This window comes from Pseudoalteromonas sp. NZS127, from assembly GCF_015864805.1.
GTDB classification, from domain to species: domain Bacteria; phylum Pseudomonadota; class Gammaproteobacteria; order Enterobacterales; family Alteromonadaceae; genus Pseudoalteromonas; species Pseudoalteromonas nigrifaciens.
The window spans coordinates 57,672-115,342 of the sequence record NZ_JADYWN010000007.1 but is presented as its reverse complement, the minus strand read 5'-3'; the positions used below and the strand labels follow the sequence as shown (position 1 = coordinate 115,342).

The following is a 57,671-nucleotide window of genomic DNA, read 5'->3' as shown; positions in this document are numbered from 1 at the left end:
TTTTTCTTGTTGTTGCATTTTTGGGGGCTTTAGAAAGTGTTGTTGTTACGCAAAGCTTAATGCCGGTTATTTCTCTGCAACTTTCTTTGACTGCGTTAGGCTTAGCTATTTTATTGGCTTTTTTACCTAAGGTTTTACCTACAAAAAAAATTAAATATCTCATACCTATATTACTCATTACCGGCGCTATATTGTTTATTAACTTTGAGCTAAGTTTGTGGCGACATGATAGCAGTAGCTGGTTTTGGGACAGCCATAACCCTTTTATCTCATCTTTTAGTGCTGTAATGGTATTTGTGTTTTTTTTAGCTTTAATTATAAAAATTAAAAACCCAATTACTACCGTTAAAGGTTCTATAACCGCTAAAGTAATTACGTTTTTTGCTATTTTTATTGGCATAACACTTTGGCAAGTTACCGCGGTTAAAACGGTAACTAATGTAGCTGTAGATGCACAAAATAAAATTAAATTTGTTGAAACTATACTCAATAAAAACCTCGAAAGTCATATCACATCACTTACTCGCATAAAAACACGTTTAGAAGCAGTGAATGCCGACGACTTTATAAAAATGGCTAATATAGACTTAAAAATTTATACCCAAGACTTTGAAGTTATTAGCAGTATGCTTCTTCTCGATGAAGACTTGAATTACATAAGCGGCACAACGTATTCTAAGCAATTTACTAATGACGGATTAATTGCAACCAGCCCTATTACTAACTGGTTAAAAGCCGCTAAAAATGAAGTTAGATTTGCGGCTAACTCAGCAACATTAGACACAGACACGCCCATAATTATGTTCTCAATTCCAATAACGGCAAGCAATGGTAAAAAATACCAAGTGCTGGCACTGTTAAATTTAAACTTGTTAATTGAAAACAGATACATAGATTATCTCAGCTCGTTTGATACTTTTATTGAGTTAACACCTAAAATTTATTTCGCAATCGACAAAAACCAAAAAAATGTTCAAGACTTAAATAGCTTATTAAGCCGTTATAGCAAGCATTATATAGTTAACGAAATTGTTGTAAGAGAGGTAATTAAGCACAACGTTTATAGCTTTATTAAAGACTATTCAAAGCTTAAAGAAGCGGCACAAATTGAGCAAATGATAATATGGCTTACTTTTGCGTTTATTTATATTTTGATCTTAGCCATTGACTCTACTTTTTTGCTCAGACAACAGTCTATTGTGTTACATAAAATGGCTAAATACGACGAGTTAACCGGCCTGCTACGCCGTGATGCATTAAATGCAGAAATAGAGGCTAAGCAGGTTAACTGTGTGGATGTAAATTGCGCGATGGTGTTTTTTAATTTAGATGGCTTTAGCGCGGTAAACAATAGTTTGGGCCATAAATTAGGTGACATGGTTTTGCAATTAGTCGCTAAAAGGCTTAAAAAAAATGCAGTTGCAGCGGATTCCATAGCGCGTTTTGGCAATGATGAGTTTGTATTGCATTACTGTAATATATCTAAGCAGCAGCTATCGGATGAAATTACACTCGTAATAAAATCGCTAGCCGATATATATAACTTAGATGAAGTTGATATCCACCTTACTGTGAGTGTTGGCATAGCCATGTCTGATGGAGAGGTCATTAGCCCTGCATTACTACTACAACAAGCTGATATAGCAATGGATAACGCTAAAGCTTTAGGCGGCAATCAATTTTGTTTTTACCATAAGCTTATGGATGAGAGCCATAATTTTATGGTTACAATTAGAAGTGAGCTACAAAAAGCGATTAAAAATGAGGCATTAGAGGTTTATTATCAACCCATTTATAACTTAACTACTCAATGTATTGTTGCTTTAGAAGCTTTAGTTCGCTGGAAAAATAATGGCAGTTATATTTCTCCTGCTGTTTTTATTCCTATTGCTGAACAAACAGGGCAAATATTACAAGTGGGCGAACAAGTCCTCACTCAAGTGCTAAACGATATGAGTACCATAGCTGAATTACAAAATATTTGTGTTGCGGTTAACTTTTCACCGCAACAAATACAACAGCGAAACTTTACCGAAAAGCTTTATAAGTTAACGTCTGAAAAAAACATACTGCCTAAGTTGCTCACCATCGAAGTGACCGAAATGATTATGTCAGAAAAAGGCGCTATTGAAGAAGTGCTTAAGGCACTGATGAATAAAGGTTTTAATGTAGCAATTGATGACTTTGGGACGGGTTACTCAAGCTTGTCTTATTTATCGCGTCAGCCGGCAAATATAATAAAAATAGATCGTGAATTTACCATTGGCGCCGAATTAGCTGGGCAAAAAAGAGCATTGCTAGAAGGCATTATTAATATTTGCACGCAGTTAAATAAAACAGTGGTAGTAGAGGGTGTAGAAAGTCCTGAGCTGATCGGTTATTTATCTAAGTTTAATAACATTAGAATACAAGGCTTTTATTACTGTAAACCTATGCCTCTGGATAAACTTATAGAATATATACATAGCAACAAATAGCGATTTTGATAATAAATTATTAAAATCGCAGGTTAATTAAGTTGTTGTACCGTACCTAATGTTATATCGCTTTATTTTTTAAGGCTCAATATTCCTTTTGAGTCGGATGATTTATTTGCTTTTATACTTTTAGGTTTACTAACATAAGTGGTTGAGCGCTTTTGATAAGGCGTTTTACTACGCTCTTTTTTACGTTCTTCAGTGCGCTCACCTTGATTAAAACGTTTAGGGTTTTCGCCCTGAAAATCACGTTTTTTATCACTTGTTTTTTGCGGCTTAGCTACAGCTTGCGGGCTTTGTTGCTGTAAAGCGTTTGCTTCATCGTATACTGAATGTTCTTGGGTTTTTCCTGAGTCAGAAATAGAGTTGTTTATAATCGCCATTTCTTGTTCAGTTAAGTGACGCCATTGCCCTACTTTTAAACCTTTAAGCGTCACATTCATAATACGTACGCGTTTGAGTGTGACCACTTCGTAACCTAAATATTCACACATTCTACGTATTTGACGATTTAACCCTTGGGTTAAAATAATAGTAAACTGCTGCGCACCGGTTTGGATTACTTTACATTTTTTAGTGATGGTATCGAGTATGGGCACACCATTACCCATTTTAGCTACAAACTGACGGTTTAATGGTTTATCTACAGTAACTACATATTCTTTTTCGTGATTATTGCCAGCGCGCAAAATTTTATTAACAATGTCGCCTTCGTTAGTTAAAAATATTAGCCCTTCAGATGGGCGATCTAAGCGCCCTATTGGAAAGATCCTATCGGGGTAATTAACTGCTTTAACAATATTACTTTGAATTTTTCGCTCTGTAGTACAGGTAATACCAACGGGTTTGTTATAGGCAATATAAACGCGTTTAGGGATTGCTTTAAGTGTTTTGCCATCTACCAATACAACATCAGTAGATGAAACTTTTACGCCCATTTCCGGGCGAATACCATTAACAGTAACACGACCGTCTTCAATATATTTATCAGCCTCGCGTCGCGAACAAAAGCCAGTATCGCTAATAAATTTATTTAATCGTTTTAAGTCTGTCATGGAAGCAATTCACCTTAATTTTAAAGGCTGCTAGTTTAAACCACCCACAATAATTTTTCGCCCTTAATTTAACCTTTGTAGCCGTTTAAGCAGTGATTTTTGCGTAAGTTAATTTTCGCCATATGTATTCTAAAGGGCCTTGTTGAAAATAACGGCTATAAATGGCGGTAATAATAAGCTGAATAACGATTAGTAAGGTAGCAACTAAACAATAGTCAATACGATTAAAACTGAGCGCCCACTGCTTAAAAAACACTTTAAACAACACAAGTTGCATTAACGTTTGGCTTATATATAAACTAAATGCTAAACGCCCTACTTGTTGAATTAATTTTCCTGTGTTCGCATTGTTACTACACAACTTAACTGCAATGTGAATATAAATAACCGCCATACATAATGCTGCCACACTGTTAATTAATTCTTGCAGCGCATAAAATACACCACTGCTATATTGCTCTGTAGTTAGCCGTAAACTGGTAAATAGTAGCGCACTACTAATTACTAAAATGAGTTGCTTTGCCGATAAGCCACTAGCAAACACCTGTTGCTTATACAGATATATACCTAATAACATTAGCGCTGTCGTTACCCACATGGTAAGTATAGGCACCATAAACACCATTAAGGCGTTCATAGTTATGTTAGATAACAAGTGATCGCCATATGATTGAAAGTATTGGCTATACAAAGCATTAAACTCTGGCGAATCACGGTATATTAATGTCTCTGGTACGCTATACATAACTAAAGCGGTTGCCAAACCCGAGAGTAGAATAAACCCATAGGCGTGCTTTAAAAGTTGCTCATTGGTACTGCTTAAGTACCTTATAGCAAGCAACCCCGACACCCCATACAAAAACAAAATATCGCCGGCCCAAAGTAAAAAACCATGTAATAAACCAAAAACTAGTAACCAATATAGGCGGCTTTTAAGTGGTAAAACCAAGTTATAGCGTTGCCATTGTATGTATAAAGCCGCCCCAAACAGTATGCTAAATATGCTCCTAAAACGCCCCTCTATAAATATTAGGTTTAATGTTTGAATCAGGCTATCACTGCTTGGTGGGGTTGTTAGGGGCGTATAACCGAGTTCAAATACTCCAAAGGTGTATATATTCATAAACACCAAGCCAAGTACGGCAATACCACGAATGAAGTCTAAATTATAATTACGCATTACCTATTCCATTACGTGGTATTTTTATAGCTATCGGCCCAGTTTACCGCTTGCTTATAAATGTTAGGTAGTAATTTGCTATCTATATTTATTAATAAAACGGCTTGCTCTAATGTCCACCAGCTTCCTGATTCATATGCTTTTACGGTTTCAAGAATATAATGCAAGGTGTTTTTTTCGCCTTGTAATGCTGCTTTAATGTCATCTGGAAATGGTAGTTTATTAACTAATAAACTCATAGGTTGATCTAATATGGCATCGAGTAACGAAAATAGCCCGGTTAAAAAAGCTTCACCTTTTTGCTGTTTACTTATTTGCGCGGCAATTAGTTCGCAAAAGCGAGCACGAACTACGCATATTTGCATTAACTCGGCAGGCTTAGACTTAGCGGTATGAGCGGTCACAATCAAACTTACAAACTTTTTTAACCGTTCCTGACCTAAGTATACTAATGCTTGTTTAAGGGAAGATATTTGGCTTTTAATAGGAAACACACCACTATTAATTAAGCGTAATAGTTTGTATGCCAGCGCAGCATCAAGCTCAAATAAACCAGAAATTACGCTTATATCTGGATTGGGTTTCATAACTTCTGCATAAATTGCAATTACTAGCGCGTAATTATAGTCAATATCGTTTTGTTTAAGCATGGTTGGCTTTGCAAAATAATAACCTTGAAAGTAATCAAAGCCCATTTTATAGGCAAGTTCAAACTCCTCGGGCGTTTCTATTTTTTCGGCAAGTATTTTTATTCTTTTATGTTTTTTTAGTTTTTTAACAACCTGGGCAATTTCAGGTAATGGGGTTTGGCGTATATCAAACTTAATCAGATTTACCAGCTTTAAAAATCGCTCCCACTGTGGGGTGTACACAAAATCATCTAACGCTAGTTTATAATTACTATGAAATAAATCACGGCATAACTCATAATTATCGTCTGTGGGCTCTATGGTTTCGAGTAACTCAATCACCACATCTTTACAGGGTAAAAATGCACATAAATCGAGCTTTAACGACTCTGGGCCTATATTAATCAGCGCTTTTTTACCTGACGTTATATGACGGGTTCCTAAGTTAAGCTGATTTTCCATGATCAACCTTGCCGTTGCTTGGCCATCAGATATTTCTGGAAAATAGTTTTTATCACTATCACGAAATAATAGCTCATAAGCAACCACATTCTGGCGACGATTTAATATTGCTTGCCTTGCAACAAATACAGACACATTACCTACTTCTTAGTTTTTATACAGTACTTAGCTATTAATAGCGTAATCAGCAATAATTGTCACTTTTCTTCGACAAAATCATGTTAATTAACCTATTTAGTTTAAAATACATGCAATTTTAAGCAACCGTTAATAAACGCTACAAGATAAGTCTTTAGTTCTCTTCTACCATCAGCGATAATAACGATATATTAATTAACATTCTGAAATATATTAATTTGATGTTGAAAAAAAGCATTCTACTTTCTATTGCTGCTCTGTTTATTTTTAGTGCCACATATATAGGCTCTGCTATTTATACCTTGTATAGCAAAAAAATGATTTCTGTTGACCCTAGGCTCAAAGAAGTATCTGGTATTGAGTATGATAAGCATAAACGCTTATGGGCTATTAACGATAGCGGCGACGAGCCTAAACTTTACCGACTCAATGATGATGGCTCAATTGCTAAAGAAATATTAGTGACTAACGCTAAAAATATAGATTGGGAAGATATGACCCAAAATAAATTTGGTCACTTTTTTTTAGGTGATTTTGGTAATAACACCAATGAGCGCCGCTGGCTTACTATTTATAAAATAGAAAACCCCATTGATATTAAAACCGATACCACCGAAGCTGAAATAATTAAGTTTACCTACCCCGAGTTAGACGGTACACCGGTTGCTCCAGATAACCGCAATTATGACTTAGAGGCGTTTGTAGCATTAGGTAGACACTTATATTTATTTACCAAAAATCGTACTGAACCCTTTGATGGCATTACAAATGTATATAAAGTGGGTGATCATGCGGCTAATTTTAACGCAGAACTAATCGACTCATTTAAAACCTGTACCACCATGGAAAAGCTCTGCTGGATAACCTCTGCTGCACTGAGCCCTGATCGGAAAAAACTAGTGTTATTAGACTCAACTAGCCTTTGGTTATTTGAGAATTTTAAAGGGGATAAGTTTTTCTCGGGTGACGTGTCGCGAATAGACCTAGGCATTGTTACCCAAAAAGAAGCGGTTACTTTTTACGACGACAACACCATAGTATTTACCGATGAAGAATTTAAAGGTATCGGCGGTAATGCCTATGTTATAAAACTCGACGAAGCCAAAAAGCAAATCATTAGAAAAGCCCCTTTAAAACCATAATAACTAATGGTGCTTAATGTATTACTTTAAAGTGCTGAGCTTAGGTAGCTCAGCAAAATAAATATCAATAAAAAAGGCTCTAGCCTTCTTCTTCTACCAGCGACTCTAGAAGGTCATGTATTTCTGCTTTAAGCTCTTTATCCGAAATTTTATTAGCGCTGATTTTAGCATCTTGAAGGTTTTTAATTGCAGCCTCTTTTTGGCCTAATTCTAGCTGCAAAGTTGCCATAGAGAATGCAACCGACGACATATGATCTTTAGAGTTAATGGCTATCGATTTTTTTAAGGCTTTTTCGTAGCCTTCAATTGCTTCTTCTAACTCTTCGGTAAAATCAGCCAGCGTTTCCCATTGTACGGGGTGATCTTTGCTGGTGTTTTCGTTTTCAATACAAATTGCTTTAAGCTGCGCGTAAAGTGACTCGAATTTTTTTGTATCGTTTTTATTTGCAGCCGCCATTAGCTCTTCAGCTAAGTCGTGTACTGCTTTATATACTTTGGTGTTCATCATTGCTAATTACCTTTTGCTACCACTAAATAGTGGGTAAATTAATCATTCTCTCTTTAATAAACTTATTTTAGCAAATTAAGAAATATAAGCTGCAATGAAGTGCACTTTATCAAGATTAATACCAATACCATTGATTAAGAGAGCTATTTAAATGACGAGAAAGCCACTAAATTATTAGTGACAAGTTTAACGCATTTACCCGAGCAAAAGATAAGTAATTAAAATATTACGAACTTACGCAGTCAATAAACTTTTCTGCGACTAAGCTAACCGGTGTTTTTTTATCGTAAAATGCTGCGTTATGCGCCGTTAAAAACTGTGCGCATTTTGCTTTTGATTGATGAAACTTGAGTTTGCAAGAGTCAACCGTTTTCCCTAAAACCTGCTGATAAACTGCATCATCGCACATTGAAAGTGCAAATTGTGAAGCTCCAGCAATAATTTCATCTATGCTCACTGAGTCTGGGGCCGAATCTGAGCCTAGTTTATAAAATAAATCGCTATACTCTTTAACTTCAATAGTTTTGTTCGCATTAAAAATGGCGGCATGAACACTAAGGTAATAGCCACTCGTTATTATTAATAAAACAATGATGGTTATAATAACTTTCACAATTTGTCCTTATTATGTCAGCAGATTGCTGATTCCTTGGCAGTGCGGCTAATGAAATAAACTACCCAATGTACTGTAAATTGATTGCTATTAATTGAATTAAAAAGGGAGAGTAAAATTCAACTTTCCTAAGTTTATTTAAACAGTCCTTGTTTACAAAGTACAAGCTAATAGTATCCACTTTCATGACATTAGAGCTTGTACTCTATGCAATAACTTTATTATAAATTGCTTGCTATATCAATGCGTAATCGCTACCTGTTTACATTTTTATACAACAAACCTAACGTTTAAATTTGGTTTCTAAAATAACAGATGAAGTAGTGCGTTCTACACCATCTAAGTTGCCAATATCATCGAGTAAGTGGCTAAGTTGTTCTAAGTTTTGTGCTTGCACAACTGCAATTAAGTCAAACTCGCCACTAATAGCATAAAGCTGCGATATAGCATTAATTTGCTTTAGCTCTAAATTGGTTTTTGTCGTCAGTTTTTGCCTTACTTTAATAGACACATGAGCGGCTACCATACTATTTAAAAAGTCATCGCCGTAATCAACGCTATAACCTTTAATTACGCCACTTTCCTCTAGCTTTAACATGCGGCTTTGTACAGTTGAGCGTGATAAATTAAGGTGCCTAGCTAAATCTGAAATACTCGCTCTGGCATTGGTTTTTAAAATAGATAATAGCTTTTCGTCTTGTGGAGTTATCATAATGCACAAACCCTTCGTTAATTTGACTTTTATTCTAATCATTTTTCACAAAATAGCACTGCAAATTTCATTCACAACCTTCGATAATGACACTTATAACAAAAAACACAGTGTTTACTGAAGAATACAGGCTAAGTTCTTCTTTGTTTTAGCAACACTTTTTTAAGTAGCCACATAATTTAGGTGTAAAAATGCAAGTAACTAGAGACTTATTTAACGATGTAATGGTGCCAAACTACAATCCTTCAGCAGTTATTCCGGTACGCGGCGTAGGTTCGCGTGTATGGGATCAAGATAATAACGAGTTTATTGATTTTGCCGGTGGTATTGCGGTTAACTGTTTAGGACATTGTCATCCGGCTTTAGTTAATGCACTAAAAGAGCAAGGTGAAAAAATTTGGCATTTATCAAACGTAATGACTAATGAGCCTGCTTTGCGTTTAGCTAAAAAAATGGTTGATGCTACATTTGCTGAAAAAGTGTACTTTGCCAACTCGGGTGCCGAAGCTAACGAAGCAGCGCTAAAATTAGCGCGTCGTTTTGCCCTAGACGTACACGGTGCTGAAAAAACGCAAATTATTGCTTTTAATAAAGGCTTCCACGGTCGTACCTTTTTTACCGTAACGGTTGGTGGTCAAGCAGCTTATTCAGATGGTTTTGGCCCTAAGCCTGCCGATATTGTGCATTGCGATTTTAACGACATTAGCGCATTTGAAGCCCTTATTAGCGATAAAACCTGTGCGGTAATGATGGAGCCACTACAAGGTGAAGGCGGTATTATTTCACCCACTGACGATTTTGCACACAAAGTACGCGAGCTATGTACTAAGCACAACGCGCTGCTTATTTTTGATGAAGTGCAAACGGGTGTTGGCCGTACTGGCGATTTATACGCGTATCAGGGCTTAAACGTAGTACCTGATATTTTAACTACAGCAAAAGCGTTAGGTGGAGGCTTTCCTATCGGTGCCATGATCACCACCACGGCAATAGCAGCGCATTTAAAAGTTGGCACACATGGCTCTACATACGGTGGAAATCCATTAGCCTGCGCCGTAGCCGAAGCCGCTTTTGATACAGTAAATACCCCAAAAGTACTTAGCGGCGTAAAAGAGCGCGAACAGCTGTTTCGTGATGGCCTAAATGCGATTAACGAAAAATATAATGTATTTAGTGAAATTCGCGGTAAAGGTTTATTAATTGGTGCTGCACTAAACGACAAGTTTGCTGGGCGTGCACGCGACTTTTTAATAGCCAGTGCTAACAATGGTTTAATGAACTTAGTAGCCGGTGCGGATGTTATTCGTTTTACTCCGTCTTTAGTTATTCCGTTAGAAGATATTAAAGAAGGCCTAGAGCGCTTTGATAAAGCCGTAAGCGATGTAGTTAACGGTTAATAATAGTAAACCAGCACGCCTTTGGGCGTGCTATTGGAGCAAGTAATTAATGCAAGTATTACGTCCTATTACAGCCAACGACTTTGATGCGCTTAAGCAAATAGCAATAGAGTCTGGGCATGGGTTTACCTCTTTGCCCGTAGATGACACCCAGCTAAAAGAAAAAATTGACCGCGCTGAAAAAAGCTTTGCTAAAAACATTAATAAACCATTGGACGAGAGCTATTTATTTGTTTTAGAAGACAGTGAAACAGGTAAAGTGATTGGCACAACCGCAATAGAAGCCGCTGTAGGCTTAACTGTGCCGCTATATCATTATCACTTAGGTAAAACAGTGCATCACTCGCCTACATTAAATGTATACAACACTGTTGATATTTTGAGCATGTGTAACGACTACACGGGTTGCTCTGAAATATGCACTTTGTTTTTACGTGAAGACAGCCGTACAGGCTTAACTGGGCGCTTTTTATCGCGCTCGCGCTTTTTGTTTATGGCGCAGCACAGTGAACGCTTTGCCGATACCGTCATTGCCGAAATGCGCGGTGTAAGCGACGAGCACGGCCATTCGCCATTTTGGCAATGGCTACAAGAGCACTTTTTTAGTATTGAGTTTCCACAAGCAGATCATTTAGTCGGTTTAGGCGACAAGGTATTTATTAGCGAGCTCATGCCTAAGTACCCTATTTACGTAAATTTACTGAGTAAAAAAGCCCAAGCTGTGATCGGTCATGTTCATGAAAAAACCAAACCCGCGCTTAAACTTCTCGAAAAAGAAGGTTTTGAACATCGCGGCTATGTTGACTTATTTGATGCCGGCCCCACTGTAGAAGCTAAGCTAGGTAATATTCGCAGTATTCGCGAGTCTCAAGTGTGCCCTATTACCATAGGTGAACTTGAACATATAACACAAAACAGTTCCGACACGCTCGCTATTTGTAATCATGGTGTGAGTGACTTTAGAGCTACATTTACTAAACACGCGCATTATAATCATGCAAAGCATACGTTAATCATTAGCCAAGCAGTGGCTGATGCACTTAAGTTAAGCCAAGGAGATGCAGCACGATTCTTTCGTCTGTAAATATATATGAATACACAACTTATAAATAACCAATGGCAAGCAGGCCAAGGCCCAGCATTTGCCTCAATTAATCCAAGCAATGGCGAAACAATTTGGCAAGGTAATGGCGCCAGTGCTGAGCAAGTAAATAGCGCAATAAAAGCCGCAAGAGCAGCGCAGTTACAGTGGGCTGATACCCCGCTTGAGCAGCGCATTACCATACTAGAGAACTTTGCTGCACAACTAAAAGAACACAGCGAAGAGTTTGCCGTTATTATTGCCCAAGAAACCGGGAAGCCTTTATGGGAAACCCGTACTGAAGTAGGCGCAATGACAGGTAAAGTCGCTATTTCGGTAAAAGCATATAATGAGCGTACCGGTACCACAGAAAACCCAATGCCAGGTGCTAAAGCATTTATTAGGCATAAGCCGCACGGTGTAGTGGCTATTTTTGGCCCTTATAACTTCCCTGGGCACTTGCCTAACGGGCATATTGTGCCCGCTATTTTAGCGGGTAACACTGTGGTATTTAAACCCTCAGAGCTTACTCCTCATGTAGCACAATTTACTTTATCGCTGTGGTTAAAGGCGGGCTTACCTGCTGGTGTAATTAACCTAGTACAAGGCGAAATTGAAACAGGTAAGGCATTGGCCGCTCACCAATATATAGATGGCTTATTTTTTACCGGTAGTTCTAATACAGGTCATTTATTACATAAACAGTTTGCTGGCCACCCGGGTAAAATTTTAGCGCTTGAAATGGGCGGCAATAACCCGCTTATAATTAAAGACGTAAACGATGTTAGCGCCGCAGTACACGACATTATTCAGTCGGGCTTTATTACTTCTGGCCAACGCTGTACCTGTGCACGCCGTGTATTTATTGAAAACTCGAGTAATGGCGATGCCATTCTAGCTAAGCTTATTAGCGCCACTAAAAATATTGTAGTTGATGACAGCTTTGCAACAGAGCAGCCATTTATGGGTGCTATGATCAGCGAAAAAGCAGCATTAGGTATGGTGGCTGCGCAAAATGAACTTGTCGCTAAAGGCGCTGAGATTTTAGTTGAACTTAAGCAATTAAAACCAGGTACTGGTTTTGTCAGCCCAGGTATTATCGATGTGACTAATGTTAATGATATGCCAGATGAAGAGCATTTTGGGCCATTAATTAAAATATATCGCTACAGCGATTTTGACAGCGCCATTAATGAAGCAAATAACACCAGCTTTGGTTTATCTGCCGGCTTACTCGCCGATAGTGAAAACGATTATAACCACTTTTTAAAGCGTATTCGTGCTGGTATTGTTAACTGGAATCGCCCCATTACCGGTGCGTCTAGCGCTGCACCATTTGGTGGCATTGGCGCCAGTGGTAATCACAGAGCAAGCGCCTATTACGCTGCCGATTATTGCGCCTACCCGGTAGCTTCTGTTGAATCAGATAAAGTAACTTTACCGCAAACCCTCGCGCCGGGCTTAATAATTGAATAAATACAACTTAACTCGCGTTAAGGTATATAACAAAATTTAAGGATTTAAAATGCATACTGATGTAAATACATTATTTGATAACCTATGGCAAAATTACTTAAACGTAACGCCATCGGCAGACAAAATTCATGATCTATTAGGTTCAACGCAAAAAGATGACATTATTAACGATCATATTGCTCTGCGTACCTTTAACATTGAAAAAGTGGGCTTAGAAAAGCTGGCAGCACACTTTTTAGCTTTGGGTTATAAAGAATGTGGTGAGTATCACTTTGAAGCTAAAAAACTATACGCAAAGCACTACGAGCATAGTGATTTAACACAGCCAAAAGTATTTATTTCTGAGTTGTTGGTAGATAAATGCTCTGCTGAGTTACAAGCAATTGTAAATGATATGGTGAGTCAAATTGACGAGGACGCAGTGACCGCCGATAACTTTTTATACTCAGGCACGCACTGGCAAGTAAGTACAGACACTTATAAGCAACTTCTTGCCGAGAGCGAATACGCAGCGTGGATGTCGGCATGGGGTTACCGAGCTAATCACTTTACGGTAAATATTAATACCCTTGATAAATTTGATAACATTGAAGATGTTAACCAAGCGCTAAAAGATGCAGGCTTTACACTTAATAGCTCAGGCGGCGAAGTAAAAGGCTCGCCAGAGGTATTACTTGAGCAATCGTCGACCCTTGCTGATGAGTACTCAGTAAGCTTTAGCGATGGTGAAATGAGCATTCCTAGCTGTTTTTATGAGTTTGCTATTCGCTACCCTAAAGCCGATGGCGAGCTTTACACCGGGTTTGTAGCAGCCTCTGCCGATAAAATTTTTGAAAGTACCAATGCGCGCTAACTAGCCTGCATTTAGTCACTCTTTAAAAAGCCCGTAAAGGGCTTTTTTTATGCTTATTTAACCGGAGCTCTGGTAAAGAGGTTTACTAACGTAATGGCGCTTTCGATAAATTTCACTTATCGATAAGATGATTTAAATTAATAACCCAAACTACTGTTTTATATTAACTTAAATTAATTCCAAGCTATTTAAAATTAACTATTACACACATTAAAAACACGTTTTATTATTTCGCTGCTTCTTGATTATAATCAATCTGAGTAGATTACAAACCTAGTTTGTAGCAAGGCAAATCAGCAACTATACAGCCAAGTTTTACCTGGCTAATTACTAGCAAACTTTCCTCAACTATAGTTACGTTGGCTTGTAACTATATACTTAAACGCAGTTGCTCATTCCAACTGCGTTTTTTTTGCTTTAAGGGAGAAAAGCTCCCAGTAGTTATTATAAAAACAGCGGCTTATAATCGTTTTCTAATTGTTCAAACGACAAGTCTCCAATAAAGCGCCCAAAGCTGAGCCAAGTTGCTAAACCGCGTAAGTCTTTAAAGTGTGGAGGTACAAACTTAGGCGATTCGATTACTCCTAAACTATGCAGTTGCGTAATCAGCCTAAAGTCATCAATCGATATTTTTCCAACCAGTAATAAAGGCAGTTGATCGATTCTGCCCAGTTGTATGGCAACCCGAATTAAGTTGTACACCAAAACAAAGCCTTTAATGTAGGCAATGTCTTTAGTAAACGGCAAACCTGTGGGGGTACTGCCCCTAAATACACGCTGAGCTAAAGTATAGCTTTCATCTTGCGATAACCCTTGCGCTACATAATCGCGGTAAATATCAACAAATTCAGCACCATCAATTACCTTGGTCACCGCTTGAATACGGTTAACTAATTTAGATAAGCGCCGTGGTGTTGATTTTAAGGTAATAATTTCGGTTAATACCGCAAGGCCCTCTTGGGTCACTGTTGAGCTTGGCGTGCCTTTACTTAAACAGGTTAAGTAAGGTTGCGCTAGGCCATTTTGCGTCGTGCCTACATGTATCCAGCCTTCGTGCACTTCTAGAATATCGAGTTCACGCTGCGAAAACTTCACATCTTTATTTAGCTTAATGTTATTAGCCCCAGCTGCTGCATCGCTCACTATGCCATCGCTTAGTATTACCTCTACGTTGATCCCTACCATACTGGCATTAACTTGCTCAGATAAAATACGCACAGCATCGCTTGCTGCTATATTTTTAGGATCGTCTGGCAGTATATCGGCAATTAATAAGTTTTTAAGCGGCCGCTCTAACATGTTTGCCAGCTCAGTAAGTGAAGGCTCACCAGCATGAAACAAATCTTTAGGGTGCCCAAATAGCTCTACTGATAGGTCATGAAATTCAGGCGTTCCTCGATATTCCAGCATGCTTAATACGGTTTTATACTCGCTGCACATTTTTCCCATATATTGAGCTATTGGGTTTAGCTGTCCTAACTGGTTAATAATGTTACGCTGCAAAGTAGAAAACGCTTGGCGTAGTTCGCTGGGCACAAATCCTAAATCGCGCTGCTGATAATAAGCACGATCGATAACTGGATTTTTTTGACATTTTTGTCTAAAAAATTCTTCTTTAATTTGTTTATCCCAATTAATCGCATCCAGTATTCTTATAGGTGTTTGCAGGGCAACTAATTGATCTGATAATTCACGAGTTTTAAGTAGTAACGCCTTGTCTATCATGGTGTAAGCTCAACAAATAATGAATTGTGAGCATAATTTAAAATAACCAAATTACAAAGTAATATCATCATTTTTTAACCATTGTTTTTAAGATGATCGGACCACATATCTAAAACGTATATACTTGCAAAGTTAAGGATTAATTAATGAAAAATGAAATCGACAACAAGCAAATTTTAGCTGTGTATGAACGCATAATACAACGCGGCGAAATGCAGGATGATGGTAAGCATTATCAAGGTGTTACCGCGTATTCAGACGCAGACGGTTATACCATTTATTTACAAGGCAGCGGCGTAGAACTGCGTTTTGGGTTTCATAATACGTATCATCTTGATTACGAACATGAAAAACACAAAGATGACTTTTTAAAAAAATTACACAATATTGCCAATGAAACCTAATGCTGCCACCCAGGCTTAAAAAACGCGCCACTAGCAAGCTCAATACTTCCTTTATTACGCAAGTAATTATTGAGCTTGAAGCTAACCCGCACAAGCTCGAAATTATTCGCCACAACCTAGCTTACTACCGTACCCAAACCCATTTAAAAAAAGGCTTTCTCCTCGCTATTGAGCGATTTGACTGGGTGTTTGCAGCATGTAATAACGTGGATGAAATTTGCGCACAAATTATGGCCGATGACTACATTGGAAATCGTCTTAGGCGTTATCCTCTTTTGTTCAAAGGTACATTAGCGCCTTAAATTAAGCTGTAACAATACGTCTGCTTTGTACCTATATTAGCCCTTCTTGCTTTGCTATATTTACAATTAACTTTATAAAACCAGCCTGTTGTTATAATTATATCCATTGCAATTTTGGCTATATAAACAGCAACACATACCGTTAGTGCTCTAATGATTACCGTACTAAGCATATTATTTGAAATTATTTACATTTTATTTCTTAGCCAAAATAACCCTACCCTATTGTACTACAAAATAATACATAAACTCTTGTTTTTAAACAACATAAAACAAATTCAATGTTTATTATTTACGTATACTAGACTACCTTTTTTGTTAATGATTCATCTACATTTTGGCATCCGATCATTTACCTGCGCCTTGAATTGTTAGAGCTATTACCTTAAACTTATGTTTATTGAACGGTCAATTAATAATAAATATGCCTAAAGTTGGAATGGAACCTATAAGACGTCAGCAGCTAATTGACGCAACAATTGAGTCGGTTGCACAGCGCGGTTTACAGGCAACCACTATTAACAGTATTAGTAAAAATGCGGGATTATCCTCTGGCATAATTAGTCATTACTTTGGTGGTAAGCAGGGATTAATTGAAGCAACGGTGAGGTATTTACTTACGAGTTTAAAACAGGAGCTTGTTTGCAAACTTGAAGCAAATACCAACGCGACGCAGCGCTTAATGTTTATTATTGAAGCCAACTTTGCACTTGTGCAACAGCGCTCAGATACTACACGAACTTGGTTGAGCTTTTGGGCACAATCAATGCACGATGCCGAATTACACCGGCTACAAAATGTAAACAGCAAACGCTTGCAAAGTAATTTAGCATTTTCATTTAAGCAATTAATGCCCGCTGAGCAAGCAAAACAAGCCGCCGAACTTAGCGCCGCCATGATCGACGGCCTATGGTTACGAGCAGTACTTAGTAAATCAAACGAACATCAGTTTAATCACAGTGAAAAGCTAGCAAAAAGTTATGTGCATTCACTCATCAAGCAATATGGAGCCTAGCGTGACAACACCTGTCTATCAAAATTTTATTAACGGCCATTTCCTTGCAAATAAAAGCGGCAAAACATTTGATGTAACTAACCCTGCTACGGGTGAAGTTATTTATGCAGTAGAAATTGCTGACGAGTTTATTCAAAACGCTGCCATTGCAAGTGCAAAGCAAGGTTTTGCTCAGTGGTCGGCCATGTCGCCTATTGAGCGCAGTCGCATTTTACTCAAGGCCGTAGCAATTTTACGCGAGCGCAATGACGAGCTAGCGCTGGTAGAGGTACTTGATACCGGCAAACCAATGCAAGAAGCAAACTGTGTAGATATTGAAACAGGCGCTGATGTTATTGAATTCTTTGCTGGTTTAGCACCGGCACAAGTTGGCCAACAACAAATGGTTGGCAGCGACTTTTACTATACCCGTAAAGAGCCTTTAGGTATTTGCGCTGGTATTGGTGCGTGGAACTACCCGCTACAAATTGCCTGTTGGAAATCGGGCCCTGCTCTTGCCGCTGGTAATGCGTTTATTTTTAAACCATCGGAAGAAACACCACTTGGCGCAATTAAGCTAGCTGAAATTTTTGTAGAAGCTGGCGTACCCGCAGGTGTATTTAATGTCGTACAAGGCGCAGGCGATGTAGGCCAATGGCTAACACAGCATACTGATATAGATAAAGTGTCGTTTACTGGCGAAGTAGGTACAGGTAAAAAGGTAGTTGCGAGCGCTGCGGGATCTTTAAAAGATGTCACCATGGAGCTTGGTGGTAAGTCGCCATTAATTGTATTTGATGATGCCAATATTGAACAAGCAGTAAGTGCTGCAATGTTAGGCAACTTTTATACTCAAGGCGAAGTATGTACTAATTGTACCCGTATTTATGTTCATAAAAATGTATATCAACAATTTATTGATGAGCTTAAAACCCGTACTGAACAAAATATTATTGCCGGCGATCCTCAAGATTTAAATACTAACTTTGGCGCGCTAATTTCTAAAAAGCATCAAGACTTAGTAATGAGCTACGTTAATAAAGGTATTGCAGAGGGCGCAACGCTACTAACAGGTGGTACAACACTTTCACCTGCATCTGCACCTAACGGCTATTTTGTTGCCCCTACTGTGTTTATTGATTGCAACGATGACATGAGCATAGTTAAAGAGGAAATATTTGGCCCAGTAATGAGCGTGTTGGTATTTGATGACGAAGACGATGTGATTAAACGTGCAAACGGTACTCACCTTGGTCTAGCTGCGGGTGTATTTACTAGCGACATTAAACGTGCACACCGTGTTATTCATCAACTACAAGCGGGTATTTGTTGGATTAACGCTTATGGTAACTCACCTGCAGAAATGCCAGTTGGTGGTTACAAGCAATCGGGCATTGGCCGCGAAAACGGCATAGAAACCCTCGATACTTATACCCAAACTAAATCTGTTTATGTTGGTATGGCCGACATAGAAAGCCCATTTTAAAGGATACTGATTATGAGTAATTCGTATGACTATATTATTGTGGGCGCAGGCTCTGCAGGTTGCGTGTTAGCAAATCGCTTATCAGCCGATAAAAACACCCGTGTATTACTACTAGAAACGGGTGGCAGTGATAAAAGCATTTTTATAAAAATGCCTACCGCGCTTTCTATTCCAATGAATAGCGATAAGTACGCGTGGCAGTTTCATACCCAACCTGAGCCGCATTTAGACAACCGCGAAATGCATTGTCCGCGCGGTAAAGTACTCGGTGGTTCGTCATCTATTAATGGCATGGTGTATGTACGCGGCCATGCAAAAGACTTTGACGAATGGCAACACAATGGCGCAAACGGCTGGGATTATCAGTCGTGTTTACCGTATTTTCAAAAAGCAGAAAGCTTTTACTTAGGTGAAAATAAGTACCGTGGCGGTAAAGGCCCGCTGGGCGTTAATAACGGTAACGAAATGAAAAACCCTTTGTACAGCACCTTTATTAAAGCGGGCATTGAAGCGGGTTACGCACACACTAACGACTACAATGCCTCGCAGCAAGAAGGCTTTGGGCCAATGCACATGACGGTAAAAGACGGTGTACGTAGCTCAGCCGCGCGTGAATACTTAGATCCAGTTAAATCGCGTAATAATTTAACTATTGTTACCGGTGCACTTGCCCAGCGCGTTGTTTTAGAGGGCAAAAAAGCCACTGGTATTGAATACAAAGTAAATGGCGAAGTTAAAACCGCTGTTGCTGCAAAAGAAGTGATATTAAGCGCCGGCTCTATTGGCTCGCCACATATTTTACAGCTATCGGGTATTGGCGATAGCGAAGTGCTTAAAAAAGCAGGCATTGAGGTAAAACACCATTTACCCGGTGTAGGGCAAAACTTACAAGATCATCTTGAGTTTTACTTTCAATATAAGTGCAAACAACCTATTACCTTAAACGGTAAATTAGGGTTAATTTCAAAAGGTTTAATTGGTGCACGTTGGTTATTAACCCGCAAGGGACTGGGCGCTACAAATCACTTTGAATCATGTGCTTTTATTCGCTCTAAGCCTGGAGTTGAATGGCCAGATTTGCAATACCACTTTTTACCTGCCGCAATGCGCTACGACGGACGCAGTGCCTTTGACGGCCATGGTTTTCAAGTACATGTAGGTCATAACAAGCCAAAAAGCCGCGGCAGCGTTACTATTGCATCGGCTGATCCTGAGCAACCACCTAAAATTGTGTTTAATTACCTACAACATCAAGATGACATTGAAGGCTTTAGAGCCTGTGTACGCCTAACTCGTGAAATTATTGAGCAAAGTGCCTTTGATGATTATCGCGATGAAGAAATTCAGCCAGGTAAGCATATTCAAACCGATGCAGAAATAGATGCCTTTGTCCGTCAAACGGTTGAAAGCGCTTATCACCCTTCTTGCTCTTGCAAAATGGGTGAAGATGAACTGGCAGTCGTTAATTCAGACACCCAAGTACATGGGATCGCAGGTTTACGTGTAGTTGACTCATCTATATTTCCAACCATACCAAACGGTAACTTAAACGGCCCTACCATTATGGTGGCCGAAAAAGCCGCTGATATTATTTTAGGTAATAAGCCATTAGCGAAGCTCAATGCACCAGTAGCAATGAGCGCTGACTGGCAAACAACACAACGTAATAGCAAGATATAAATTAAGCCACTAGCAAAGGTTTACTACTTAGGTAGTTAAGCCTTTGTGAGACTCGCCGTGGCTCACGATATAAATTGGTTATGTTGTGTTAACGCGAGAAAAAACAATAAACGGAGTATTTATGAATTACTTTTATTTATTTTGGGAGGGCGATAATGACTATTTGGCTTAGTGCTGGGATTATTTTCACCTTATTAGCTGTAATCGCTATTTTATTTAAATGGGGCAATGTACGTGTTGTTGGCGTAACGCCTGTTAGAACATTTACCTTTATAGCCATATTATTTACCTCAGGCCTAGATGTTGGCCTTATTATGTTTCCGTTAACCGAATTTGCCGGTTATGCAGACATAAAAGCAAGCCCAGAGTACGCATTTGCCAATCCGCTAGCTATTGAGTTTGGCTATTGGGGGTTTTTAATCTGGGGATTTTACTTTCTTACGTGCTTTTATTTCTGTGTAATAGAACCTAAAGTTAAATTTTTCGACATTCCTTGGGTTAAGTTTATTAATAACGTTGTCATCATTGGCACCTGTGCATTTACTGCTTACCTACTACTGACTAATTTACCTTGGTACTTACCCGATTTAGGCGATGGCTCAAGTGTTATTCCGGTGTTTTATTTAATTGTGTTGGCTGCAATATCGTTTGCTGCCTACTCGAGTACCGACATTAAGTATGTACGTATTTTAAGTATTTCTACTACTTGGATGTTTTTAGCGCTCATTGCCTTTATGTGGGCGGGTGCATTTGTATTTGGTGACAGTGAATTGTCTGCCTTTTCGAATAACTTAGGCGCTATTGGTACTTATTTTGCCAATATTAATGAGTTTGTTTTACCGCTGAATGACTATCATGAGTTTTATTTATTTTGATGGTTTGCATGGAGCATTATGATAGGTCAATTTACTGCACGCTTTGTGGGTGGATTAAGAACGTATCAAGTATTAGCTGCGATGTTGATTTTCCCATCAATTCCAATTGCTATCTGGTTTAGTGTGCTTTATCACTACCACGAAGCTGGTATTCCTACCGAAGGTATTAAAAACTTTGCCATGGTATTTGTTGGTATTATTTTTGTAATTAACTCTCTTGATTCGCTTATCCGGTTATACACAGATAACTTAAACTTGACGGTTAAACGCTTAGGTAAATTTAAATACTTAACCATGAATATTGTTGCTTTGTCGTTGTTAACATTACTATTTAAGTTAGAGTTTTTGCAAATTCAATGGGTTGGCGCATTAGTTATTGCCTTGTTCTTTATTTGTATTGCTTATATTGGCTACAACAAATTAAAAACGGTGAACGACATTATAGGCTCACCAAAAGCAAACAAAATTGATTACACCAAAATTGAAAATATGAGCTAGAAAAAACATTATGAATAATAAACTAAAACAACTTTTTATCGCTTTACCTTTTACACTTTTATCTACAACTGCAGCGGCTAATTGGTCAACAACCATTACTGCCGCTTCTGACTATACTTTCAATGGTGTAACGCAAACAGATAACGACCCTGCAATTCAAGCAAGCCTTGATTACGCTTTTGATAACGGTGTATATGCAGGTGTTTGGGCCTCTAATGTAGATTTTGGTGATGACACTGATTTCGAACTTGATGCTTATGTAGGTAGATACATTCAGCTTAATGAACGCTTTAGTGCTGATTACGGTATTGCTTATTACACTTACCAAGGCAATAATAGTGATGGTAATTATGGCGAAGCCTATACTAAATTTGGCTATGCGAGTGATTATGGCCAAACAGAGCTTAACTTTTGGTACAGCTGGGATTACTTTGGCAGTGGTGCAAGTCATGTTATATCGCAAATAGCACATACATATGAGTTAGCACCTAACCATGCGCTACGTGCAAGTTTTGATATTTCGAACTCATTAGACGGTAAAAAATACGCGTGGGATAGCAATGAAAAAAAATCTTACAACCATTACCGCTTAGCATACCAAACTAGCTATGAAGGTTTTAATATTGAAGTTGCCGCTGAAAACACCAGCTTAGATTACGACTACGCAGATGAGCGCCTAGTACTGGCCGTTTCACGTACGTTTAATTTATAAACTTAATTAAATGAATGCTATTACTTAGCAAAAAATGCCACTTAAGTTAAGTGGCATTTTTATGTGCGGCTGTAAAATATGCAATTTACTAATTACTTATTTCCCAGGCACTGGTTCCTGAGCCTGACATATTGCTCACATTTTTGTTGAGTAGTTTATTACCTACATTAACAGATGACTCTGGCCTACTTACTAAATAGCCTTGTACAGAGCTCACACCTATACGCTTTACTAATTCAAACTGTGCTGGCTCTTCTACACCTTCGGCCACTATTTTAAGCCCCAGCTTTTGTCCGAGTTCGCAAATAGTTTTTAATATATCAAGGTACTTTTTACTTTTATTTGCTTGAGTAATAAAAGAGCGATCAATTTTAATCACATCTATAGGTAAATCAGCCAAGGTACTTAAAGAGCTAAAACCAGTACCAAAATCATCAATGGCAATCGTAATGCCCTCTTTACGTAATTTTTCAAGCTCTTTAATTATTAAAGAATCTGCTTTTATAAGCGTTGATTCTGTAATTTCTAGCATCAGTGAGTTAGGTGACAGCCCGGTTTTGGTAAGGGTTGCCATAACCCAGTCATATATAGATCTATGTTTTAGCTGCACTCCCGACACGTTTACCGATATTCTTACTTTGCGCAAACCGGCATTATGCCATGCAGCCATTTGTCTACATGCCTCTAACATAATCCAATCGCCTAATTCTAAAATCAAATTAGACTCCTCAGCTATAGGAATAAATTCAACAGGCGAAATCATTCCCTCAATTGAATGGTTCCAACGTGTTAGTGCTTCAAAATAATCTATCATGCAATCTTCAACATGTACGATAGGTTGAAAGTTTAAATAAAAGTCTTTGCGGGCGACCGCTAAACGCAGCTCTTCTAGCAAATAATGATAGCGACGCATTTTATTACCCATTTCGGGAGAGTAGACTTTAAAAATACCTTTACCATCGTGCTTTGCTCTATACATAGCTACATCTGCAAGTTGCAGTAAGGCTTGCGGCGTTGAGGCACTCTCTGGGTATTTTGCAATACCTATGCTGGCACTTATTTTTATAATTTTATTACCTAACACAAAGTCTTTTTCTAACTCGTTTAATACATTCCTTGCAATATCTAAAACTTGCGCTTCTGACTCAACTGACTCTATAAAAATAGAGAACTCATCGCCCCCTAGTCGAGATAAATTTTGCTCTAACTGGTTAGCTAGATTTATGTTATTTAACTTATTATGGCGTAATACATTGGCTAAACGGGTTGCCACTTGAACTAATATTTCGTCACCAAAACTATGCCCAAAAGAGTCATTTACTTTTTTAAAACCATCCAAATCAATAAACAATAAAGCACATTTTAAATTTTCAATATTTACTTGGCTAATTTGTCTATCTATATGTTTAATATAGGCATGGCGGTCTATTAGTAGGGTGAGTTTATCTTGGTAAATACTGGTTTGAGTTTGCTTTACATAGTGCTCAACATGGCTATTAAGGGTGCTTATAGACTCACTCAGCGTTGTAATACTATTAGCGTTAGCTGCTGACTTTGTTTGTAAGTTAAATGCTTTGAGTAAGGTATCTGTTTGTTTATTAAGTTGGATAATTTTTTTTGTGTAGTAATGTTTTTTAAGCTCTTTTTTTAAATACACAAAGCCAATGAGAAAAATCACAAAAAATATAAATAGGTTTCGTGGCGATGTAAGCGTAATTAAAATTAAATCGTTAGCTTTAACCGCTATAAATTCTGTTTTGCTGGTTTTCAATACTATAAAGTTTATATTGTTTTGCTTAACAATATAATAGCCATTTAATATTGGGTTATACCAAGGGGCCAATGTCAATGTGGTGGTATCTATTTCAAAATTACGAACATCGATATTAGAGTGAAATAAATTAATTTTATCTATCTGATTACTTATACCTACATTAATACTAAAACATAAAGAAATAGCCATTATTATAATTACATTTATAGATTTTAATTTATTCACTTAAAGGTCCATCTAACGTTGTTAACATATTAAAGCATAAGAAAATAAAACATCATATAGGCTGTTTTTACTACTAATTAAGTTATTATACAATCCTTAATGATTGCAAGGCATTCATTATTATCTAATTAAGTGCATTTTAAAGCTGCCATGCGTAACTGACTTTAGTAAAAAAGGTGCGCTGGTCGCGCTCTAAGCTTTTAAGTGAATCATCTTGATAACCTTTATCTGAATACCCTAAGTAAAATAATGTTTGCGCATTAATTTTGTACGAATAAACGAGTTGGCTGCCGTAATCTTTATTAGTTTGGTTCACTTGATAAAAATAAGCATTTTCGTTGCGATCAATATCTTCAAATTGCCAAATAAGCTTTAGCATTGAGCGCATATTAAATTTATAGTAAAGCCTAAAATCAATTAGGTTAGCTGTAAAAACACGCTCCCCTTGTGGGTTGTCTAATTGGCTGTAGCTATGCTTTATATCAACTTGCCAATGATTGTTTATATCCCACACCGCTTGAGTTTGGGTATCAAAGGCGTCACCTAGTTGCTCATTACTGTAGTCAATGCGACTCCCGTATTCAACATACAAAGACAGCCTAAGATCTTTTGTTGGTTTAAATCCGCTGTAAATATAACCAATGTTTTGATTATAAAAATTAGTGTTATAATTTTCATACCTATGTATCAGCCCTATTTCGAAAATAGACTGTTTTTGGCCTTTAAAGCTTAAATAACCTTCGTACTCTTGCTCAAGTAAATCGCCATTTTTCGCCCAGGTTTTATCCCAATCAGCTACATATGACCAAGAGGTAACTAAATCATTTTCATCTCGATACCAGGTTTGCCCGCCTCCTAAAATAACTTTTTCGTAATCGACCTTAGCTTGATAGCCTAAATCGGCGCGATAATCTGCGCCAATATTTTCGTACTCTGCGAATAATTTATAATCGCGTTTATCGCGGGTGAGCTTAATTGCATACGCTTGATCGGATTGTGTTTGTGACAGGTTATAATTTTCAACTAAAAATGCTGAGTTGCGGGTATCACTGCTCGCAACTTGATAACTTAAGGTGTCTGATTGATTAAACCAGTAACTCCCGTCAACTGATAAAACCGTATTGCGATAGTCATCACCTTCACGATGCGTACTTGAAACCCCTATAGTGCCTTGCTGGCCAATATCGTACTGGTAACGCGCCACTGCCACTTTGGTATTTTCGTTTAAGCTTGCAAATCCTGAGCCCTGATTAGTTGGCAGTAAAATATTGCTATTGTCGTCATCGGCAAACATCACCGCATAACTGTGATTAGCTGTTTTGCCGGTTAATTTAGCGCCTAGATTAGGCTCTGCAATGGTGCGAGTATATAAAAGCTCAAATAAACTACTTTTAAAATATGACGCACCGTCTAAAAAAAACGGTCGTTTTTCTTCATAGTATATAGAGTAAGTGGTATTAATATCCAGCGCCAGAGAGTCGGTTTCCACTTGCGAGAAGTCTGGATTTATAGTGGCGTTTATAACGGCGTCTTGGCTTAAGCCCCAGCGTAAATCTATACCTACTTCGGCGTTTACATCGCCATTTTCCCAATCACCCGGTAACTGTGATTTGGTATCGTTACGCAGCGCAGTTAAAGTAGGCGTTAATTGCAGGTTTTTGCTGGCCGTTATTTTTTCAAAGCCGGTAAGTTTATCAAACTGACAAAGGCTGCACTTAATATCGCGATCAAACCCAATGTTTGATAACTGATAAAGCACATCTCGTTGATAATTGCGCATTAGGGCAAAACCCCAGGTTAATTGCTCTTTATTTTGTGCAAAACGCAGCGCTTTAAAAGGAATACGCATTTCTACCACATAACCTTGCTCAGTAATCTTGCCTGCGCTATCCCAAATGGCATTCCAAGAAAGGTCTTGTTGCCAGCCATCGGTGTCGGTCATGCGAATATCGCCCTGAGCCCCTAGCGGGTTCACATAAAATTCATAACCAGAGCGCTCATCATTAAAGGTATCAATTACTAGTGCCACGGTGTCATCTTGCCACAGAGTATCGCGATCTCGCAGTGCAGCGCGAATGTGCGTTGGGTCAGGATCGTGTGCAACAAACGCTACATATAAGTTACTGCCGTCTTCGTATATATAAGCATCGGTTTTTACCGGTGGCGTACCTTTTTCATTTGGTTCATCTTGAAACTGCAATGCAATGCGCGTGGCATCTTGCCAATGCGCCTCATTCATTACCCCATCTACTGTTATATTTTTATTAATACGCGTGAGTGAATAGTGTTGTTTATTGGCAAGCGCGCTTGGAGTGGTGAGTAAAAGAAAGAAAAAGCTTAAAATAAAGAACACTGATTGTTTTTTTATTATTATTAAGTACTGCATAAACATCCATTTAGACTTAAATTACTCAATAAGAGTAATTTCTGGCGTGGATTGTAGTTTATACCAATGGATTTGTTAATACCTTGCAAAGAGTTTTTTGCATAACATTAACTAATTAATAATAAAGAAGTATTTAAGCGCAGCGATTAGGTTTCAATAAGCTTGAGTTTATCAGCAATACCATTCCACTCATCAGCATCGGCTGGGGCTGGTTTTGCCTGCGTAATGCGTGGCCATATAAGTGCAAGCTCGGCATTTAGTTCGGTAAACTCTTGTTGTGACTCTGGTAATTCATCTTCTTGATAAATAGCATCAGCTGAACATTCAGGTACGCATAAACCACAGTCAATGCAATCAATTGGGCTTATAGCTAAAAAGTTAGGGCCTTCAAAAAATGCATCTGCTGGGCACACTGATACGCAATCTGTGTACTTACATTTAATACAGTTTTCGGTGACTACAAATGCCATAATGGTTCAATGCCTAAGGTTTTATAACGACAACGGCGGATCATACCCAACCAAGGCTAAAATACAATATATAAGTGCCATAATAGCGTAATTTAACGTAAAATAAGCGCCTTATGTTTTGTGGTGCTATTTGCGCTACTCCCCTTATTGTGAGCGGTAATTAAAAGCCCGCTAAGACACCTAAAAGAGACAAAATGATACGTTTAACCGAAATAAAACTACCGCTAGATCATGACGAAAATGCAATTAAAGATGCCATTGTCAGTAAGCTAAAAATAACGCCAGAACAGTTACATAGTTTTAATGTGTTTAAACGTGGTTACGATGCCCGTAAAAAAACAGCTATTTTACTTATTTATACCTTAGATATAAGCGTTGATAACGAAGAGCAGTTACTCACAACTTTTGCCAAAGATCAGCATGTAAAAGTAGCACCCGACACCGCTTATAAGTTTGTTGCCCAGGCAAATAACGATTTAAAAGAGCGCCCTGTCGTAATAGGCTTTGGCCCTTGTGGTTTATTTGCAGGTTTAGTGTTGGCACAAATGGGCTTTAAGCCAATTATATTAGAGCGTGGTAAAGAAGTACGCGAGCGCACTAAAGATACCTTTGGTTTTTGGCGTAAGCGCGCACTAAATACCGAGTCAAATGTACAATTTGGTGAAGGCGGCGCAGGTACATTCTCCGACGGTAAATTATACAGCCAAGTAAAAGATCCAAAACATTATGGCCGTAAAGTTATTACCGAGTTTGTTGCCGCTGGCGCGCCAGAAGAAATTTTATACGTAAGTAAGCCACACATAGGAACCTTTAAACTGGTAACTATGATTGAAAAAATGCGCGCGCATATTGTAGAACTTGGCGGCGAAATTCGCTTTAGCACTCGCGTAGACGACATTCATTTAGAAGACGGCCAAGTAACGGGCTTAACCTTGTCAAATGGCGAGCAGCTAAATACCCGCCATGTAGTGCTTGCTGTGGGTCACAGTGCCCGTGATACCTTTGATATGCTATATAAAAAAGGTATTTACATGGAAGCTAAACCATTTTCGGTGGGCTTTAGGATCGAGCATAAGCAATCTATGATCGATGAGTGCCGTTTTGGCGACAATGCAGGTAACCCCATTTTAGGCTCTGCTGATTACAAACTAGTTCACCACTGTGATAATGGCCGTACCGTATATAGTTTTTGTATGTGCCCAGGGGGGACTGTGGTTGCAGCCACCTCTGAAGAAGGCCTAGTTGTTACCAATGGTATGAGCCAATATTCTCGTAGTGAGCGCAATGCAAACAGCGCTATTGTTGTAGGTATTTCGCCAGAGCAAGACTTTCCGGGTCACCCATTAGCGGGTATTGAGTTACAACGTAAACTTGAAAAACAAGCATACGAACTTGGCGGCAGTAATTACGATGCGCCAGCACAACTTATTGGCGACTTTTTAAAGGGTAAATCGTCATCAGCTTTAGGCGATGTGCAATCATCTTATACGCCGGGTATTAAATTAACCGATTTAGCCGATGTATTACCTAAATATGCAATTGATGCTCTGCGTGAAGCAATTCCGGCATTTAATAAGCAAATTCGTGGTTTTTCAACTAATGATGGCTTACTAACAGGGGTAGAAACACGTACCTCTTCGCCGGTAAGTATTAAGCGCGATAAAACACTTCAAAGTATTAATACTAAAGGGCTTTACCCTTCTGGAGAAGGCGCAGGCTATGCCGGTGGTATTTTATCGGCAGGTATTGATGGTATTAAAGCAGCTGAAGCGGTGGCGCTTTCAATGCTAGAAAACGCAAAATAAGCGTTTTATTAATTTAAGCCATAAAAAAACCTGAGCAAGCTCAGGTTTTTTTGTAACTGCAAATAACCATATTAGGTTAGCGCATTATTAATTACTTTTTAAGCGACAGTTTTTCGCCTTTTAAGCTTTTACGTATTTTAGATATACGTGAGCGATTTACTGCTCTTGCTTCGCCAGTTGCTTGACCAGATGGCTTATTAGCACGAGTACGACGTAAGTGTGCAGGCTTTTTGCCAATTTTATCAATTAATACTTCACGGTTACTTACTGCATAGCCTTCTAAGTAAACACGTTTAATTTTTTGACCAATTAAGGTTTCAATTTCAAACAACATGTTTTCTTCTTCACGGCTTACAAATGAAATTGCTTGGCCTTCTTTACCTGCGCGGCCAGTACGACCAATACGATGTACGTAGTCCTCTGCAAGCCAAGGTAAGTCAATATTAATTACACGCGGTAAACCGTCTATATCAATACCACGCGCCGCAACTTCTGTTGCCACTAATACACGTACTTTACCTTCTTTAAATTCACGCAGCGCACGACGACGATTACCTTGTGACTTATCGCCATGACAAACCGCAGCCGGAATACCATCAAGGTTAAGCTCTGTTACTAGCTCATCGGCTGTTTCTTTCATGTTTACAAATACTAACACTTGCTGCCAGTTTTTCTTACCAATTAGCTCAGAAAGCAGCTCTTGCTTACGGCGCTCTTCAACTGGGTAAACCACATGCGCTACAGTGCTAGCAGTACTGTTTGTTTGATCAACACGTACTATTTCTGGCTGTTTTAATACTTTAGATGCAAACTGTTTAATTGCTGCTGGGAAAGTAGCTGAAAACAACAAGATTTGACGATCGTCAGCGCAGCTTTTTATAACGCCTTGCATCTCTTCAATAAAGCCCATATCGAGCATACGGTCTGCTTCATCAAGTACCAAATGCTTTACGCTGGCAAGGCTTAAGTTACCTAAGCGAATATGATCAAGTAAACGCCCTGGCGTTGCTACTACAATATCAACACCTTCTTTAAGTGCATTAGCTTGGCCTGCGGTGTTAACACCGCCAAATAAGCTGACTACTTTTAACGAAGTGTGTTTTGCGAAGTCTTTAAAGTTATTTGCTATTTGCTCTGCAAGTTCGCGCGTAGGCGCTAAAACTAAAGCATGCGGAGCATTAGTAGTGCTTACTTCAGACTCAAATAATTTTTGAATAATTGGTAGCGCAAACGCGGCGGTTTTACCCGTCCCCGTTTGTGCACTTGCTAAAACGTCTTTACCTTTACGAACAGCAGGAATTGCTGCGCGCTGAATGGGCGTAAGGGTGTGATAGTTAAGTTCGTCTAACGCCTGAACAAGTTCAGGAGCAAAACTAAAAGATTTAAAATTCATGGTATATAACCTGCGGCCACATTATCAAGGGTCGCAAATTATACAGTAAAAAAGTGCTAACAGTTAGTCATTACTTTACTTTTGCATGGTTTAATCTGTTTTATAGCGTTTAAATATTAAAGAGGTATTAATACCGCCAAAAGCAAAGTTATTACTCATTACATAATCGGTGTTAATTTCTCGCCCTTGCTCTGTTATGTAGTCAAGTTGAGCGCACTCGTTATCCACCTCGGTGAGGTTTATTGTGGGGGCAAACCAGTTATCATTCATCATACTAATCGTCGCCCACGCTTCAATAGCACCGCATGCGCCCAAAGTGTGGCCTAAATAACTTTTTAAAGAGCTAATGGGTTTTGCCCCTAATGCGTTAAAAGTGGCATGCGACTCTGCTATATCGCCTCGATCGGTTGAGGTGCCATGCGCACTTACATAACCAATTTGCTGGGCGGTTAAATTTGCATCGTGTAGGGCTTGTTCAATCGCTATTTGCATTGTTTTAGAGGTAGGTTGAGTAACATGCTCACCATCACTATTACAACCAAAACCAACCACCTCTGCCAGTATAGTGGCACCGCGCGCTTTTGCGTGTTCATACTCTTCTAAAATCAGTGTGCCAGCACCTTCGCCAATCACTAATCCATCACGGTCTTTATCAAATGGCCTGGGGGTTAACTTGGGTGTGTCGTTTTTTGTGCTGGTAGCATATAAGGTATCAAATACTGCGGCTTCGGTAATACATAACTCCTCTGCACCACCAGCAACCATCACCTTTTGACGACCAAATTTTATTGCTTCATAGGCATAACCAATACCTTGTGAGCCTGAGGTACAAGCTGAGCTTGTGGTGATCACTCGCCCTTTTAAGCCAAAAAACACTCCAACATTAACCGGAGCAGTATGCGCCATCATTTGAATATAACTAGTGGCTGTTACCCCAGACATAGAGCCCGACTCCATCATATTAGCAAACGCGAGTAACGGCGGGGTTGACCCTATAGATGAACCATAAGAAACCCCCGTAGAGCCATCGGTTAAGCTACTATGATTGAGTAACTGGGCTTGCTCTAACGCGCACTCTGTAGCGCGTGTTGACATAAGCGCCACTCGCCCCATTGAGCGTATTTGTTTACGTTTATAATGACTCGGTCGCTCAAAATGAGTAACCGGCGCCGCTAAACGCGTATTAAGCTCTGGTGCTTTGTCCCACTGTGGCATAGTGGTCACTGCATTTTCGCCTCTGATCAGTGCTTGTTTAAATACCGACCATTCATCGCCAAGTGCGGTGATCACCGACATACCTGTCACTACAACGCGTTTCATTACACCATACCACCGTTAACTGAAATGACTTGGCGGGTAATGTAGGCCGCATCATCTGAGATTAAAAATGCCACAGTACCCGCAACTTCCTCTACTGTGCCCATACGCTTAAGCGGGATCATTTTTAGCATTTCGTCTACCGGTAACTCGTCAGTCATTGCGGTTTCTATTAACCCAGGTGCAACGCAGTTTACGGTTATTTTTCGCTTAGCCAACTCTAACGACAACGCTTTTGTAGCGCCAATAATACCGGCTTTTGCTGCACTGTAATTTACTTGCCCACGGTTACCGGCAATGCCCGATACAGAAGCCATGGTTACAATACGCCCACCTTTACGGTTTTGCACCATAGGCATTACCGTGGGGTGCACCACATTATAAAAGCCATCAAGCCCGGTACGAATAACACAATCCCAGTCCTCGCCTTGCATAGCCGGAAACGCCATATCATTGGTAATACCTGCGTTACATACCACGCCATAATAAGCACCATGCTGGGCTATGTCTTGCTCTATTTGTGCTTTGGCGGCGGCTCTGTCGCATACATCAAATTGTAATAAGCTAGTAGCTTGGCCTAATGCCTGTATTGCTGCGCAAGTTGCTTGTGCATCTGCCACACCACTTTTACAATGCACTGTAATGTCATACCCTTGGGATGCTAATTTAAGCGCAATAGCCCTGCCTATGCCACGGCTTGAACCTGTGACTAAAATTCGTTTTGTCATTGATTATCTCTTATAAATTCCAGCGGATTTTCGGGCTGAAAAACATTAATTTTTGCTTCACATGCTAATGTATCGCCGTGGATTATTTGGCATTCAAACACACTCAATCCCGACTCTTCTTGATATAGCTTATGCACTTTAATAGTTAAACTACTATTAACTTTAAAACACGCTTGATGGGTTTGATATTTACGCGTACCAATTAAAAAGCCTATTTTAGGAGGCTCATTTGCATCGTTTGCTAATGCGCCTGCGTAAGCGGCTATTGACTGCGCCATATACTCAACCCCAATATAACTGGGTACACCGGCAATATCGGCATTATAAAACGCACTTTGCGGTGTAATCGTTACCTGGCAACGCGCACTCTCGGCGCTATAATGCGTTAAAGTGTCAATTAAAATCATTGGTGCGTCGTGGGCAAGCAACTGCTCAATTGCGTAATGATTACTGCTCAGCTCATTCATTGGCAATACCTAAAATTAAACTGGCGTTATTGCCACCAAAGGCAAATGAGTTTGACAAGCAGTAACGCAATTTGGGCTTAAATGCTTGTTTTATTATTTTTACATCGGCCAAGTTACCGCCTGTTGATAATACGTTATACGGCAATGCATACTGGCCTTGCTCTTTAAGAAGTAGCCAGCATAGCGCGGCTTCAATTGCGCCTGCAGCTCCTAAGGTATGCCCAGTTAAGTGCTTGCTTGAGCTAAGTGGCGTATTGTTGCCAAACACACGATTAATTGCAAGTGCCTCCATTTCATCATTTTTTAGCGTTGCGGTACCGTGTGCATTTATGTAGTCAATTTCATGGGCAGCTAATTGCGCTTGTTTTAGTGCTTTTTGCATTGCAGATTGCGCGCCCATACCATTGGGATCGGGCGCTGAAATATGATGTGCATCAGAGCTTTCGCCGCCACCGTACAGTGCAATTGCTTTATCTGTAATTGCGCTTACGCCTTTACTCATTACAAATAATGCTGCGCCTTCACCAATATTAATGCCGTCTCGGTTACTTGAAAACGGCTGGCAAACTCCGCTACTTAACGACGCTAACGAATCAAAACCATTGAGAGTAAGTTGGCATAGGGTGTCAACGCCACCGCATATAACAACATCGGCCATATCAGCTTTTAGCAGTGCGCGGGCACTTAGTAATGCTTTTGCGCTTGATGTACAGGCTGTAGAAATACTATAACAGGGTCCCTTTGCATCAAGCTTTTGCGCAATATAGTGTGCTGGGGTGGCAAGTTCTTGGTCATAATAATGAAAGTCATTTGGCCATTGCGCTGTGTGTTCAAAATGAGCACGAGCCCGTTCACCATCTGCAATACCCGAAGTACTCGTGCCTAACACCACCGCAATACGGGATTTATCGATATGCGAAAATTGCTCAATAGTTGTTTGTAGTTGCGCTAAACACATATCAATAAAGGTATTTATACGTTTTTTTTGCGCCAACGCAACCGAGGTTACTTGGCCAACATATAACGGCTGTTGTTGCGCGCTAAGTGTAGAATTTAGAGTTAATATAGGCGTTGCAGAGTTATAACTGTTTAAGCTATCGAGAGTTGCCTGCGGGCCTACTCCCATCGCACTAACAATACCTAAGTTATTTAGCCAATATGTCACTGAGTTACCTTTTTAAATATTATTTTATAATCACGTACAATATTATGCAGCGTAATTGCATCATCGTTATAGTCAATGGTGATCAGGGTTTTATGATTTTGTAGTACTTGTCTGTGTGTGCCTACTTGCTCCACCAGTGCGCCGCTCAGCTGCTCATTTATAAACGCAACAGGCCAATGTACTAAGGCAATGTCGGCCAATACATAAGCAGGATTTATATCGACGCCTACAAGCATTTTTTTAGCTTTAATTGGCTCTTTGGGTGATTTTTCAAGCTCTACAATTGGAAAGCCCTGGCTGGTCATCATCAGCAACTTGACCCCTCCCGCCTCATTAACCGCCAATTGCGATAACAAGGTATGCTGCTCTTGCCCAGTGGTAATAAATAACACTTGTTGCCAAGAGCGGCCATACATTGATGGCGCCATGCTATTTAAATTTAGGCTAGCCGCAGGTGCTATGCTTATAGCTGCACTGGAACTAAACTGACTCGCACAGGCTGACAGCACTATGCAGGTTAGCAATATCAAAGCACGCTGGAGTATTAGTTTAAGCATATTAATTTCAACATATTAGGTTCGGCACAGCTGAGCTAGCACATTTAAGCGGCGCTCACTTTGTGCAACAAATGGGTTACTCGTGTCCCATGCGTATCCGGCTAAAATTGCACTGATCATTTCTCGCACTTGTTTGTTTTGCTCTGTATGAAATATTACGTCTTGAAAGCGCGTATCGTACCAGCCTGTAACAAAAGTTCTAAAACAGTTAACTCCCGCTTGTAGCGGTTTTGCATAATGCTGCTCAAAGTCAATCGTCTCACCTTTTAAATACTGATCGACCAAAGGGGCAATTAAACTTGCTGATTTAAGCGCAATGGTTACTCCTGATGAAAACACCGGATCTAAAAACTCTCCCGCATTGCCTAATAGCGCAAAGTGCTGTCCATACAGCTTACTCACATTAGAGGAGTAGCCTGTTATGCTGCGAGCTGGCCCAATTAATTCGCGTTTAGCTAGCAGTGCTTTTAAATGTGGATCTTGCTCTAAAAAGCGATTTAACATTACCTCTGCTTCGTCGTCATTAAAACGCTCAGACTCTGCTACAACACCAATACTTGCGGTGCCATCACTAAAGGGAATTAGCCAATACCATATATCTCGGTGCTCTGGGTGTACGGTAATGAGGATTTTATTACGATCAAAATTTTCATCGCTAATATTATCTACAAAGTGGCTAAAATAAGCACTGCGTACCGGAAAGTTAGAAGGTAACTCTAAGTTTAGTAGTTTAGGTAATACTCGGCCAAAACCGCTGGCATCTAACACAAAGCGTGCTTGAACTTGGTAAGGCTGCTGCTGCGCGTCGTGTACTAATAAGGTTGCACCACCATTTTTATCGGTACTATCTTTATTGGTATTACCTTTATCGGAACTGTTTTCAAAAACATCAGTAACCTTGTAGTCTTTAACACTGTGCTGATAACGAATAACAGCCCCTTGCAGCTGTGCATTATCGGCTAGTAATTTATCAAACAGCCCTCTTTTCACTTGATAAGTAGTACCTGGCCCTGGTGATGATTTTTCGGTAAAATTAATAGCGGTATTTTCACCCGCTCGATGAAACGCAGCGCCGTTTTTAAACTGAAACCCCAAACTAGCAGCGTGTTCATGCAATGGAGCGACTAAATTAGCGTCGGCCAAATACTCCATACATTGCGGTAACAAGCTCTCACCTATAGTAAAGCGCGGAAAAATCTGTTGCTCAAGTACTAATACTCGCCAGCCTTTTTGCACTAAAAGGCTACTTGCAAGTGCGCCAGAGGGGCCCGCACCAATTACAACAACATCAAACTGCTCAGGGTTATTCACTTTATCCTTCCTTTTGCGAGGGTAATACACTCAGCGGCGATAAAATATATACCGCTAAAATCCCTACCATTACGGTAAGTCCAAAACTAAAAATAGCAGGGGTGCTTGAGGCACTTAACATACCAAACACCCACATAGAAGACGCTGCAGATAAACTAATTGCCAATATATTTTTTGGCTGTAACTTATTTATTTGATAAAAAACAAGGTAGTCAATAGCTAAGGCTACCACTAGCAACGCGCCCAACATGTTAAATAACGACAGGCTGCCTTGAATTGCATTACACACCCACAGCATGCTAACAACCACTAATAACAAGCTTAACAGTTGTAAAGTGGCAATTTTTACGCCAAAACGCCAACTAAAAAGTAACCAACTAATGGCCCCTGCAAGCACTAAACTTAACAATAAGTATGCTCGGTAATCGCTTAATAACGCACTAATTTGCTGCGGTTTATTATATAGCAATAAGCCATCATCTTCTAAAAGCGCGGCGCTTAAGCTCTGTGTATTAATATTGGTAATTGTCATCCAGGTTATGGCTTGCTGCGGCTCAACATGCATTTGCGCTAACAATAAGGGTTTAAAATCGCTATTTAATAATGCGTTATAGGTAATAAATTGCGCGGGGCCGCTACTTAATTGCCGCCCAGTTAATTGCTCGCTTAGTGCAAATACACCACTTTTTTTAGCTTGATTAAACACCGCTAAATTATTTTTTTGCTGCTCAATACTAGGCAGCCATCGGTTAATGGCATTGTGTTTAATATGCGGGTTACTCGCGGTTAAATTGCTAACTAACCGCTGTTGTTTTTGTAACACGTGTTGTGCATTGTCGCCAATAATAAATACTATATGGCTGCGCCATTGATCCAGTAAAGTTAAGTGTTTTTTTTCACTTGCCATTAGCTGCTCAGAGCTGGCATTAAGCAATCTAATATCATCATTAAACTCAATCGGTTTTAATATCAATAAGCTTGCAAGCACTATACTTAGCGCAATAAACAGTGGTTTTTTTATTTTATTACAGTACAAAAACACCCGCGTTATTTTTTTACTGAGTAATAAACTCGATGTCGATACACGCAGTGTTTGCTGCCAAAATGGTAAAATTAACACAGTAAACAACCATGCACTAAATAAGCCAGCTATAACAAACACAGCCACTTGCGCTAATAAGGTTAACGGTGCACCTAATAAGCAGCTGTAGCCTAATGCGGTCGTAATAAAAGAGAGTAATAACGCCGATTTCACCCCTTTGCTATAGCCGTTAGAAGAGGCTTGCTGTGCAGTTTCATTTGCTACTTTGGCTAAATCAGTCATGCCATGAAAGGCGTAATCAATTGCAATGCCTATTAGGGTTACGGCAAATACCAAGGTTAATAAGTGAATGCTGTTAAACACCAATAACATAACAATAGCGCCGCCCATTAATGCGCTAAGCACTGTAAAGCTCGCTAATAAAATACTGCTAAGCGCCCTAAATACCCAAAACACCATTACCATTAGTGCCATTAGGCTAATGCCACCAAACAAACTCATTTCGTATTTTGCTTGTTGGGCATTTTCAGCCGTATGAAACAGCACCCCTGAATAAGAAATAGTGGTATTTGGGTACGCTTTACTTAGAGTGTTTATTTGCGTTTTAATTTTAGCAGCTAAGCTAATTGCATTATTAATGCTCAAGTTTGGCTCTGGCAGTGTGGCAAAAAGCATTGCATATTCAACCCCCTCATACTGGCGAGTGAGGCGGTTTTGTTTAATAGTAAAAACTTGGCTTTGGCTTAAGTTTTCGCTAATAAAGCCAGCTAAACTTAAACTAATATCAGTACTTAATGTAGCACTAACAAATGGCGATCCTAACTGATTTAATTGCTGCAGGTAAAACTGCTCAAAGCTGGCTTTGTCTGCTATTTTTTGCTTATAGGGCTTACTTAATAGTGCATATTTATAAGGCGCAAATGTGGTTGTTAAAGCGTTTATAGAGGGAAAATTAAATGTGCTTGTTATACCTTGCTGCTCAAGCCAATTGTTAAATTCATCGTGGGCGTTATTTTTTTGCTCACCAGCAAATGAAAACACCACACGGTGGGCATTTTTTTCAAAAAACAGCTGTTCGCCATAAGCTAATTGAGAATGCGATTTTGGCAGCAAACTAAACATATCAGCACTAAATGTAGGTTTAGTCAGCCAAAATATACTGGTTAAAAGCAAAATTAAACCACTAAACCAAATAAAAACAATGCCAATTCGTTTCTTCAATCCACTATTCCATTAATTAACTATTTAAACGATTGAGCCGTTAAGGCTGCTCAGGGTAACTAAACTCAATAGTTGTTTTACTACCTGAATGCTCATAAAGGATGATGCTGTGTACTGTTTTATCACTTTCACACAAAGTAAAGTGGCTAAATAATTGCTGTAACAACGCTTCTTTTGGGGTTAGTTGCAGGCAATTGTTTTGCGCTTTTATACTAAAGCGTGTTGCAAGGGCGCTCATATCTACACTGAGTAAGTCAGTTAAAAGCCCTACAAACTGCTCACTGCCTGGCTGTGGTACAAACTCCCCTTTAGCATTTTCAACCAATACCTGGCCATTTTCTACAATCAATGCGCTTTTTACCGGTTGTTCTACTTGCCATACTAGCTTTTTGGCATTTAGAGAAAACACTCCAGAGGAGACGAACGGCGATGCAAAACCAGCAAGTTGTTTATATTGTTTAAACTCACCCGTTACTGTATCAGCCTTTAATGTGGTATTTACCTGCGATACAGTGTTTGCTTGCAATGCACTACAAAATAGCAGCAATACGCTGGTTATAAATAATTTAAACATTGTCATTCCTTCTCCTTTAATTGCCAGCTACTTTAAAAAAGGGGCTAGTTTTTCATAAAGTATTGGGGGTGAAACAAATTGCATTTCTTTGGAGCTAATTTCTACCGCCACTTGTGTAGTGGACGCCTTGGTAATGCGCTTATTACTGATTGCATCGGTAATAACATAATCAATACGTAAGCGGTTTTCATACTCTTTTAAATACGCTGCCACTTTAATTTTTTGTGTAAATACAGCTGATGCTACGTATTTAATTTGCATATCAACAATGGGCCACGCAAATCCAGAGTCTTTCATTTGCAGGTAGTCGTAGTCAAATATTCTGAGTAACTCACAACGAGCAATTTCTAAATAGCGTGGGTAATTACCATGCCACACTACATTCATTGGATCGCAATCATGAAAAGGGATTTCTATTTCTACGCTGTGCGAAAGTAATGCGCCTTTATTATTCATAAAGCGCCCAGCGTTTGCTTTGAATATAGCTAATAGTTTGTCTTAGCACCGCTTCCATTGGTCTGTCTTCGGTCAGGTTTTCAAAGTAACCTGTTATATCGCTATACATATGCTGCATATCGTCAGTTAAACTCGTAAATTCTAATTCGCCTTGTTTAATTCGCAGCCTTAACCCTTGAATAGCGGCTAATAAGGTACTGGCCATCACTTGCTCGGTAAGCTGTAAAATACGTAAACAATCGCGCGAGGCTATGGTACCCATACTTACTTTGTCTTGATTGTGACACTCGGTAGAGCGCGAAAATACACTGGCAGGCATAGTTAATTTTAATGCCTCGGCAGTATAAGCACTGGCACCAATTTGTACCGCTTTAAAACCATGATTTATATAACGACGCTCAGGGGCACTGTCGGATAAATTAGACGCCAAACCATTGTTATATTTAGTATCAACCAAGGAGGCTATTTGTCGATCGGCTAAATCAGCTAAGTTAGCTACTGCGGTTTTCATGCTGTCCATTGCCATGGCAATGTGGCCGCCATAAAAATGCCCGCCGTGCAGTACATGCTCCCCTTCGCCATCAATAATTGGGTTGTCGTTGGCTGAGTTTAATTCGTTTTCGATCATTTGCCTAAAAAACGGCAAGCTGTCTTGCAGCACACCAATAACATGCGGTGCACAGCGAATTGAGTAGCGATCTTGCAGGCGGTCGGCATTACGTGGATGGTCGTGATGATTTAAATCATCTCTGATCCAACGTGCTATTTGCTGCTGCCCTGGGTGAGGTTTTACCGAGAATAAAATTTCATCAAAATGATGGCTATTTCCTTTGAGCGCTAAGCTAGCAATGGCGGTAATACGACTGGCTAATTTGGCTAAATAATTGGCTCTGTCGAAGGCTAAGCAGGCTAATGCGGTCATTACCGCGGTGCCATTCATTATTGCAAGGCCTTCTTTTGGGCGCAGCACGAGCGGCGTTAAGCCAACTTCTTGCATTACCGCTAAGCTATTACGTACGGTGTCTTTATAATATACGTCGCGCTCGCCTATCATAGCACCAGCAACATAAGATAATGGCGTTAAGTCGCCACTGGCACCTACCGATCCCTCTTGAGGAATAACCGGTACAATATCGTGATTTAAGTAGTCGCGCAGTAAATTCAGCATTTCCCAGCTAATACCCGAGTAGCCTTGCGATAAAGACGTAAGCCGCGTGGCTAAAATTGCTCGTCCTTGTACTTTATTAAATACATCGCCTAGTCCACATCCATGAAATCGCGTTAAATGTAGGGGGAGTTCATCTACTAAATTTAATGGTACTGCTACGGTTACTGAGTCGCCATAACCGGTCGTTACACCGTAAATAACGCCGTCTTCTTTTAATAATGTATCTAAAAAACTCAGCGCACTATTAATTTTGCTACTAAATTCGCTGCAACCACTAATTTGCACTTGGGTGTGGTTATGTGCAATATCAACAATGTTTTCGATTGATAATCGCTGCTGACCAAAAAGCTGTGTGTTTTGAACTGGCACTTCTATTTCTCCTTTGCTTGATCGCGGGCGACTTGCTGATCATTTTGCCAAAAATCGTAAAAATTAAACCATTGATAAGGATATTGCGCAGCATAGTGACCTAAACGCTGCGCATAGTCTGTAATTACTTGGTTTAAAATTGCCTGTCGCTGGGTGCGTGGCATTTTTAAGCTGTTGCTGTATTGCTCAAATATTACGTGGTACTTACTGCTTTGCTGATCTTTTAAACAAAACAAAAAATAAACTGGGCAATCAAGTAATGCCGCTAAAATAAAAGGTCCTTGAGAAAACGGGGCTGGCTTGTCTAAAAAAGGCACTTGCACAGAGCGCGCGGCAGTGGTGGTACTGGTGCGATCGCCAACAATAACAATAATTTCGCCTTGCTCAATTTTTTCTTTCAATAAAATAGCTAAACCTGGGCCTAAGTCAGTTACTTGAATTAAGTTAACCGCTACGTTGGGGTTAATTTTTTTCAGCATTTTATTAAATTCTACTGCATGATGAGTAAACACCAGCACGTTAATAACTTTGCCACTGCGATGTTGGCTAAGCGCTCGGCACACTTCTAAATTACCCAAATGCGAGCCAATAAAAATAGCCCCTTGGCGTTGCTCATTTAATTGGCTAAATAAATGCTCGTTGGTATATTCAATATCACTTAAGCTAATACGCCCAAGCCAACCATCTATTTTATCAAAGGCGCTGTCGGCAAAACTACAAAAGTGCTTTAGTTGCTGCTTAAGTGTCACGCTTTGCCTAGTGCCGGTGTACAAATTAACTTGCTGTAAAAACTGTTTTGAAGCAGCACGGGCAACCCTACCAGTAATAAAGAGATACACCACCACAGGAAACAAAATAAGCCACAGTCCTTTGCGACCCAGTATTTTATGTGTAAATAGCAGAGTTTGAATGCCTAAATAATTACCGCGCTCTTGCATTTTAGACCAATGTTTAACGGCCATAACGTCTCTTTAATTTGTGTGCTATAAGCCAAGGCGAGCGCACTAACATACCAAAAAATAATCGCGTATGTAGCCAAGATATACGCACGTTGTCGTGCAATGGCTGAAAGTGAGAAAGCCCATTTTCTGGATAGATCACTTGGCTAGGTAAAAATATAAACGGCACATTACGCCAATATAAACGCACTAATATTTCAGGATCAAAGTCCATCCGCTTGCCCAGCTTAACTTCTTTTAACAGTTTTTCGCAGGCTCCCAGCGGATACACTCTAAAGCCACACATAGAGTCAACAATTTCAAAACTAAGGGTTTCAATCCATACCCACACATGGGTTAAGTACCGTGCTAAATAGCGATGCTTAGGCACTGAAGCGTCGTATATTGGGCAACAGCTTACTAATGCCTGTGGATTGGCGTTTGACAGGCGCAAAAGCTGCGCTAAATCGGCCAAGTTATGTTGGCCGTCGGCATCAACTTGAATAGCATGGGAATACCCTTGCTGATACGCATAATGCAAACCGCTTTGTACCGCCCCACCTTTACCTTGGTTGTGCTCATGGGTAACAATGGTAAGTAACGGGTGCTGCTGTGTAAGTGCAGAAAACACTGCTTTAGCTGCCTCATTACTTGCATCATCTACCATAATAATTGGTAAGTTATATTCAGCTAGGCTGGTTAATACCGCCGCTATCACAGAGGTATGATTGTAGTTTGGAATGACAATACAAAACTTATTCATTTAAACAACACTTTCAAAAACAATTCGCCCAGACGCATGTTGCCCCTTAGCCGAGCGATAAGAAAACACATACTTATTAAGCGCTTTTTGCTCTATGGCTAATACCATAGTAAGGCCTGGCGTAATCACCACCTGGAACTTTAGCACTTCGACATTCTTTACCGCTAATTGAATATTATACTGCTTACAAATTGCAGCAACCGCCCAATCTAGCTGCACTACGCCTGCTAAAATAGGGCCGTCTTTAAAATGGCCATTAAAGTAATCTAAATCCTTGGGCACAAATAAACTTAATTGATAACCTTGCTCGGTTTGCTCACATTTAAGTAGTTGCGGCTGCGTTTTAATCAACTTTGTCAAAAAGGTGCTCCAATGCTTTTAAGTTTAATTTAGCTTGGCTGTTATAAGGTAACTGCTCTATAAAACGCCACTTTTTAGGCGTACAAATGCGCTCAAAACGCGTTAGTGCATGCTCTTTTAAAAGCTTATTAGTGGCTAATTTACTTTCACTTTGTAAATATTTTACCCCTTGCTGGCTAAGCACAACTACCGCACCTATTACTTGCCTTGCCCCAGGTAATACAATTACTTTAACGTCGTTTACCCACTCACTGCTTGCTAGGTGGTGTTCTAGTTCATCCAAACTGAGGCGTTTTTCTTCTAATTTTATGATTCGGTCTAATCGACCAAGCAGTTTAAATTGACCACTTTTAAGCACCAAACCTCTATCGTCAAGCGGGTAATCTTTGTGGTTCACTAACGGTGAATTTAAAAGGAGTCTATCGTTTGTGCCAACACTCATTTTTATACCTGAAAACGGCTGCCACGAGCTCACGTTTTCAAGCGAGGTAACTTGTCGATACGCTATACCACCGGTTTCGGTACTGCCAAACACTTGTGTTATTGGTTTATTTAACTGACTGAATAGCGATACTGCATCTTCGTTTGCCAGCGGCCCACCAGATGAAAATATCCATTGTAAGTGAGATTTTTGTTCAATTAATACGTTGTCTGCGCGTAATCGTTTTAGCTGTGCGGGGCTAGAAATTAACACCACTTGTTTAGCGCCCTTGAGCTTGGCGGCTATATGCTCTGGGTAGTGCAGTAAATCGGTATCAACGACATGTCCGGTACTAAGTGGCCATAACAACCTAAATAGCAGCCCGTAAATATGCTGATGCGATACGCTAGCAATAAACATTGGCATACATTTTAACGCATAACTGCTTGATAAAATGCTCAGCTCTTTGTTAATTGTTTGCCACGACTTTACAATTGGCTTAGCTTTACCTGTTGATCCCGAGGTGTAAAACACCAAGTTCCCTTCTTTGGGCCAAACAAGTTGCGCTAAAGGAAAAAAGCCAGGCTGTTCAGGCAAGTTTTCTATATTGATAAAGTCAATACCCAGTGGTTCAACAAGCTCTGAGTCACCTAAAAAACAAGGTGTTTGCTGTAGTAAGGCTTTGAGTGTTTCGGGTTGACCATTAGGTGGCAGTATAACCGTGCAACCGCGCAAGGTGAGTGCCATTAAACTCACCGCAAACTTATAAGTGTTAGTGCTATATAACACCACAGATGTGGGCGCTGTGGCCGGTGAATACTTAGCTAATAGCCGATTAACATCGCTAACAAACTGGCGTTGTGTCACTGCCTTATTTTCATGATTAAAGCACACACTAACATTATTACTTTGAAATACTTTACTTTGAAAGGTACTAAACACGCGCTTTCCTTTTTACTTTTAGCCTGACTAGCCACTCTAAGGCAAACAACACGCCCATAGCTACATAGGCAATCACACCATTATAAAAAGCCCACACTGCCAAACTAGCAAACAGGCTGGTATATAAGGCAATACCACCATTAACTATAAAAAAAACGCACCACAACTGAGTTACTTTTTTAGTGTATTGCACACCTTGCTCATCGAGCTCAGGCTCAGTGATGCGGGCAAAGGTTTCTATTATTGATGGCCCTTTATAAAGTGAGTAGCTAAACACGAGCAACATCACAGTGTTAATAATCACCGGGTATAAACGTAAACCCACATCACTGTCGAACACTTTTGACAATACGATTGCTATCACAGCTAAAAATGTCGCTGGCTTTAACCACGGCATTTTGTCAAATAATGCTTTGCTTAACCACAAGCGTAGTGCAAGCAAAAATAATAATACGATCGCTACCAGTTGGCTATTAAACTGCGTCAGGCCCACATACACAATAACTGGGTAGCAGGCCAAACAAAGCATAATAAGGGTGGTTAACAAGGCTTTAAGCATTTATTTAGTTAACGAGCTTTTCTATTTCGCTAACTACATTTTGCACAGTACGTACTTGCTTAAATGCATCAGGATCAATTTTTTTACCGGTGATTTCTCTTAGTTTTACTACCAAGTCAACAGCGTCAATGCTGTCTAAATCAAGGTCTTGATATAAGTTGGCGTCTAGGTTTATGTCGGCTGGGTCTATCTCAAAATCGTTTTCTAAAATGCCGTGTAATACATCATAAATTTCAGCAGCGGTTTTCATTGTTATTCCTATATATTTTTATAATTTAAGAACGTGCTTGTTCTATAAAGTGTGCTAAAGAATTCACCGAGGCAAAGTGCGCTTTTGTTTGCTCTGAATTGGCATCTATTTTCACATCAAATTGTTTTTTTATTGCCAAACCAAGTTCTAGTGCATCTATGCTATCGAGCCCTAAACCATCAACAAATAATGCTTCATCATCAGCAATGTCTGCAGTTGTCATATCTTCTAGATCAAGGCTGGATATAATTAATTGTTTAATTTGTACTTTTAATTCAGTCATAAATTGCTCAGTTCTTCTGTAAAATAATGTTGTAAGCTGTTAGTTAAATGCCGAGATTGTATAGCGGGTGTGTCACTAACATAAGGCAGGTTACTGTTAAACTGCTTGCTGGCCAGCTGCAAGCTAAAGTGCGCTTGATAAGGCGCTACTTTATACCAAGGTGTACCCTTGGTTAAGGTATTAGGCTGCATTTTTATTAATACTGTAGCGATTGGCACATTACATCTAAGTGCTATATTGGCCGCTCCTCGTTTAAAATTAAGTGCAGTATGGGGCTGTGAACGTGTGCCTTCAGGAAAAACTATTAAGTTATTTCCTTTGCTTATACTGCGCTCACATTCACGTAATAAACCTTCTGGATCTTCGTTACTTATATAACCAGTACTTTTAATTACACCGCGCATAAAGGGGTTTTTAAATAAATGGGCTTTTACTACGCAATCTGCATTTTTAATCACAGATATAAGCACAACCACATCAATTAAAGAGGGGTGATTGGCAAGCACTAATTTTCCGTTTAAATTAGCAAGCTGGGTTTTGTCTTTAATATTAAAACGAATAACGCCTGTGTAATGCATTAATCCAACAAAAAATTTAAAACAGTAATGTACTGTCGCTCTTGCTCTGTTTTTACGGGTGTTTACATCTGCTTCTAATACGTTTTGCAGCGGAAAAACCACTAATGTTAGTACTAAACCACCTATGCCAAACACGCTAAAACAAACACCGGTTGCAAGCACACGCCAACAAAGCCCTGTTATTCTTATAATGTGTTTAATCATGGTAGGTAAGTTGCCAATGATGAGCCAGTGTAGTGTGGGTTAATATCGCACTTTTTTTATCGTGTAGGGCTTTAGCACCTTGCAGGCTCATTGGTAAGTTACTACTTTTTGCAGCAGGGTTAAGTACTTTATTTAAACTAAAACACGGCTCATTTGCTTGAGCAAGGCGCACTATCATAGCAATGGAATGAGTAATTTGTAGCTCGTCAGCAAATTGGTTATATATATCGGGGAGGATTTCATCGCTATGGACTACTAACATGTACGGCTCATTGCTATCAACAAGGCGAATGTAGGCCTCTACAATTGCACACATAAAACTCTCAGCCCCTGCTGCAATAGCATTCATTGCACTGGTATTACTTTTTATAATACTAAAAAGTCCGGCTGCGGCATTATGCACACTCAGGCCAAAACCTGTGGGCGATAATGGTTGCTGATTAACTATATCAACTAATAAATTGGCTGTTTTATGAAAGTCCCCGTGGCGCGATGAGAACACCGCCGATAAATTAGTATACTGATCAGCGCTACTTACTTGCTGAGCACTGTGTAATACCATTTTGCTAAAACGAGTCATACGCCGGCGTTGCATAGGTGCAACCCAATCAAGTGTTATAGGCGAGTTATCATACCAATGATCGCTTTCTATTTGTCGCTGTTCTGGCTGGATCCATGTAGCGAGTTGTTCAACAACAAATTTCACAAATATACATATTTAGTTAATGATAGGACGCAGGATCTTACATTTTTTAACAAAAAAAGTAAAATAAACAATAAAAAAAGCCAGCGCTGGATTTTCATTCAGCGCTGGCTAATAATTCTATGATATTAAAAAGAATTCTTGTTCATTTATACAGCGAGCATGGCCACCAACAACATCACTTGCGCTTAGCTGATTAATCAACTTTTCACCTTGTTGTTGCTGTGCGTCGTTAAGGGGTAAGTAAGGTAATCTAAATACCGGTTTAACTGCCTCAGTCATCATGAGTGCAGTATTAATCGCAATTGGATTTGGCTCGCAAAACAACCAATTTATTAATGGTTGTAATGACGTATTTAGCGCATCATTTGGCGCATCCATTAACTGGCGAAACAATTCTGGCATAAGATTAGAGCTGACCGAAATAACCCCATGAGCGCCATGAGTATGACGAGCATCGTGGCTTTCATCATCATTACCCGACCAACACGCTATGCCTTGCTTCTCATAATGAGCTATACGTTCGTTACCACCACACTCTTTAACACCAATAAAATGTTCGTGCTTTGCTAGTGGTTCAATAATATCAGGCGTTAAGTCTTGTCCTGTACGCCCCGCTACGTTGTAAATAAATGCAGGGCCAATATCAAGAACACGCTTTAAATGCTCTTTTACACCCGCAATAGAGGTGCGCCCATAGTAAGGGTTAATTTGCAACGCAGCATCCATACCACTGGCAAAACCATATTTAGTGGCTTTAATCGCTTCTCGGGTATTATTACTGCCCGTATTACCTACAATTACCAGCTTACTGCTAAACTTATTTACGCTATGCGCTATGAGCATTAAGTGCTCTTCCCAGTTCATTAACTGGCCTTCGCCGGTAGTGCCGCCTACAACGATACCGTCAACCCCAGCTGCTATTTGTAACTCAACAAGGCGATCGTATGTTGCAAGGTCAATTTCGCCACTCGATAAATAAGGTGTTTTAATTGCTGTAATAAGACTTGCTTGTTTAATTTGTTCTAGGCTGCGCATAAAAAATCATTCTTTATAAAACTTGCGCTATTTGTACCATATTTATGTGTGCTTTTGCAGCTGTAAACGCATATTTTGTAATAAAATGGCTTGTAATATTAAGTTTGATAATACAAAATGAACAACTGTATATATAAACAGTGTTTGTATTTTTAATATTAGGCGAGCTTTTATGCGTTTATCTCAGTACTTAACAACCCATTTTTATCATACCGACGAGCTATGCCAGGCACTCAATATTGATGCAGATAAGCTTGAGCATTGGCAACAGCAAAGTGTATTTCCTAAGCCTAGTTATTGTATTAAAAACCAACTAAGTTGCAGCTCATATTCGGGTTTGTACGAATGCGAAGAGTACGACGATTATTACCCACGAGGTTGTGTAAACTGGGGCCAAGGGCTGATAAAACAAAAAATCGATTCATCCAGCCAGGCATTTAATTACTTTGCCCAGCAATATACCGCCAGCTTAACCAAACTTGCCCAACAAGGGTTTGAATTTAACGAAGAACTATTTGGTTGTGAAATAGAAGAACATGTTCAACAAGTATGGCAGCAATTTTTATGCAGCAAATATGGCGTGCTTACTCAAAATGGCTTAATAGACGAAATAGTGGCTGTTGATATAGGCCGCCTAGTGGTTGATGACATAACCGAATTACGCAGTAAAGCGGGGTTAGATCAAGATGAGCGTGCAAAACTGCACCCCGCTATAAAGTTACTCAACCGGGCTTTGAGCCATGGTGCCGATCACGAAAAGCAACACACACTTAGAACCCGCTATATAGATACCCTTATTTTAAAATACGACTTATCGATAAAGTAATAATACAAACTAAACTAAAATGCAGGTTTGAAGTATTAATGCAGGTACGTTAAGGTAAGCAAGCTAGACTAACCACGCCAAACTAGATCAAAAATTGAAAAGCACGATATAATCCGGAGCAGCAATTTTATGAGCAGTACCAGCAAAAACGCAACAACATCTGTAAACCACACACTTCAACAGCAAACGCACAGCATTTCCAGTGCACCTGAGCACTGTATTCAGGTTCGGGGGGCGCGGGTTCACAATTTAAAAAATGTTGATGTAGATTTACCCCGCAACGCACTCATCGTTTTTACTGGTATATCGGGATCTGGAAAATCATCTCTCGCTTTTGGCACCTTGTTTGCCGAGTCACAACGCCGCTATCTCGATTCTGTTTCGCCTTACGCGCGAAGATTAATTGACCAAGTAGATGAGCCCGATGTAGATGATATAAACGGCCTACCTCCTGCAGTAGCACTGCAACAACAACGAGGCACCCCATCGGTTCGCTCATCTGTGGGAAGTGTAACTACTATTTCTAATACCCTGCGAATGCTCTACTCTCGTGCAGGCGACTACCCTAGCGGTCAAAGTATACTCTACGCCGACGCATTTTCCCCTAACACTCCACAAGGTGCCTGCACCTTATGTCATGGTATTGGCCGAGTGTTTGCAGTAACAGAAAAGTTACTTGTACCTGATGATACAAAAACAATTCGCGAACGGGCCATAGCTGCATGGCCTCCTGCGTGGCAAGGACAAAACCTCAGCCGTATACTTGTCTCACTTGGTTACGACATTGATACACCATGGAAATTACTCCCTAAAAAAACCCGCGATTGGATTCTATTTACCGACGAAACTCCCGTTGTACCTGTTTACCCGCAATACAGCAAAGAGCAAACTCGCAACGCCATTGAAAAAAATGAGAAGCCGAGTTACATGGGTGCATACTCAAGTGCTAAACGTTTTATTTTGCACTCTTTTGCTACCACGCAAAGCCCGCGAACTAAAAAACGTGTATCACAGTTTATGCAAATTTCTGAATGCCCTGATTGCAAAGGTAAAAAATTAAAACAGCAATCCTTGTCGGTCAAGTTTACAGGTCTTGATATTGGTGAGTTATCGCAATTAACGCTAACAGAGCTAGCACTGCGACTACGTGATATTGCTAAGATAAAGCCAGCCAAAAATACGCCTAATAGAGAGAAAGCAATTGTAGCTCAGCGAATTGCCAGCGACATTTTGGCCCGGGTAGAGGCACTAACAACGCTTGGCTTAGGGTATCTGTCGTTGCAACGTACCACACCCACTTTATCTGCAGGCGAACTACAACGCTTACGACTAGCAACCCAAATTCGTTCACAACTATTTGGTGTGGTTTATGTTTTAGATGAACCCTCAGCAGGACTACATCCAGCAGATACCCAAGCATTGCTTGGGGCGCTTGATCAACTCATTGCAGCTGGTAACTCTGTATTTGTTGTAGAACACGATGTTAGCGTTATTAAACATGCCGATTGGATTGTTGATGTTGGCCCAGATGCTGGTACGCATGGCGGTGAAGTGATTTACAGCGGCCCTATTAGTGGTTTACAAGGCGTTGCTAAATCTCATACCGCTCGATTTTTGTTTACTGCAGACGCGATAACCAAACACACTTGCAGACAACCTCAAGCCTGGCTAAAGCTCGCAGCAATTGAGCGTAATAACTTACAAAAATTAGATGTTGAATTTCCATTGGGCGTGATGACAACCGTTACCGGAGTTTCTGGATCGGGTAAATCAAGCCTCATAAGTCAAGCTCTAGTGGAGCTGGTTTATGATGCGTTAGGACAAAAAGCCACTTTAGAGAGCCCAACTGACGAAGCCGAGTTACTCGAGCAAGAACTAGAAATTCCCACTGGCGGGCAAATTACAGATGGCATGCAGCACGTAAAACGTCTAGTAAATGTAGATCAAAAGGCAATTGGGCGTACACCCAGATCAAACCTAGCCACCTATACTGGCTTATTTGATCACGTCCGCAAATTATTTGCATCCACTAACAAGTCTAAAACACGACGCTACGATATGGGCCGCTTTTCGTTCAACGTGAAAAAAGGCCGCTGTGCTAATTGTGAGGGTGTGGGGTTTGTTAGTGTTGAGCTGTTATTTTTGCCAAGTGTTTATTCACCGTGTCAAGTATGCCAAGGCCAGCGTTATAACGAGCAAACACTTGAAGTGTGTTATCGCGATAAAAACATTGCTCAAGTACTCGATTTAACGGTTGAATCTGCACGTCAATTTTTTATAGATGAACCACAGATATCACGAGCTTTGGACACTTTGTTACAAGTAGGCCTAGGATATTTACGCCTCGGCCAGCCAGCAACCGAGTTATCTGGCGGCGAAGCCCAGCGTATTAAACTTGCAACCGAATTACAGCGCACACAACGCGGTGATACTCTTTATGTACTTGATGAGCCTACTACTGGCCTGCATCCAGCTGATATAGCAATGCTGATGGTGCAATTAAATAAGCTTGTAGATGCAGGTAACACCGTTATTATGGTCGAACATGATATGCAGGTTGCCAGTAATAGTGATTGGGTTATCGACATGGGCCCCAGCGCAGGTGATCATGGCGGACAAATAGTCGCTCAAGGCTCCCCTGCACAGGTCGCAAAGTCAAAAACCAGCCAAACGGCTCCCTTTTTATTAGTCTAAAATACAGCTATAACAATACTGTTAAACACTTGATATAAGCAAATAACTTAGTGGGTGAGTGGTATAAAGTCAAAATTAGTTTTGCCAATTTATACGTTTTATATTTAAAAAGTGCCTGTAAACCAGATCAAACGCCAGATAATGTAACTTATTGTTAATTAATGCCTTTATTGTTTACCGCTCTAGTGTTGGTAATTTAACTTCGTACAGCTCATTATCTTGCTGTATATAATAAAAACTGTAATTAACAAGTAATTCATCTTTTAAGTTACTGCTTAATATAACGTTCTTTATCTGAAATAATTTAACAAATTATAATCCGTAAAAGCCAGTACGTTTTGCTAGTGGTAAAAATAAATCTAAATAAAACTTGATATCCGGCTGAGGTTACTGTTAAAGTACGTCGCATCGGGTTGATAGAAAGCCCTGTTTATTTGTAAGTACCACGTTGTTATTAGTAATAATCCTTCGCGCTATCCTCAGTTAAATATATGTTTTCTTACTCTTTACATTGCCTTATATAGGGCGCACTTTAATTTTTTAGGATACTACTATGTCTACAACAACTGGTTCAGTTAAATGGTTTAATGAAGCAAAAGGTTTTGGTTTTATTGAACAAGAGTCTGGCCCTGATGTTTTTGCTCATTTTAGCGCAATTACTAGCGATGGCTTCAAAACATTAGCTGAAGGCCAACGTGTACAGTTTACTGTTACACAAGGTCAAAAAGGCCCGCAAGCTGAAAATATTGTTTGCATCTAAATTGTTTAATTTAATGGGTTAGTAATAACCCGTTAATGAATATTAGTTTGAAAGAAGTTCTGTTTATTTGTACGTACCACGTTGATATTAGTAATAATCCTTTGTGTTATCCTCAAGTTAAATATTTATTTTTTCCAGCTTAATCGCCTACTTTCAGGCACATTTTTTATTAATTTCTTAGGATACAATTATGTCTAATACAACTACTGGTACAGTAAAGTTTTTTAACGAAGCTAAAGGTTTTGGTTTTATCGAGCAAGAATCTGGCGCAGACGTTTTCGCACATTTCAGTGCAATCTCTGGCGACGGTTTCAAAACTCTAGCTGAAGGCCAACGTGTACAGTTTACTGTTACACAAGGTCAAAAAGGTCCACAAGCTGAAAACATCGTTTGTATCTAAGATGTTTAAGTTGATGGGTTATTTATAACCCATCTATTTATATAAGTTTGAAAGAAATACTGTTTATTTGTAAGTACCACGTTGATATTAGTAATAATCCTTCGCGTTATCCTCAAGTTAAATATAGGTTTTTTCCGGCTCAATCGCCTATTTTCAGGCACACTTTTATTAATTTTTAAGGATATTATTATGTCTAATACAACTACTGGTTCAGTAAAATGGTTTAACGAAGCAAAAGGTTTTGGTTTTATCGAGCAAGAATCTGGCGCAGACGTTTTTGCACATTTTAGCGCAATTTCTGGCGACGGTTTTAAAACTCTAGCTGAAGGCCAACGCGTACAGTTTACTGTTACACAAGGTCAAAAAGGCCCACAAGCTGAAAACATCGTAGCTATCTAAGCTGTTTTAGCTGATGCGTTTTTAAAGCGCACTAAAAACCCACTCATAGCTAGGCTATAAGTGGGTTTTTTGTTTTTCTATACTTATATAGCATTGTTATTTAGCTTTCATAGCAATAAATAAGATTATTATTAGGCTAGTTTTGATGTTCGTATTGCCCACGATACACTTCAAATACTTTTAGTACTGTATGCTGCTCTTTAGTTAGATTATCAAACCAGTGATCAAATAGATCATCGTTATCCTGTTCACTTAATGCCATATATTGGGCAAGTAACTCAATAATATCATTATGGGTGCAAGTTAAGGGGTTTACTTGTTGTGCTAAAACACTATGGTCGCGCTCTTTTAGAGTATCCATTACTCCTTGATCTATTTGTTGTTGTTTTTGTATTGCGTCGCTCATATGTTACCTCTGAGATCTACTGTTTATGCTATTTTTAACGAATGTAATTATAGTTATAACAGGCTAAACGCCAATAGCCAGCACTTTTGGTTTAACTGCTCATTTTTTGATTTGTTTGCATAAATAGCCAGCAATTATGGTTTTTAAATGCTTATTAAATAATTTTTTGAGTGGCTATAGATCCTGATGAATAAAATGATATAATATCACATAACGTAATGCTGTTATGAGAATTTCCCTATTTTATTTATTAATGAGGTATAAAATGAAAGTATTAAGCTCACTTAAAAGTGCTAAGCAGCGTGCAGGGTGTCAAGTTGTAAAACGTAAAGGACGCGTGTTTGTGATTTGTAAGGAGAACCCGCGCTTTAAAGCTGTTCAGGGTATGAAAAAGAAATAGCATTTAACCACTATCACTTTATAAAGCAGTCACTCAGTGTTGTGTGCAACACAGAGTGACTTTATTTAACTAGTTATTTAACTACCACTGAAAATTCAGGTACTGCCTGAATTACTTTTTTCACGGTACATGTATTTACCGCGGCAACCAGTGCTTTTTTATACTTATCAGGGAATCCATCTGGGAGTGTTATCTCAATAGAAAATAACTTTTTACCATCTTCATCCACATTTTCGTTATTTTGCTTAAGTGACATCCCTTGTGTCGAAATATCGCGTTGTTGGCAAAACTTTCTTGCATAAAAACCTGCACATAACACCATACTCACTAAAAAGTAATCAAACGGTTCTGGGTGCTCTGCGTTGCCACCTGCAGCCAAACTCTGATCGCTTATCACTTCATGATCGCCAAATTTAGCACTGAGCTTTTGGCCATCTAACATTGCAACTGAAATTTCCATCGAGGGTCCCTTATTTTCCAAATAGTAATTCAAAAAAGCCTGGAGGCTCATGTAACTCATGGTACTTTTTACGTAAATTATCTATATTTTTTAGTGGCTGTTTAGCCGCACTCAAACCTTGCAGGTTAGCAGCTTGTTTTGCAAGCTCAGCCTGAGCAATGACTTTATCAAGCCCTTGTAATGATTGCTCTGGTTCTTTATAAAACTTAGCTGTTTTACTTATTTCCACTAACGAGATGAATTCATTAATCGCAAGGTTAAACTCGTCAATATTAGTCGCTTGCACTGCTTGTTTATATGCAAGCCCCGTGTTTTTCATATTAATTTCAAGGTCAACTGGCGCGCTGGCAATTGAGACTGATGACGTGAGTAAAATAAAAACAAAATAAAAGTACTTCATGATAAACCTTTCAATTAAAAACTCCGTCGATTATACCAATAATACGCTAGTAAGTAACCGCAAATGAAAGTGTGTAATGTTTAGCCTTGTTCGCTGTGTAAAGCCCCTTTACACTTTAGATGCAAACTTAAAGAGTAAAGAGCGACTTTTTTGAGGAGCTTAGTAAACTCAACCTTGTTATAGCAAGCCACAGTTGCTGCTGACATAACATTTTAATTAATCAGCTTTAAACTCCAAGCAACTAATTTCACGTTGCTCGTTAAGTGTTACAAGGGCGTTTGCTGTTGATGCTAGTGTGTTTAAATTTTCTCGAGTGACACGCTCAAAATGAGCAATAAAGTATCTAAGTTGGGCGTCATTCATAGTGCCTGCACCTTGCCCTTTTAAGGCTATAAGCTTTTGCTCTTGCTCTTTTCGCCATGCAAATACGGCAGCAAAACTAGGGGCTTTAAGCATCACTAAATAATCAACTTTAGCAAAAATGTTTAAATATTCTGTTTTTAAACAATTGTTCACATAGTTACGCCAAACACCTTGGCTATCTGCATTTTGCTCTAACTCATTTAATGGTGCAGTTAATGCTGATGCCGATTGTGCCTTACTACCTACGCACCACCCTTCTAAAATAATAATATCGACAGCGGTATTATTACGCGGCCACTCGTTATGTGGTGCACTGTCATCTAAATGCTTATTAAAATGAGGTAGAGGCACACCACTGTGCCCTGCTAGTAACTGCTCAAGTGTGCTTTTCATTAAAGCTACATCGTGCGTGCCGGGTACGCCGCGAGTGGCAAGTAGCGGGTGTACATTTTTTGCAAGCTGCAGTCGGCGCTGCTTAGTAAGGTAAAAGTCATCAATAGAAAGCGCTATGCTATTAAACGAACTATTTTTTGCCAACCAAGTTACTAAAAAATCAGCCAAGGTGGTTTTACCCGAGCCTTGGCTGCCATTAATAGCAACAAATAACGGAGTATTCGTTTTTTTAGCGTGCAATATATTTTTTGCTACCGGAATAAAAAACTGTTCACACTGCTGTTGATAGCTTATTGGTAGTTGATGTTTTGCTAAAAAATCACTGATATCCATATTTCTATTGCGCCTTTATTTTAGATAAAAAAATAGCGCATATATATGCGCTATTAGGTTAGTTTAACTTATCTATAAATTTAAGCTGCGGTTTTCTTCTCGGCTTTTGGTAACACTAAGTTTAGCACTATGCCTAATATGGCACATAAACTTACGCCTTCTAGGCTAAACTGACTACTGCCAATATGCATTCCACCAATACCACAAATCAAAATAAGCGCTACTATGCTTAAATTACGCGGTTCGCTTAAATCATCCCCAGATTTAACTAAAGTGTTTAATCCAATCACTGCAATTGAGCCAAACAATAAAATCATAATGCCGCCCATAACCGGCACTGGAATTGTTTGTAAACTTGCGCCCATTTTAGCTATAAAGGCTAAAGTAATGGCAATAATTGCAGTCCATATCATCACTTTTGGGTTAAAGTTTTTAGTTAGCATTACTGCACCGGTTACTTCTGAGTAAGTTGTGTTTGGCGGCCCACCAAACAATGATGCTGCTGAGGTAGCTAATCCGTCGCCAAATAGAGTGCGATGTAGCCCTGGTTTTTTCAAAAAATCTTTATTAGTAACTTGGCTAATCGCCATCATGTCGCCAATATGCTCAACAGCGGGAGCAATCGCCACCGGCACCATAAACAAAATGGCTTGCCATTTAAACTCAGGTAAAACAAAGTTAGGCACAGCTAACCACTGTGCATTGGTTACGGCGTCAAATTGTACTACGCCCATAGCAAGCGATAAACTATAACCAGCTATCACCCCTGCTAATATTGGAATAAGTTTAAATACACCCTTACCCCATACCGCTAATATAAGCGTAACCACTAAAGAAAATAATGAGATGTAAATAGCACTATCATAAGCAATAATTTGCGTGCTGCCGTCACCACTTTTGCCCATGGCCATGTTTACCGCAACCGGTGCTAAAGCTAGGCCAATAACCATAATAACCGGCCCGACTACTATTGGTGGTAATATTTTATGTAGCGTTTCAGTGCCTTTAAATTTAACTAAAAAGCTCAATAGCATATAAGCAAAACCAGCCGCCATTAAACCACCCATAGTGGCAGGTATGCCCCATATTTGTATTGAGGCAATAATCGGTGCAATAAAAGCAAACGATGACGCTAAAAATATGGGTACTTGGCCTTTAGTAACAAACTGAAATAACAGCGTACCTAAGCCCGCGGTAAAAAGAGCAACACTTGGATCAAGCCCTGTTAACAGCGGTACTAATACTAATGAGCCAAATGCTACAAACAACATTTGCGCACCAGTAAGTATCGTTTTTATTGAGAACATGGCATTGTTTTTCATCGTATCGTTTTGCACTGTTTTCACTTAAACCGTACCGAAAATTTTATCACCTGCATCACCTAAACCAGGCACAATATAGCCTTTATCGTTTAAGTGGCTGTCTACCGATGCAGTATATATTTCTACATCTGGATGGGCAGCTAATGTTTTTTCAACCCCTTCAGGAGCTGCAACTAATACAATTACCTTGATTTCTTTACAGCCTGCTTTTTTAAGCATATCAATAGTGGCAATCATAGTGCCGCCTGTTGCAAGCATAGGATCTATCACTAAGCTTAAACGCTCATTAATATTACTTACTAGCTTTTCAAAGTATGGAATTGGCTCTAATGTTTCTTCGTTTCGCTCAAGGCCTACAACACTTACTTTGGCAGCCGGCAATAACTGCATCACACCGTCCATCATGCCTAAGCCCGCACGTAAAATAGGCACTACAGTAATTTTTTTACCTTTAATATGCTGCACATTTAACTTTGTGCCATCCCAGCTGGTAATTTCGTTATCTTCTAACGGTAGGTTTTGAGTTGCTTCGTAGGTTAATAAAGTACCTACTTCTGAGCACAATTCACGAAAGCTTTTAGTGCTAATTCCATGGGAGCGCATTAAGCCTAATTTATGTTGAACAAGGGGATGAGTTATAACGTGAATA

General features: G+C 39.5%; 56 protein-coding genes and 1 pseudogene (2 of these 57 cut by a window edge). 20 read left to right on the top strand and 37 right to left on the bottom strand.

Annotated features, from left to right (window positions below; translation table 11 throughout):
• On the top strand, positions 1–2,477 hold the 3' portion of the coding sequence (locus I6E78_RS09005) for a putative bifunctional diguanylate cyclase/phosphodiesterase (RefSeq protein ID WP_197182320.1). The gene continues 58 nt to the left of window position 1, outside the view; the window shows 2,477 of its 2,535 coding nt (coding positions 59–2,535); the start codon falls outside the window, past its left edge; it ends in the stop codon at positions 2,475–2,477.
• A gap of 71 nt (positions 2,478–2,548) precedes the next feature.
• Here the strand turns inward: I6E78_RS09005 and rluF are convergent, their stop codons facing one another.
• The 3 genes from rluF to I6E78_RS08990 form a co-directional block, all read right to left on the bottom strand.
• Positions 2,549–3,532 (bottom strand): 23S rRNA pseudouridine(2604) synthase RluF, encoded by a 984-nt coding sequence (gene rluF / locus I6E78_RS09000; RefSeq protein ID WP_197182319.1) that lies wholly within the window; start codon positions 3,530–3,532, stop codon positions 2,549–2,551.
• Positions 3,533–3,617: 85 nt separating this feature from the next.
• Positions 3,618–4,712, bottom strand: coding sequence for a DUF418 domain-containing protein (locus I6E78_RS08995; RefSeq protein WP_182683615.1), 1,095 nt, complete (start codon positions 4,710–4,712; stop codon positions 3,618–3,620).
• Positions 4,713–4,723: 11 nt separating this feature from the next.
• Positions 4,724–5,938 (bottom strand): HDOD domain-containing protein, encoded by a 1,215-nt coding sequence (locus I6E78_RS08990; RefSeq protein ID WP_179806894.1) that lies wholly within the window; start codon positions 5,936–5,938, stop codon positions 4,724–4,726.
• A gap of 224 nt (positions 5,939–6,162) precedes the next feature.
• On the opposite strand from I6E78_RS08990, the gene I6E78_RS08985 reads away from it, so the two are divergent.
• Positions 6,163–7,083 carry a hypothetical protein gene (locus I6E78_RS08985; protein ID WP_041454933.1) on the top strand — a complete coding sequence of 307 codons (921 nt, stop codon included), beginning with the start codon at positions 6,163–6,165 and terminating at the stop codon, positions 7,081–7,083.
• 79 nt (positions 7,084–7,162) lie between these two features.
• Here I6E78_RS08985 and I6E78_RS08980 read toward each other — a convergent pair whose 3' ends face one another.
• The 3 genes from I6E78_RS08980 to I6E78_RS08970 all read right to left on the bottom strand — a co-directional run bounded on the left by I6E78_RS08980 (position 7,163) and on the right by I6E78_RS08970 (position 8,916).
• Positions 7,163–7,591 (bottom strand): hypothetical protein, encoded by a 429-nt coding sequence (locus I6E78_RS08980; RefSeq protein WP_011330057.1) that lies wholly within the window; start codon positions 7,589–7,591, stop codon positions 7,163–7,165.
• 226 nt (positions 7,592–7,817) lie between these two features.
• Positions 7,818–8,204: a hypothetical protein gene (locus I6E78_RS08975; protein ID WP_182683617.1), complete on the bottom strand. Its 387-nt coding sequence runs from the start codon at positions 8,202–8,204 to the stop codon at positions 7,818–7,820.
• Between the two features lie 283 nt (positions 8,205–8,487).
• A complete protein-coding gene (locus tag I6E78_RS08970; protein WP_011330054.1) occupies positions 8,488–8,916 on the bottom strand; it encodes an Lrp/AsnC family transcriptional regulator in 429 nt (142 codons plus the stop codon).
• 191 nt (positions 8,917–9,107) lie between these two features.
• Here I6E78_RS08970 and I6E78_RS08965 point away from each other — a divergent pair, with 191 nt between their 5' ends.
• The 4 genes from I6E78_RS08965 to I6E78_RS08950 are packed head-to-tail and all read left to right on the top strand — an operon-like array spanning position 9,108 to position 13,723.
• Positions 9,108–10,313 carry an aspartate aminotransferase family protein gene (locus I6E78_RS08965; protein WP_011330053.1) on the top strand — a complete coding sequence of 402 codons (1,206 nt, stop codon included), beginning with the start codon at positions 9,108–9,110 and terminating at the stop codon, positions 10,311–10,313.
• Positions 10,314–10,362: 49 nt separating this feature from the next.
• Entirely contained in the window at positions 10,363–11,397 is a 1,035-nt protein-coding gene (gene astA, locus I6E78_RS08960; RefSeq protein WP_011330052.1) for an arginine N-succinyltransferase, read from the top strand.
• Between the two features lie 6 nt (positions 11,398–11,403).
• Complete coding sequence (astD, locus tag I6E78_RS08955; protein ID WP_197182318.1) at positions 11,404–12,870, top strand: succinylglutamate-semialdehyde dehydrogenase; 1,467 nt, start codon at positions 11,404–11,406, stop codon at positions 12,868–12,870.
• A 49-nt stretch (positions 12,871–12,919) separates the two neighbouring features.
• Positions 12,920–13,723: a DUF1338 domain-containing protein gene (locus I6E78_RS08950; RefSeq protein ID WP_179806896.1), complete on the top strand. Its 804-nt coding sequence runs from the start codon at positions 12,920–12,922 to the stop codon at positions 13,721–13,723.
• Between the two features lie 444 nt (positions 13,724–14,167).
• Here the strand turns inward: I6E78_RS08950 and I6E78_RS08945 are convergent, their stop codons facing one another.
• Positions 14,168–15,448 (bottom strand): flavohemoglobin expression-modulating QEGLA motif protein, encoded by a 1,281-nt coding sequence (locus tag I6E78_RS08945; RefSeq protein ID WP_197182317.1) that lies wholly within the window; start codon positions 15,446–15,448, stop codon positions 14,168–14,170.
• A 146-nt stretch (positions 15,449–15,594) separates the two neighbouring features.
• Between I6E78_RS08945 and I6E78_RS08940 the strand changes: the two genes are divergently transcribed.
• The 7 genes and pseudogenes from I6E78_RS08940 (at position 15,595) to I6E78_RS08910 (ending at position 22,399) form a co-directional block, all read left to right on the top strand.
• Entirely contained in the window at positions 15,595–15,852 is a 258-nt protein-coding gene (locus I6E78_RS08940; protein WP_011330048.1) for a DUF3081 domain-containing protein, read from the top strand.
• Complete coding sequence (locus I6E78_RS08935; protein WP_197182316.1) at positions 15,852–16,154, top strand: hypothetical protein; 303 nt, start codon at positions 15,852–15,854, stop codon at positions 16,152–16,154. The genes I6E78_RS08940 and I6E78_RS08935 overlap by 1 nt, the downstream gene beginning before the upstream one ends.
• 439 nt (positions 16,155–16,593) lie before the next feature.
• The gene (betI, locus tag I6E78_RS08930; protein WP_050754485.1) at positions 16,594–17,169 is read left to right on the top strand and encodes a transcriptional regulator BetI; all 576 of its coding nucleotides are present in this window, start codon (positions 16,594–16,596) and stop codon (positions 17,167–17,169) included.
• Between the two features lies 1 nt (position 17,170).
• Positions 17,171–18,634 carry a betaine-aldehyde dehydrogenase gene (gene betB / locus I6E78_RS08925; RefSeq protein ID WP_197182315.1) on the top strand — a complete coding sequence of 488 codons (1,464 nt, stop codon included), beginning with the start codon at positions 17,171–17,173 and terminating at the stop codon, positions 18,632–18,634.
• A 12-nt stretch (positions 18,635–18,646) separates the two neighbouring features.
• Positions 18,647–20,314: a choline dehydrogenase gene (betA, locus tag I6E78_RS08920; RefSeq protein ID WP_197182314.1), complete on the top strand. Its 1,668-nt coding sequence runs from the start codon at positions 18,647–18,649 to the stop codon at positions 20,312–20,314.
• 155 nt (positions 20,315–20,469) lie between these two features.
• Positions 20,470–21,687, top strand: a pseudogene (locus tag I6E78_RS08915) (BCCT family transporter).
• Positions 21,688–21,697: 10 nt separating this feature from the next.
• Complete coding sequence (locus I6E78_RS08910; protein ID WP_058375018.1) at positions 21,698–22,399, top strand: TorF family putative porin; 702 nt, start codon at positions 21,698–21,700, stop codon at positions 22,397–22,399.
• 88 nt (positions 22,400–22,487) lie between these two features.
• Here the strand turns inward: I6E78_RS08910 and I6E78_RS08905 are convergent, their stop codons facing one another.
• The 3 genes from I6E78_RS08905 to fdxA all read right to left on the bottom strand — a co-directional run bounded on the left by I6E78_RS08905 (position 22,488) and on the right by fdxA (position 27,254).
• Positions 22,488–24,398: a putative bifunctional diguanylate cyclase/phosphodiesterase gene (locus tag I6E78_RS08905; protein ID WP_197182313.1), complete on the bottom strand. Its 1,911-nt coding sequence runs from the start codon at positions 24,396–24,398 to the stop codon at positions 22,488–22,490.
• Between the two features lie 139 nt (positions 24,399–24,537).
• Positions 24,538–26,784, bottom strand: coding sequence for a carbohydrate binding family 9 domain-containing protein (locus I6E78_RS08900; RefSeq protein ID WP_197182312.1), 2,247 nt, complete (start codon positions 26,782–26,784; stop codon positions 24,538–24,540).
• Positions 26,785–26,930: 146 nt separating this feature from the next.
• Positions 26,931–27,254: a ferredoxin FdxA gene (gene fdxA, locus I6E78_RS08895; protein ID WP_011330038.1), complete on the bottom strand. Its 324-nt coding sequence runs from the start codon at positions 27,252–27,254 to the stop codon at positions 26,931–26,933.
• A gap of 194 nt (positions 27,255–27,448) precedes the next feature.
• Between fdxA and I6E78_RS08890 the strand changes: the two genes are divergently transcribed.
• On the top strand, positions 27,449–29,059 hold the full coding sequence (locus I6E78_RS08890) for an NAD(P)/FAD-dependent oxidoreductase (protein ID WP_011330037.1): 1,611 nt from the start codon (positions 27,449–27,451) through the stop codon (positions 29,057–29,059).
• A gap of 91 nt (positions 29,060–29,150) precedes the next feature.
• Here I6E78_RS08890 and I6E78_RS08885 read toward each other — a convergent pair whose 3' ends face one another.
• The 21 genes from I6E78_RS08885 to dapA all read right to left on the bottom strand — a co-directional run bounded on the left by I6E78_RS08885 (position 29,151) and on the right by dapA (position 47,866).
• Positions 29,151–30,452 (bottom strand): DEAD/DEAH box helicase, encoded by a 1,302-nt coding sequence (locus I6E78_RS08885; RefSeq protein WP_011330036.1) that lies wholly within the window; start codon positions 30,450–30,452, stop codon positions 29,151–29,153.
• Between the two features lie 90 nt (positions 30,453–30,542).
• Positions 30,543–31,772, bottom strand: coding sequence for a beta-ketoacyl-ACP synthase (locus tag I6E78_RS08880; RefSeq protein ID WP_197182311.1), 1,230 nt, complete (start codon positions 31,770–31,772; stop codon positions 30,543–30,545).
• Positions 31,772–32,497, bottom strand: coding sequence for a 3-ketoacyl-ACP reductase FabG2 (locus I6E78_RS08875; protein ID WP_086995832.1), 726 nt, complete (start codon positions 32,495–32,497; stop codon positions 31,772–31,774). The genes I6E78_RS08880 and I6E78_RS08875 overlap by 1 nt, the downstream gene beginning before the upstream one ends.
• Positions 32,494–32,964: an ApeP family dehydratase gene (locus I6E78_RS08870; protein ID WP_225740935.1), complete on the bottom strand. Its 471-nt coding sequence runs from the start codon at positions 32,962–32,964 to the stop codon at positions 32,494–32,496. Before I6E78_RS08870 ends, I6E78_RS08875 begins: the two co-directional genes overlap by 4 nt.
• Complete coding sequence (locus tag I6E78_RS08865; protein ID WP_197182310.1) at positions 32,957–34,129, bottom strand: beta-ketoacyl-ACP synthase; 1,173 nt, start codon at positions 34,127–34,129, stop codon at positions 32,957–32,959. The genes I6E78_RS08870 and I6E78_RS08865 overlap by 8 nt, the downstream gene beginning before the upstream one ends.
• Positions 34,126–34,545, bottom strand: coding sequence for a DUF3261 domain-containing protein (locus I6E78_RS08860; protein ID WP_231613330.1), 420 nt, complete (start codon positions 34,543–34,545; stop codon positions 34,126–34,128). The genes I6E78_RS08865 and I6E78_RS08860 overlap by 4 nt, the downstream gene beginning before the upstream one ends.
• Before the next feature lie 156 nt (positions 34,546–34,701).
• On the bottom strand, positions 34,702–35,997 hold the full coding sequence (locus I6E78_RS08855; protein ID WP_011330030.1) for an NAD(P)/FAD-dependent oxidoreductase: 1,296 nt from the start codon (positions 35,995–35,997) through the stop codon (positions 34,702–34,704).
• Position 35,998: 1 nt separating this feature from the next.
• On the bottom strand, positions 35,999–38,260 hold the full coding sequence (locus I6E78_RS08850; RefSeq protein ID WP_197182309.1) for an MMPL family transporter: 2,262 nt from the start codon (positions 38,258–38,260) through the stop codon (positions 35,999–36,001).
• 40 nt (positions 38,261–38,300) lie between these two features.
• Positions 38,301–38,840: an outer membrane lipoprotein carrier protein LolA gene (locus tag I6E78_RS08845; RefSeq protein WP_011330028.1), complete on the bottom strand. Its 540-nt coding sequence runs from the start codon at positions 38,838–38,840 to the stop codon at positions 38,301–38,303.
• Between the two features lie 21 nt (positions 38,841–38,861).
• Positions 38,862–39,290 (bottom strand): acyl-CoA thioesterase, encoded by a 429-nt coding sequence (locus I6E78_RS08840; RefSeq protein WP_011330027.1) that lies wholly within the window; start codon positions 39,288–39,290, stop codon positions 38,862–38,864.
• On the bottom strand, positions 39,283–40,827 hold the full coding sequence (locus I6E78_RS08835; RefSeq protein WP_011330026.1) for an HAL/PAL/TAL family ammonia-lyase: 1,545 nt from the start codon (positions 40,825–40,827) through the stop codon (positions 39,283–39,285). Before I6E78_RS08835 ends, I6E78_RS08840 begins: the two co-directional genes overlap by 8 nt.
• Before the next feature lie 2 nt (positions 40,828–40,829).
• Positions 40,830–41,789 (bottom strand): LpxL/LpxP family acyltransferase, encoded by a 960-nt coding sequence (locus tag I6E78_RS08830; protein WP_197182308.1) that lies wholly within the window; start codon positions 41,787–41,789, stop codon positions 40,830–40,832.
• Complete coding sequence (locus I6E78_RS08825; RefSeq protein WP_011330024.1) at positions 41,779–42,528, bottom strand: glycosyltransferase family 2 protein; 750 nt, start codon at positions 42,526–42,528, stop codon at positions 41,779–41,781. The genes I6E78_RS08830 and I6E78_RS08825 overlap by 11 nt, the downstream gene beginning before the upstream one ends.
• The gene (locus I6E78_RS08820; RefSeq protein ID WP_011330023.1) at positions 42,529–42,888 is read right to left on the bottom strand and encodes an ApeI family dehydratase; all 360 of its coding nucleotides are present in this window, start codon (positions 42,886–42,888) and stop codon (positions 42,529–42,531) included.
• Entirely contained in the window at positions 42,872–44,251 is a 1,380-nt protein-coding gene (locus I6E78_RS08815; protein WP_197182307.1) for an AMP-binding protein, read from the bottom strand. The genes I6E78_RS08820 and I6E78_RS08815 overlap by 17 nt, the downstream gene beginning before the upstream one ends.
• A complete protein-coding gene (locus I6E78_RS08810) occupies positions 44,244–44,810 on the bottom strand; it encodes a hypothetical protein (RefSeq protein ID WP_197182306.1) in 567 nt (188 codons plus the stop codon). The genes I6E78_RS08815 and I6E78_RS08810 overlap by 8 nt, the downstream gene beginning before the upstream one ends.
• A gap of 4 nt (positions 44,811–44,814) precedes the next feature.
• Positions 44,815–45,060, bottom strand: coding sequence for an acyl carrier protein (locus tag I6E78_RS08805; RefSeq protein WP_011330020.1), 246 nt, complete (start codon positions 45,058–45,060; stop codon positions 44,815–44,817).
• A 25-nt stretch (positions 45,061–45,085) separates the two neighbouring features.
• Positions 45,086–45,343: a phosphopantetheine-binding protein gene (locus I6E78_RS08800; RefSeq protein ID WP_011330019.1), complete on the bottom strand. Its 258-nt coding sequence runs from the start codon at positions 45,341–45,343 to the stop codon at positions 45,086–45,088.
• On the bottom strand, positions 45,340–46,125 hold the full coding sequence (locus I6E78_RS08795) for a lysophospholipid acyltransferase family protein (RefSeq protein WP_011330018.1): 786 nt from the start codon (positions 46,123–46,125) through the stop codon (positions 45,340–45,342). The genes I6E78_RS08800 and I6E78_RS08795 overlap by 4 nt, the downstream gene beginning before the upstream one ends.
• Positions 46,118–46,831, bottom strand: a complete 714-nt coding sequence (locus I6E78_RS08790; RefSeq protein ID WP_182683631.1) for a beta-ketoacyl synthase chain length factor — start codon at positions 46,829–46,831, stop codon at positions 46,118–46,120. Before I6E78_RS08790 ends, I6E78_RS08795 begins: the two co-directional genes overlap by 8 nt.
• 117 nt (positions 46,832–46,948) lie before the next feature.
• Positions 46,949–47,866: a 4-hydroxy-tetrahydrodipicolinate synthase gene (dapA, locus tag I6E78_RS08785; RefSeq protein ID WP_182683632.1), complete on the bottom strand. Its 918-nt coding sequence runs from the start codon at positions 47,864–47,866 to the stop codon at positions 46,949–46,951.
• A gap of 172 nt (positions 47,867–48,038) precedes the next feature.
• On the opposite strand from dapA, the gene I6E78_RS08780 reads away from it, so the two are divergent.
• The 5 genes from I6E78_RS08780 to I6E78_RS08760 all read left to right on the top strand — a co-directional run bounded on the left by I6E78_RS08780 (position 48,039) and on the right by I6E78_RS08760 (position 52,945).
• A complete protein-coding gene (locus I6E78_RS08780; RefSeq protein WP_011330015.1) occupies positions 48,039–48,692 on the top strand; it encodes a DUF6058 family natural product biosynthesis protein in 654 nt (217 codons plus the stop codon).
• A 129-nt stretch (positions 48,693–48,821) separates the two neighbouring features.
• Positions 48,822–51,386 carry an excinuclease ABC subunit UvrA gene (gene uvrA, locus I6E78_RS08775; RefSeq protein ID WP_197182305.1) on the top strand — a complete coding sequence of 855 codons (2,565 nt, stop codon included), beginning with the start codon at positions 48,822–48,824 and terminating at the stop codon, positions 51,384–51,386.
• Positions 51,387–51,939: 553 nt separating this feature from the next.
• Positions 51,940–52,146, top strand: a complete 207-nt coding sequence (locus I6E78_RS08770) for a cold-shock protein (protein WP_011330013.1) — start codon at positions 51,940–51,942, stop codon at positions 52,144–52,146.
• Positions 52,147–52,336: 190 nt separating this feature from the next.
• Positions 52,337–52,546: a cold-shock protein gene (locus I6E78_RS08765; protein WP_011329603.1), complete on the top strand. Its 210-nt coding sequence runs from the start codon at positions 52,337–52,339 to the stop codon at positions 52,544–52,546.
• Positions 52,547–52,735: 189 nt separating this feature from the next.
• Positions 52,736–52,945 (top strand): cold-shock protein, encoded by a 210-nt coding sequence (locus I6E78_RS08760; RefSeq protein WP_011330012.1) that lies wholly within the window; start codon positions 52,736–52,738, stop codon positions 52,943–52,945.
• A gap of 136 nt (positions 52,946–53,081) precedes the next feature.
• On the opposite strand, the gene I6E78_RS08755 is transcribed toward I6E78_RS08760, so the two are convergent.
• On the bottom strand, positions 53,082–53,351 hold the full coding sequence (locus tag I6E78_RS08755) for a hypothetical protein (protein ID WP_011330011.1): 270 nt from the start codon (positions 53,349–53,351) through the stop codon (positions 53,082–53,084).
• 265 nt (positions 53,352–53,616) lie between these two features.
• Here I6E78_RS08755 and ykgO point away from each other — a divergent pair, with 265 nt between their 5' ends.
• Positions 53,617–53,751 carry a type B 50S ribosomal protein L36 gene (gene ykgO, locus I6E78_RS08750; protein ID WP_011330010.1) on the top strand — a complete coding sequence of 45 codons (135 nt, stop codon included), beginning with the start codon at positions 53,617–53,619 and terminating at the stop codon, positions 53,749–53,751.
• A gap of 73 nt (positions 53,752–53,824) precedes the next feature.
• On the opposite strand, the gene I6E78_RS08745 is transcribed toward ykgO, so the two are convergent.
• The 5 genes from I6E78_RS08745 to upp form a co-directional block, all read right to left on the bottom strand.
• On the bottom strand, positions 53,825–54,211 hold the full coding sequence (locus tag I6E78_RS08745) for an OsmC family protein (protein ID WP_011330009.1): 387 nt from the start codon (positions 54,209–54,211) through the stop codon (positions 53,825–53,827).
• Between the two features lie 10 nt (positions 54,212–54,221).
• Entirely contained in the window at positions 54,222–54,611 is a 390-nt protein-coding gene (locus tag I6E78_RS08740) for a cytochrome b562 (RefSeq protein WP_011330008.1), read from the bottom strand.
• 216 nt (positions 54,612–54,827) lie between these two features.
• A complete protein-coding gene (locus I6E78_RS08735; RefSeq protein ID WP_192532289.1) occupies positions 54,828–55,700 on the bottom strand; it encodes a kinase in 873 nt (290 codons plus the stop codon).
• An 80-nt stretch (positions 55,701–55,780) separates the two neighbouring features.
• Positions 55,781–57,022 carry a uracil-xanthine permease family protein gene (locus I6E78_RS08730; protein ID WP_197182333.1) on the bottom strand — a complete coding sequence of 414 codons (1,242 nt, stop codon included), beginning with the start codon at positions 57,020–57,022 and terminating at the stop codon, positions 55,781–55,783.
• Between the two features lie 24 nt (positions 57,023–57,046).
• Positions 57,047–57,671, bottom strand: partial view of a uracil phosphoribosyltransferase gene (upp, locus tag I6E78_RS08725; protein ID WP_011330005.1) — the 3' portion only. It continues 5 nt past the right edge of the window; 625 of the gene's 630 nt are visible here — the last part of the coding sequence; the start codon falls outside the window, past its right edge — the gene reads right to left on this strand; the stop codon is at positions 57,047–57,049.

Bases quoted from the DNA above. Each gene is read 5' to 3' on its own strand.
- rluF (WP_197182319.1), bottom strand. From the start codon at position 3,532: ATGACAGACTTAAAACGATTAAATAAATTTATTAGCGATACTGGCTTT.
- I6E78_RS08995 (WP_182683615.1), bottom strand. From the start codon at position 4,712: ATGCGTAATTATAATTTAGACTTCATTCGTGGTATTGCCGTACTTGGC.
- I6E78_RS08985 (WP_041454933.1), top strand. From the start codon at position 6,163: ATGTTGAAAAAAAGCATTCTACTTTCTATTGCTGCTCTGTTTATTTTT.
- I6E78_RS08980 (WP_011330057.1), bottom strand. From the start codon at position 7,591: ATGATGAACACCAAAGTATATAAAGCAGTACACGACTTAGCTGAAGAG.
- I6E78_RS08970 (WP_011330054.1), bottom strand. From the start codon at position 8,916: ATGATAACTCCACAAGACGAAAAGCTATTATCTATTTTAAAAACCAAT.
- I6E78_RS08965 (WP_011330053.1), top strand. From the start codon at position 9,108: ATGCAAGTAACTAGAGACTTATTTAACGATGTAATGGTGCCAAACTAC.
- astA (WP_011330052.1), top strand. From the start codon at position 10,363: ATGCAAGTATTACGTCCTATTACAGCCAACGACTTTGATGCGCTTAAG.
- astD (WP_197182318.1), top strand. From the start codon at position 11,404: ATGAATACACAACTTATAAATAACCAATGGCAAGCAGGCCAAGGCCCA.
- I6E78_RS08950 (WP_179806896.1), top strand. From the start codon at position 12,920: ATGCATACTGATGTAAATACATTATTTGATAACCTATGGCAAAATTAC.
- I6E78_RS08945 (WP_197182317.1), bottom strand. From the start codon at position 15,448: ATGATAGACAAGGCGTTACTACTTAAAACTCGTGAATTATCAGATCAA.
- I6E78_RS08940 (WP_011330048.1), top strand. From the start codon at position 15,595: ATGAAAAATGAAATCGACAACAAGCAAATTTTAGCTGTGTATGAACGC.
- I6E78_RS08935 (WP_197182316.1), top strand. From the start codon at position 15,852: ATGCTGCCACCCAGGCTTAAAAAACGCGCCACTAGCAAGCTCAATACT.
- betI (WP_050754485.1), top strand. From the start codon at position 16,594: ATGGAACCTATAAGACGTCAGCAGCTAATTGACGCAACAATTGAGTCG.
- betA (WP_197182314.1), top strand. From the start codon at position 18,647: ATGAGTAATTCGTATGACTATATTATTGTGGGCGCAGGCTCTGCAGGT.
- I6E78_RS08910 (WP_058375018.1), top strand. From the start codon at position 21,698: ATGAATAATAAACTAAAACAACTTTTTATCGCTTTACCTTTTACACTT.
- I6E78_RS08900 (WP_197182312.1), bottom strand. From the start codon at position 26,784: ATGCAGTACTTAATAATAATAAAAAAACAATCAGTGTTCTTTATTTTA.
- fdxA (WP_011330038.1), bottom strand. From the start codon at position 27,254: ATGGCATTTGTAGTCACCGAAAACTGTATTAAATGTAAGTACACAGAT.
- I6E78_RS08890 (WP_011330037.1), top strand. From the start codon at position 27,449: ATGATACGTTTAACCGAAATAAAACTACCGCTAGATCATGACGAAAAT.
- I6E78_RS08885 (WP_011330036.1), bottom strand. From the start codon at position 30,452: ATGAATTTTAAATCTTTTAGTTTTGCTCCTGAACTTGTTCAGGCGTTA.
- I6E78_RS08880 (WP_197182311.1), bottom strand. From the start codon at position 31,772: ATGAAACGCGTTGTAGTGACAGGTATGTCGGTGATCACCGCACTTGGC.
- I6E78_RS08875 (WP_086995832.1), bottom strand. From the start codon at position 32,497: ATGACAAAACGAATTTTAGTCACAGGTTCAAGCCGTGGCATAGGCAGG.
- I6E78_RS08870 (WP_225740935.1), bottom strand. From the start codon at position 32,964: ATGAATGAGCTGAGCAGTAATCATTACGCAATTGAGCAGTTGCTTGCC.
- I6E78_RS08860 (WP_231613330.1), bottom strand. From the start codon at position 34,545: ATGTATGGCCGCTCTTGGCAACAAGTGTTATTTATTACCACTGGGCAA.
- I6E78_RS08845 (WP_011330028.1), bottom strand. From the start codon at position 38,840: ATGACAATGTTTAAATTATTTATAACCAGCGTATTGCTGCTATTTTGT.
- I6E78_RS08840 (WP_011330027.1), bottom strand. From the start codon at position 39,290: ATGAATAATAAAGGCGCATTACTTTCGCACAGCGTAGAAATAGAAATC.
- I6E78_RS08830 (WP_197182308.1), bottom strand. From the start codon at position 41,789: ATGGCCGTTAAACATTGGTCTAAAATGCAAGAGCGCGGTAATTATTTA.
- I6E78_RS08825 (WP_011330024.1), bottom strand. From the start codon at position 42,528: ATGAATAAGTTTTGTATTGTCATTCCAAACTACAATCATACCTCTGTG.
- I6E78_RS08810 (WP_197182306.1), bottom strand. From the start codon at position 44,810: ATGCTTAAAGCCTTGTTAACCACCCTTATTATGCTTTGTTTGGCCTGC.
- I6E78_RS08805 (WP_011330020.1), bottom strand. From the start codon at position 45,060: ATGAAAACCGCTGCTGAAATTTATGATGTATTACACGGCATTTTAGAA.
- I6E78_RS08800 (WP_011330019.1), bottom strand. From the start codon at position 45,343: ATGACTGAATTAAAAGTACAAATTAAACAATTAATTATATCCAGCCTT.
- I6E78_RS08795 (WP_011330018.1), bottom strand. From the start codon at position 46,125: ATGATTAAACACATTATAAGAATAACAGGGCTTTGTTGGCGTGTGCTT.
- dapA (WP_182683632.1), bottom strand. From the start codon at position 47,866: ATGCGCAGCCTAGAACAAATTAAACAAGCAAGTCTTATTACAGCAATT.
- I6E78_RS08780 (WP_011330015.1), top strand. From the start codon at position 48,039: ATGCGTTTATCTCAGTACTTAACAACCCATTTTTATCATACCGACGAG.
- uvrA (WP_197182305.1), top strand. From the start codon at position 48,822: ATGAGCAGTACCAGCAAAAACGCAACAACATCTGTAAACCACACACTT.
- I6E78_RS08770 (WP_011330013.1), top strand. From the start codon at position 51,940: ATGTCTACAACAACTGGTTCAGTTAAATGGTTTAATGAAGCAAAAGGT.
- I6E78_RS08765 (WP_011329603.1), top strand. From the start codon at position 52,337: ATGTCTAATACAACTACTGGTACAGTAAAGTTTTTTAACGAAGCTAAA.
- I6E78_RS08760 (WP_011330012.1), top strand. From the start codon at position 52,736: ATGTCTAATACAACTACTGGTTCAGTAAAATGGTTTAACGAAGCAAAA.
- I6E78_RS08755 (WP_011330011.1), bottom strand. From the start codon at position 53,351: ATGAGCGACGCAATACAAAAACAACAACAAATAGATCAAGGAGTAATG.
- ykgO (WP_011330010.1), top strand. From the start codon at position 53,617: ATGAAAGTATTAAGCTCACTTAAAAGTGCTAAGCAGCGTGCAGGGTGT.
- I6E78_RS08745 (WP_011330009.1), bottom strand. From the start codon at position 54,211: ATGGAAATTTCAGTTGCAATGTTAGATGGCCAAAAGCTCAGTGCTAAA.
- I6E78_RS08740 (WP_011330008.1), bottom strand. From the start codon at position 54,611: ATGAAGTACTTTTATTTTGTTTTTATTTTACTCACGTCATCAGTCTCA.
- I6E78_RS08735 (WP_192532289.1), bottom strand. From the start codon at position 55,700: ATGGATATCAGTGATTTTTTAGCAAAACATCAACTACCAATAAGCTAT.
- I6E78_RS08730 (WP_197182333.1), bottom strand. From the start codon at position 57,022: ATGAAAAACAATGCCATGTTCTCAATAAAAACGATACTTACTGGTGCG.